Annotated in this window: 54 protein-coding genes and 1 tRNA gene (2 of these 55 running past the window's edge); 37 read left to right on the top strand and 18 right to left on the bottom strand. The window is 41.7% G+C overall.

What is annotated here, in order from left to right:
• From KCTCHS21_RS00520 to cysI, 15 genes are all read left to right on the top strand, one after another.
• On the top strand, positions 1 to 806 hold the 3' portion of the coding sequence (locus tag KCTCHS21_RS00520) for a D-alanyl-D-alanine carboxypeptidase family protein (protein WP_130604636.1). 535 nt of this gene lie to the left of the window's left edge; only the last 806 of its 1,341 coding nucleotides appear in the window; the start codon falls outside the window, past its left edge; it ends in the stop codon at positions 804 to 806.
• Positions 807 to 883: 77 nt separating this feature from the next.
• Positions 884 to 1,765: a pyridoxal 5'-phosphate synthase lyase subunit PdxS gene (pdxS, locus tag KCTCHS21_RS00525; protein WP_130604637.1), complete on the top strand. Its 882-nt coding sequence runs from the start codon at positions 884 to 886 to the stop codon at positions 1,763 to 1,765.
• A 108-nt stretch (positions 1,766 to 1,873) separates the two neighbouring features.
• The gene (gene pdxT, locus KCTCHS21_RS00530) at positions 1,874 to 2,458 is read left to right on the top strand and encodes a pyridoxal 5'-phosphate synthase glutaminase subunit PdxT (protein ID WP_130604638.1); all 585 of its coding nucleotides are present in this window, start codon (positions 1,874 to 1,876) and stop codon (positions 2,456 to 2,458) included.
• Positions 2,459 to 2,490: 32 nt separating this feature from the next.
• A complete protein-coding gene (gene serS, locus KCTCHS21_RS00535; protein ID WP_130604639.1) occupies positions 2,491 to 3,774 on the top strand; it encodes a serine--tRNA ligase in 1,284 nt (427 codons plus the stop codon).
• A gap of 76 nt (positions 3,775 to 3,850) precedes the next feature.
• Positions 3,851 to 3,939: transfer RNA gene (locus KCTCHS21_RS00540), tRNA-Ser, on the top strand.
• 107 nt (positions 3,940 to 4,046) lie between these two features.
• Complete coding sequence (locus KCTCHS21_RS00545; protein ID WP_130604640.1) at positions 4,047 to 4,394, top strand: hypothetical protein; 348 nt, start codon at positions 4,047 to 4,049, stop codon at positions 4,392 to 4,394.
• Positions 4,395 to 4,408: 14 nt separating this feature from the next.
• Complete coding sequence (locus tag KCTCHS21_RS31325) at positions 4,409 to 4,585, top strand: hypothetical protein (protein ID WP_170211416.1); 177 nt, start codon at positions 4,409 to 4,411, stop codon at positions 4,583 to 4,585.
• A gap of 15 nt (positions 4,586 to 4,600) precedes the next feature.
• Positions 4,601 to 4,750: a small acid-soluble spore protein P gene (locus tag KCTCHS21_RS00550; RefSeq protein WP_130604641.1), complete on the top strand. Its 150-nt coding sequence runs from the start codon at positions 4,601 to 4,603 to the stop codon at positions 4,748 to 4,750.
• Between the two features lie 144 nt (positions 4,751 to 4,894).
• A complete protein-coding gene (locus KCTCHS21_RS00555; RefSeq protein ID WP_130604642.1) occupies positions 4,895 to 5,800 on the top strand; it encodes a YitT family protein in 906 nt (301 codons plus the stop codon).
• Between the two features lie 132 nt (positions 5,801 to 5,932).
• A complete protein-coding gene (locus tag KCTCHS21_RS00560) occupies positions 5,933 to 7,030 on the top strand; it encodes a hypothetical protein (RefSeq protein ID WP_130604643.1) in 1,098 nt (365 codons plus the stop codon).
• Between the two features lie 330 nt (positions 7,031 to 7,360).
• On the top strand, positions 7,361 to 8,731 hold the full coding sequence (locus KCTCHS21_RS00565; protein ID WP_331871596.1) for a sugar phosphate nucleotidyltransferase: 1,371 nt from the start codon (positions 7,361 to 7,363) through the stop codon (positions 8,729 to 8,731).
• Positions 8,709 to 10,814 carry a cyclic di-GMP-binding domain-containing protein, MshE-related gene (locus KCTCHS21_RS00570; protein ID WP_408621749.1) on the top strand — a complete coding sequence of 702 codons (2,106 nt, stop codon included), beginning with the start codon at positions 8,709 to 8,711 and terminating at the stop codon, positions 10,812 to 10,814. Before KCTCHS21_RS00565 ends, KCTCHS21_RS00570 begins: the two co-directional genes overlap by 23 nt.
• A gap of 32 nt (positions 10,815 to 10,846) precedes the next feature.
• Entirely contained in the window at positions 10,847 to 12,391 is a 1,545-nt protein-coding gene (locus tag KCTCHS21_RS00575; RefSeq protein ID WP_130604644.1) for a glycosyltransferase family 39 protein, read from the top strand.
• Between the two features lie 258 nt (positions 12,392 to 12,649).
• Positions 12,650 to 14,491: an assimilatory sulfite reductase (NADPH) flavoprotein subunit gene (locus tag KCTCHS21_RS00580; protein ID WP_130616277.1), complete on the top strand. Its 1,842-nt coding sequence runs from the start codon at positions 12,650 to 12,652 to the stop codon at positions 14,489 to 14,491.
• A gap of 37 nt (positions 14,492 to 14,528) precedes the next feature.
• The gene (gene cysI / locus KCTCHS21_RS00585; RefSeq protein ID WP_130604645.1) at positions 14,529 to 16,244 is read left to right on the top strand and encodes an assimilatory sulfite reductase (NADPH) hemoprotein subunit; all 1,716 of its coding nucleotides are present in this window, start codon (positions 14,529 to 14,531) and stop codon (positions 16,242 to 16,244) included.
• Between the two features lie 84 nt (positions 16,245 to 16,328).
• Here the strand turns inward: cysI and KCTCHS21_RS00590 are convergent, their stop codons facing one another.
• Positions 16,329 to 16,748, bottom strand: coding sequence for a DUF4395 domain-containing protein (locus tag KCTCHS21_RS00590; RefSeq protein WP_130604646.1), 420 nt, complete (start codon positions 16,746 to 16,748; stop codon positions 16,329 to 16,331).
• Positions 16,749 to 16,976: 228 nt separating this feature from the next.
• Here KCTCHS21_RS00590 and KCTCHS21_RS00595 point away from each other — a divergent pair, with 228 nt between their 5' ends.
• Positions 16,977 to 18,305, top strand: coding sequence for a helix-turn-helix domain-containing protein (locus KCTCHS21_RS00595; protein ID WP_162309236.1), 1,329 nt, complete (start codon positions 16,977 to 16,979; stop codon positions 18,303 to 18,305).
• Here the strand turns inward: KCTCHS21_RS00595 and KCTCHS21_RS00600 are convergent.
• Entirely contained in the window at positions 18,302 to 20,101 is a 1,800-nt protein-coding gene (locus tag KCTCHS21_RS00600) for a sensor histidine kinase (RefSeq protein WP_130604648.1), read from the bottom strand. The genes KCTCHS21_RS00595 and KCTCHS21_RS00600 overlap by 4 nt on opposite strands.
• Before the next feature lie 200 nt (positions 20,102 to 20,301).
• On the opposite strand from KCTCHS21_RS00600, the gene KCTCHS21_RS00605 reads away from it, so the two are divergent.
• From KCTCHS21_RS00605 to KCTCHS21_RS00620, 4 genes are all read left to right on the top strand, one after another.
• Positions 20,302 to 21,804 (top strand): ABC transporter substrate-binding protein, encoded by a 1,503-nt coding sequence (locus KCTCHS21_RS00605; protein ID WP_130604649.1) that lies wholly within the window; start codon positions 20,302 to 20,304, stop codon positions 21,802 to 21,804.
• Between the two features lie 62 nt (positions 21,805 to 21,866).
• Entirely contained in the window at positions 21,867 to 22,802 is a 936-nt protein-coding gene (locus KCTCHS21_RS00610) for a carbohydrate ABC transporter permease (RefSeq protein WP_130604650.1), read from the top strand.
• A gap of 1 nt (position 22,803) precedes the next feature.
• Entirely contained in the window at positions 22,804 to 23,634 is an 831-nt protein-coding gene (locus tag KCTCHS21_RS00615; RefSeq protein ID WP_130604651.1) for a carbohydrate ABC transporter permease, read from the top strand.
• Positions 23,635 to 23,699: 65 nt separating this feature from the next.
• Complete coding sequence (locus tag KCTCHS21_RS00620; protein WP_130616278.1) at positions 23,700 to 25,040, top strand: LLM class flavin-dependent oxidoreductase; 1,341 nt, start codon at positions 23,700 to 23,702, stop codon at positions 25,038 to 25,040.
• A 131-nt stretch (positions 25,041 to 25,171) separates the two neighbouring features.
• Here the strand turns inward: KCTCHS21_RS00620 and KCTCHS21_RS00625 are convergent, their stop codons facing one another.
• The 3 genes from KCTCHS21_RS00625 to KCTCHS21_RS00635 all read right to left on the bottom strand — a co-directional run bounded on the left by KCTCHS21_RS00625 (position 25,172) and on the right by KCTCHS21_RS00635 (position 28,738).
• On the bottom strand, positions 25,172 to 26,791 hold the full coding sequence (locus KCTCHS21_RS00625; protein ID WP_130604652.1) for a helix-turn-helix domain-containing protein: 1,620 nt from the start codon (positions 26,789 to 26,791) through the stop codon (positions 25,172 to 25,174).
• Positions 26,792 to 26,924: 133 nt separating this feature from the next.
• Positions 26,925 to 27,953, bottom strand: coding sequence for an ABC transporter substrate-binding protein (locus KCTCHS21_RS00630; RefSeq protein WP_130604653.1), 1,029 nt, complete (start codon positions 27,951 to 27,953; stop codon positions 26,925 to 26,927).
• A 467-nt stretch (positions 27,954 to 28,420) separates the two neighbouring features.
• Positions 28,421 to 28,738, bottom strand: coding sequence for a hypothetical protein (locus tag KCTCHS21_RS00635; RefSeq protein WP_130604654.1), 318 nt, complete (start codon positions 28,736 to 28,738; stop codon positions 28,421 to 28,423).
• A 240-nt stretch (positions 28,739 to 28,978) separates the two neighbouring features.
• Between KCTCHS21_RS00635 and KCTCHS21_RS00640 the strand changes: the two genes are divergently transcribed.
• On the top strand, positions 28,979 to 29,338 hold the full coding sequence (locus KCTCHS21_RS00640; protein ID WP_130604655.1) for a hypothetical protein: 360 nt from the start codon (positions 28,979 to 28,981) through the stop codon (positions 29,336 to 29,338).
• Positions 29,339 to 29,347: 9 nt separating this feature from the next.
• Here KCTCHS21_RS00640 and KCTCHS21_RS00645 read toward each other — a convergent pair whose 3' ends face one another.
• The 5 genes from KCTCHS21_RS00645 to KCTCHS21_RS00665 all read right to left on the bottom strand — a co-directional run bounded on the left by KCTCHS21_RS00645 (position 29,348) and on the right by KCTCHS21_RS00665 (position 33,592).
• Positions 29,348 to 29,800, bottom strand: a complete 453-nt coding sequence (locus KCTCHS21_RS00645) for a hypothetical protein (protein ID WP_130604656.1) — start codon at positions 29,798 to 29,800, stop codon at positions 29,348 to 29,350.
• A gap of 129 nt (positions 29,801 to 29,929) precedes the next feature.
• Positions 29,930 to 30,622, bottom strand: a complete 693-nt coding sequence (locus tag KCTCHS21_RS00650) for a hypothetical protein (RefSeq protein ID WP_130604657.1) — start codon at positions 30,620 to 30,622, stop codon at positions 29,930 to 29,932.
• 298 nt (positions 30,623 to 30,920) lie between these two features.
• A complete protein-coding gene (locus KCTCHS21_RS00655) occupies positions 30,921 to 31,679 on the bottom strand; it encodes a hypothetical protein (RefSeq protein WP_130604658.1) in 759 nt (252 codons plus the stop codon).
• Between the two features lie 262 nt (positions 31,680 to 31,941).
• A complete protein-coding gene (locus KCTCHS21_RS00660) occupies positions 31,942 to 32,655 on the bottom strand; it encodes a hypothetical protein (RefSeq protein ID WP_130604659.1) in 714 nt (237 codons plus the stop codon).
• A 238-nt stretch (positions 32,656 to 32,893) separates the two neighbouring features.
• Positions 32,894 to 33,592, bottom strand: a complete 699-nt coding sequence (locus tag KCTCHS21_RS00665; protein WP_130604660.1) for a hypothetical protein — start codon at positions 33,590 to 33,592, stop codon at positions 32,894 to 32,896.
• A 1,208-nt stretch (positions 33,593 to 34,800) separates the two neighbouring features.
• Between KCTCHS21_RS00665 and KCTCHS21_RS00670 the strand changes: the two genes are divergently transcribed.
• The 3 genes from KCTCHS21_RS00670 (at position 34,801) to KCTCHS21_RS00680 (ending at position 36,535) form a co-directional block, all read left to right on the top strand.
• Positions 34,801 to 35,658, top strand: coding sequence for a P63C domain-containing protein (locus KCTCHS21_RS00670; protein ID WP_197726496.1), 858 nt, complete (start codon positions 34,801 to 34,803; stop codon positions 35,656 to 35,658).
• Positions 35,659 to 35,923: 265 nt separating this feature from the next.
• Positions 35,924 to 36,127, top strand: a complete 204-nt coding sequence (locus KCTCHS21_RS00675) for a hypothetical protein (protein ID WP_130604661.1) — start codon at positions 35,924 to 35,926, stop codon at positions 36,125 to 36,127.
• A gap of 69 nt (positions 36,128 to 36,196) precedes the next feature.
• Positions 36,197 to 36,535 (top strand): hypothetical protein, encoded by a 339-nt coding sequence (locus tag KCTCHS21_RS00680; RefSeq protein ID WP_130604662.1) that lies wholly within the window; start codon positions 36,197 to 36,199, stop codon positions 36,533 to 36,535.
• 295 nt (positions 36,536 to 36,830) lie between these two features.
• On the opposite strand, the gene KCTCHS21_RS00685 is transcribed toward KCTCHS21_RS00680, so the two are convergent.
• Entirely contained in the window at positions 36,831 to 37,766 is a 936-nt protein-coding gene (locus KCTCHS21_RS00685; RefSeq protein ID WP_157993901.1) for a competence protein CoiA family protein, read from the bottom strand.
• Positions 37,767 to 38,031: 265 nt separating this feature from the next.
• Between KCTCHS21_RS00685 and KCTCHS21_RS00690 the strand changes: the two genes are divergently transcribed.
• Entirely contained in the window at positions 38,032 to 38,322 is a 291-nt protein-coding gene (locus KCTCHS21_RS00690) for a hypothetical protein (protein ID WP_130604664.1), read from the top strand.
• Between the two features lie 67 nt (positions 38,323 to 38,389).
• Here KCTCHS21_RS00690 and KCTCHS21_RS00695 read toward each other — a convergent pair whose 3' ends face one another.
• The 6 genes from KCTCHS21_RS00695 to KCTCHS21_RS00720 form a co-directional block, all read right to left on the bottom strand.
• Complete coding sequence (locus KCTCHS21_RS00695; protein ID WP_130604665.1) at positions 38,390 to 38,962, bottom strand: hypothetical protein; 573 nt, start codon at positions 38,960 to 38,962, stop codon at positions 38,390 to 38,392.
• 1,013 nt (positions 38,963 to 39,975) lie between these two features.
• Entirely contained in the window at positions 39,976 to 42,078 is a 2,103-nt protein-coding gene (locus KCTCHS21_RS00700; RefSeq protein WP_162309237.1) for a DUF927 domain-containing protein, read from the bottom strand.
• A 43-nt stretch (positions 42,079 to 42,121) separates the two neighbouring features.
• The gene (locus tag KCTCHS21_RS00705) at positions 42,122 to 42,469 is read right to left on the bottom strand and encodes a hypothetical protein (RefSeq protein ID WP_130604667.1); all 348 of its coding nucleotides are present in this window, start codon (positions 42,467 to 42,469) and stop codon (positions 42,122 to 42,124) included.
• A 12-nt stretch (positions 42,470 to 42,481) separates the two neighbouring features.
• A complete protein-coding gene (locus KCTCHS21_RS00710; protein WP_130604668.1) occupies positions 42,482 to 43,099 on the bottom strand; it encodes a hypothetical protein in 618 nt (205 codons plus the stop codon).
• Positions 43,100 to 43,471: 372 nt separating this feature from the next.
• The gene (locus KCTCHS21_RS00715; RefSeq protein WP_130604669.1) at positions 43,472 to 43,714 is read right to left on the bottom strand and encodes a hypothetical protein; all 243 of its coding nucleotides are present in this window, start codon (positions 43,712 to 43,714) and stop codon (positions 43,472 to 43,474) included.
• Between the two features lie 13 nt (positions 43,715 to 43,727).
• Positions 43,728 to 44,261, bottom strand: a complete 534-nt coding sequence (locus tag KCTCHS21_RS00720) for a hypothetical protein (protein WP_130604670.1) — start codon at positions 44,259 to 44,261, stop codon at positions 43,728 to 43,730.
• A gap of 398 nt (positions 44,262 to 44,659) precedes the next feature.
• On the opposite strand from KCTCHS21_RS00720, the gene KCTCHS21_RS00725 reads away from it, so the two are divergent.
• Both KCTCHS21_RS00725 and KCTCHS21_RS00730 read left to right on the top strand, forming a co-directional pair.
• A complete protein-coding gene (locus KCTCHS21_RS00725; RefSeq protein ID WP_130604671.1) occupies positions 44,660 to 45,445 on the top strand; it encodes a ParA family protein in 786 nt (261 codons plus the stop codon).
• Complete coding sequence (locus KCTCHS21_RS00730) at positions 45,429 to 45,707, top strand: hypothetical protein (RefSeq protein WP_130604672.1); 279 nt, start codon at positions 45,429 to 45,431, stop codon at positions 45,705 to 45,707. The genes KCTCHS21_RS00725 and KCTCHS21_RS00730 overlap by 17 nt, the downstream gene beginning before the upstream one ends.
• A 57-nt stretch (positions 45,708 to 45,764) precedes the next feature.
• Here KCTCHS21_RS00730 and KCTCHS21_RS00735 read toward each other — a convergent pair whose 3' ends face one another.
• Positions 45,765 to 46,472: a hypothetical protein gene (locus KCTCHS21_RS00735; protein ID WP_130604673.1), complete on the bottom strand. Its 708-nt coding sequence runs from the start codon at positions 46,470 to 46,472 to the stop codon at positions 45,765 to 45,767.
• Between the two features lie 1,026 nt (positions 46,473 to 47,498).
• Between KCTCHS21_RS00735 and KCTCHS21_RS00740 the strand changes: the two genes are divergently transcribed.
• The 10 genes from KCTCHS21_RS00740 to KCTCHS21_RS00785 all read left to right on the top strand — a co-directional run.
• Positions 47,499 to 47,924 carry a hypothetical protein gene (locus tag KCTCHS21_RS00740; protein WP_130604674.1) on the top strand — a complete coding sequence of 142 codons (426 nt, stop codon included), beginning with the start codon at positions 47,499 to 47,501 and terminating at the stop codon, positions 47,922 to 47,924.
• 94 nt (positions 47,925 to 48,018) lie between these two features.
• Positions 48,019 to 48,735 carry a hypothetical protein gene (locus KCTCHS21_RS00745; protein ID WP_130604675.1) on the top strand — a complete coding sequence of 239 codons (717 nt, stop codon included), beginning with the start codon at positions 48,019 to 48,021 and terminating at the stop codon, positions 48,733 to 48,735.
• Between the two features lie 93 nt (positions 48,736 to 48,828).
• Positions 48,829 to 49,815: a DNA-primase RepB domain-containing protein gene (locus tag KCTCHS21_RS00750; RefSeq protein ID WP_157993902.1), complete on the top strand. Its 987-nt coding sequence runs from the start codon at positions 48,829 to 48,831 to the stop codon at positions 49,813 to 49,815.
• 136 nt (positions 49,816 to 49,951) lie between these two features.
• Complete coding sequence (locus KCTCHS21_RS00755; protein WP_157993903.1) at positions 49,952 to 50,674, top strand: ankyrin repeat domain-containing protein; 723 nt, start codon at positions 49,952 to 49,954, stop codon at positions 50,672 to 50,674.
• A gap of 173 nt (positions 50,675 to 50,847) precedes the next feature.
• Positions 50,848 to 51,363 carry a hypothetical protein gene (locus KCTCHS21_RS00760; RefSeq protein ID WP_130604678.1) on the top strand — a complete coding sequence of 172 codons (516 nt, stop codon included), beginning with the start codon at positions 50,848 to 50,850 and terminating at the stop codon, positions 51,361 to 51,363.
• Positions 51,364 to 51,451: 88 nt separating this feature from the next.
• Positions 51,452 to 51,730 carry a DUF1294 domain-containing protein gene (locus KCTCHS21_RS00765; protein ID WP_157993904.1) on the top strand — a complete coding sequence of 93 codons (279 nt, stop codon included), beginning with the start codon at positions 51,452 to 51,454 and terminating at the stop codon, positions 51,728 to 51,730.
• A gap of 603 nt (positions 51,731 to 52,333) precedes the next feature.
• Positions 52,334 to 53,071: a hypothetical protein gene (locus KCTCHS21_RS00770; protein WP_130604680.1), complete on the top strand. Its 738-nt coding sequence runs from the start codon at positions 52,334 to 52,336 to the stop codon at positions 53,069 to 53,071.
• Positions 53,072 to 53,488: 417 nt separating this feature from the next.
• A complete protein-coding gene (locus KCTCHS21_RS00775; RefSeq protein WP_157993905.1) occupies positions 53,489 to 54,529 on the top strand; it encodes an S-layer homology domain-containing protein in 1,041 nt (346 codons plus the stop codon).
• Between the two features lie 88 nt (positions 54,530 to 54,617).
• Positions 54,618 to 57,374 carry an Athe_2463 domain-containing protein gene (locus KCTCHS21_RS00780; protein ID WP_130604682.1) on the top strand — a complete coding sequence of 919 codons (2,757 nt, stop codon included), beginning with the start codon at positions 54,618 to 54,620 and terminating at the stop codon, positions 57,372 to 57,374.
• Between the two features lie 15 nt (positions 57,375 to 57,389).
• Positions 57,390 to 57,671: the 5' portion of an S-layer homology domain-containing protein gene (locus KCTCHS21_RS00785; protein ID WP_130604683.1), read on the top strand. The gene runs 210 nt beyond the window's last position; the window shows 282 of its 492 coding nt (coding positions 1–282); its start codon is at positions 57,390 to 57,392; its stop codon lies beyond the right edge, outside the window.

Consider the following 57,671-nt stretch of genomic DNA (forward strand, 5'->3'; position numbering starts at 1 on the left):
CTGGGCTTGATCGCGCAGATATGCCTGAAAAGTACCGTCCTTCCTCTATAGAGGGCGAAACGGTTATGTCAGCTAAAGATTCGGCGATTCTCGCTTATCATATACTGAAGGAAGAGCCAGAATTTCTGGAAACGTCCAAAATTCAATCCTACAAGTTTCGTAAGAGAGACAAGACAGCAATATCGAACGTAAACTGGATGCTGGAAAGCAATAAAGATGTTCCTAGTCTTCGCAAATTCGCTTATGTTGGCGTAGATGGTTTGAAAACAGGACATACAAGTAATGCAGGGAACTGCTTCACAGGAACGGCTTTACAAAATGGTACACGACTGATAGCTGTAGTCATGGGAGTGCCTGGTGGAGTCAATGATGGTAAGCGGTTTTTAGAAACGGCTAAGCTATTCGACTATGGCTTCCAGAAGTTCGAGAAGAAAACAGTCATCCAAGCAAAAGCGATTATCCCTGAGCACGAAACTTTAAAGGTGAAAAAGGGGAAATCCACGAAGCTGAAAGTTGTGACTGCTACTGATATAACGATCATGGTACCTAAAGGGCAAGCAGTGGAGCCCGTAATTGAAGAAGTGAAAAGTACGCAGGACCCGCTAGTTGCTCCAATTAAACTTGGCGATAAAGTGGGAACGGTCACTTATAAATATAAAGACCCATCAACGCAAGAAGACAAGCTTGTAACCATTGATTTGATTGCCTCAGAAGATGTTAATAAAGCTAGCTGGTGGCGTTTATTTTTCCGCGCAATCGGCAACTTTTTCTCAGGACTGTTTCACGGAATTGTAGATCTTTTCTAAATTCCGACATAAGTGGTTGCCTATTAATGACACTTCATGTAAAATCTAAGATTAGAATCTTCGGGAGGCTTATAAACATGGAAACTGGAACTTCGAAAGTTAAACGCGGCATGGCCGAAATGCAAAAAGGCGGCGTTATCATGGATGTCATGAGCGTCGAGCAAGCGAAAATAGCTGAAGCAGCTGGTGCGACTGCAATCATGGCATTAGAAAGAGTCCCTTCTGACATCCGTGCAGCAGGCGGAGTGGCTCGTATGGCCAACCCGGAGTTAGTTGAGCAAGTTATTAAAGCGGTAAGCGTGCCTGTAATGGCTAAAGCTCGTATTGGCCATTATGTAGAAGCCAAGGTATTAGAATCCCTTGGAGTCGATTATATTGATGAGAGCGAAGTGCTCACACCAGCGGATGAAGTTTATCATATCGACAAATCCTTATTTACAATTCCATTCGTATGTGGAGCTAAAGACCTTGGAGAAGCTTTGCGCCGTATTCAAGAAGGTGCATCCATGCTTCGTACTAAAGGCGAACCAGGAACAGGCAACATTGTTGAAGCCGTTCGTCATATGCGTATTATTACAGGACAAGTTCGTCGTATCCAAAACTTGTCGAAGGACGAGCTCTTCCACGAAGCTAAAATTCTGGGAGTTTCTTATGATTTGTTGTTGGACATCCATGCAAATGGTCGCCTTCCTGTTGTTAATTTCGCAGCAGGCGGAATTGCTACCCCATCTGATGCAGCACTCATGATGCATTTAGGTGCAGATGGCGTATTCGTTGGCTCAGGTATTTTCAAATCCGACAGCCCAGAAAAATTTGCTCGCGCTATTGTTGAAGCGACAACTCACTACGAAGATTACGAGCTAATTGCTCGCGTATCTAAGGATCTGGGTGCTCCAATGAAAGGGATTGAAATCTCCAAGCTTCATTCCACAGAGCGGATGCAAGATCGCGGTATTTAAGTAAAAGAAATTCATATATATATTTGCTGATCAAATGAGCTTAACCATCGAGCGGCTTCCAATTGGAGGCCGTTCGAGATTTATAACTAGGCGGAAGAAGGAACAGTCATGAACATCGGAGTTCTGGCGTTGCAAGGAGCAGTAGCCGAACATATTCGGAGTATTGAGCTTGCAGGTGGTCAAGGTATTCCTGTCAAAAGAATTGAGCAGCTGTCAGAGATCGACGGACTCATCATTCCTGGAGGCGAGAGTACAACTATAGGTAAGCTAATGCGTAAATATGGCTTCATTGAGGCCATTCGTGAATTTGCAAACCAAGGTAAACCTATCTTCGGTACGTGTGCTGGGCTCATTGTGCTGGCAGAGCGTCTAGAAGGCGTGGAAGAGCCACACCTTGCCTTAATGGATATGACGGTAGCCCGCAATGCTTTCGGACGGCAACGGGAGAGCTTCGAGACCGATCTGGACGTTAAAGGAATCGATACACCCCTTCGTGCGGTGTTTATTCGTGCGCCTTTAATAAAACAGGTCAGCGATAAGGTAGAAGTATTGTCAGAATACAAAGGTGAGATTGTTACGGCTAAGCAAGGAAACCTTCTAGCTTCCTCTTATCACCCTGAGCTGACGGACGATTATCGTCTTCATGAGCTGTTCATTCGAATGGCACAAGAAGCAAGAGCTGCCCACCTATAACCATCCCTAATTAGGGAAAGGGGAATTATATTATGTTAGACGTTAAATTGCTCCGCAATGAGTATGATAAAGTCGTGCAAGCACTAACGAACCGCGGAGCATCTTTGGATCTGATCGCTGGGTTTCCCGAGCTAGATATTAGCCGTAGAGAGAAGCTTACCGAAAGCGAACAGCTCAAAAATCGCCGGAATGTCGTTTCGCAGGATGTTGCAAAGCTGAAGAAAAACGGCGAGAATGCAGATGATTTAATTGCCGAGATGCGGAATGTGAACGATAGAATTAAGCTTTTGGATGATGAGGTTCGTGAGATTGAGGTAGAGATGGACAGCCTTCTGCTCGCGATTCCGAATGTACCGCATGAGAGCGTGCCTATTGGCGCATCTGAAGAGGATAATGTGATCGTGCGTGTTGAGGGACAGCCTCGGCAGTTCGAATATGATCCTAAGGCCCATTGGGATATCGGTTTAGATCTTGATATTCTTGATTTCGAAGCGGCGGCCAAGGTTACGGGCTCGCGATTCGTTTTCTACAAAGGCTTAGGCGCTCGTTTGGAACGGGCTTTAATTAATTTTATGATGGATCTTCATTCCGATAAGCATGGATATGAAGAAATTTTGCCACCTTACATTGTCAATCGAGACAGTCTGGTCGGTACCGGACAGCTTCCTAAATTCGAGGAGGATTTGTTCAAAATTGAAGGGACAGAATATTTCCTTATTCCGACTGCAGAAGTACCGGTTACGAATTTGCATCGTGAGGAAATATTATCACTGGGCTCGCTTCCTAAATCTTATGTAGCATTCAGTGGCTGTTTCCGATCTGAAGCAGGTGCATCCGGACGGGACACTAGGGGCTTGATTCGTCAGCATCAGTTCAATAAGGTGGAAATGGTTCAACTGGTTGCTCCTGACAAGTCTTACGAGGTGCTAGAGGAGCTTACAGGCCATGCAGAGCGTGTTCTTCAGCTACTTGAGCTGCCTTATCGAGTATTGGCGTTATGCACAGGGGATATGGGCTTTGGCTCAGCGAAAACCTACGATTTAGAAGTTTGGATTCCGAGTGCAGGAACCTATCGTGAGATTTCATCCTGTACCAACTTCGAGGATTTCCAAGCGCGTAGAGCAGGCATCCGTTACCGTCCTGAGAACGGGGCTAAGCCAGAATTTGTCCACACGCTTAATGGCTCTGGTCTTGCTCTAGGTCGAACTGTTGCGGCTATCCTGGAAAATTACCAGCAGGATGATGGATCGGTTAAAATTCCTGAAGTATTAAAGCCTTATATGGGTGGAATTGAATTAATTAAACATAGGGGTTGAAATCCCTATATCGTATGTGATACAATAGCTTGGCAGTATCGGCTCAACCTTCACGGTAAAGTCATCTGCCAGACGTGGAGAGGTACCGAAGCGGTCATAACGGGGCGGTCTTGAAAACCGTTAGAGTGCAAGCTCACGTGGGTTCGAATCCCACCCTCTCCGCCATATTATCTCAAAGTCGAAACCGATCCGGGAAACTGGATCGGTTTTTTAGATATGCTGGAATAAGAATGTTGCAATGGGTCAACCTAACGAAGGTGGAGGTGCTCATTATGTCAACGAATGAAGAACTAGCTGTTCCGCAGCAGGATTTAGCAGAAGCCTGGCAACAAACACTTCCAGAGCGACTGCATGGGGGCGACAAGGCAGAGGTGGTGGCGGACGAGGCCGATTCTCGTACGCTACGGGTGCATATTAAGACAGCCGGGCATCAGATGTTTGAGTTTGATTTTGCGGTCCAGTATGTAGATAGCCGTGAAATCGATATTCAATTGACTGATGTGGAGAAGGATGGCCAGACGGTGGACGAACGTACTGATGTCATGCAGGAGCTAATCGTAGATTATCGTCGTCACTTGCATGAAACTGCTCAGGCGCTACATCATTATACGCACTCTTAGAAGGAGGTCATGAAGTGTCTCATTCAAGTGGTTCCGAGGACAAGAACCTCAGTAATGTGGTGGAAGAACTGGAGCAATCTCCTGTTAATTCACATCAAGCACAGCAAGTGCAGCAGAAGAAGAACGATCGCCGTCATCAGGATGCGCTCAATCATGACCATTCAACTGATCTTAATCACTTTAAATCGTAAGGGAGGCTTTCTTACATGAGTAAGCCAAAGACACAGCCTGTACCACAGCCTGCTGATCACAGTCGTAGGAGCTCAGAGGTGGAGCATCAGCCCAATGAGCCCTTATCCGGGTCAAAGTCGGTTAAAAATCAAAACCACACGAGACACAATAACGCAGAAGGTTAATAAAAGCCCCGGCGGGAAGCCGGGGTTTATTATTTTAAAATGGTCAAAATATTGACTTTTATTTTGGGAGATAAGCTCTCATTAGTTTACCCCAAGTATCTACATTGGTATAATTAAAATATATTAATATAGGAGGACTTGTTCATGACCGATATTACCGATATACTGCCACCCGGCGCAACTAATCAGATCCGCCATCACAAGCAAACCCCCTTGGAGCTTGCGCGCCGCATTATTTTCATTATTATAGGTGCTATTCTAGTTGCGGTTTCTTTGGAAATTTTCCTTGTACCCAACTCTATCATTGATGGAGGCATCACAGGTATCTCCATTATGACATCGTATTTAACCAAAATACCTATAGGTGTTTTTCTTTTCCTCTTTAACCTTCCCTTCCTCATTCTAGGCTACAAAACGATAGGTAAGACATTTGCATTCTCCACCTTACTCGGTGTTATCGTATTATCCATTTCTACTACCCTATTACATCCCGTCCAAGCCTTCACAGATGATATTTTCCTTGCAGCGGTGTTCGGCGGTATTTTCCTTGGTGCTGGAACAGGTATTGTTATCCGGGCTGGTGGATCTTTAGATGGAACTGAGATCGTCGCCATATTGCTCAATAGAAAACTACCCTTCTCCGTTGGTGAGACGGTTATGTTTATCAACTTCTTCATTCTAGGAAGCGCTGGTTTCGTCTATAGCTGGGATCGCGCAATGTTCTCTTTGATCGCTTATTACATTGCATTTAAGGTTATCGATCTTACATTGGAAGGCTTCGACGAGTCTAAATCATGCTGGATCATTAGTGATCTTCATAAAGATATCGGAGATGCGATCTACGCTCGTCTTGGTCGGGGTGTTACCTTACTACATGGTGAGGGTGGTTATGCTGGCGATCAGAAAAAGGTCATTTTCTGCGTCATAACACGTCTAGAGGAAACGAAGCTAAAATCAATTGTAAATGAGCTTGATCCAACCGCTTTCTTAGCCGTAGGTAATATTCACGATGTTAAAGGTGGAAGATTCAAGAAAAAAGACATTCATTAACAGCAAATATGGAATTTAACTTGTTTTAGCAAAAATTTAACAAAGAAAGTCTTTTCCCAATTCCTGAATTGAGATACAATGGACTTTGTTTGAAAATAAGGTCAATTGATATTTGGAAGGGGTTTGTCAATTTTGTTTAAAAATAAAGTAAGCTTTACTATTGTATCTATCCTACTAGTATTTGCGATTGTGCTCAGCGGTTGTACCAAAGAGACATCGCCTAAAAAAGCACTACAAGAGTCGCTCTCGAAATCAGCAGATCTTAAATCTTACAGTTTCAAAGGTCAAATGAAAATTGAGGATTTCAACTTCCCAGACGAAGAAATGGAAGCTGGCGAAGCTGCTTATATCCTAAATTTATTTAAGAGTGCGGAGCTTTCATGGACCGGCGCTTATCGTGCTGACCCTATGATGACGGAAATTAATCTTCAATTTGCACTTCAAGGGGATCTTGCTGTTACGTTCAAGATTCCAATCATAATAACTGCTGAGAAGGTTTGGGTTAAAGTACCGAACATCCCTATGCTGCCAATCCCTGAAGAAATAACAGGCAAATTCATCGAGTTCGACTTGAAGAAGCTAGAAGAGATGGCTGGCGAGAAGCTTCCAACTATGGATGTAAGTAAGTCGCAGAAGTTTGTTAAAGAGATTACGGATATCGTGTTTAAGCATATTGAAGAAGAGAAATATTTGTCTTCTGTGAAAGTGAAAGAAGCGGGCTTACCTGCAGATGTTGTTGATGTTAAGCAAGTTGTGCAATTGCACCTAGATCAATCGCAGATTGAGCCTCTTTTCACTACAATAGTGGATAAAATTGCGCCTGAGGTTCTTGATCTTCTTTCCAAAAATAAGGAATATCTTGAGCTCACTCAGTTGAAGCAGGAAGATTTAGATGATGCAAAGAAAGCTTTAGCTGAAGTTAAAGATGGGGAAATTGCAGAAGGCTTCGCTGAGATAAAGAAAGAACTTAAAAAACTAGATTTTAAAGTTAATTACGGTTTTGATAAGAAGAACTACCCAGTATATACAGATGCAAGCTTCAGTATGGCAATTGAGTCTGAAGAAGCGACTGGCAGCTTTGGCTTTAAGGTTGTTTCCCAGTTATCAGATATCAATAAAGAAGTGAAGTTTGAAGGCGAGCCGAAGGGCGACAATGTAATTAGCATGGAGCAGCTGCTTGAGCAAATGGGCGGTATGTTTGGTGGAGAAAGCTTCGATGATAGTCTTTAAGTTATAGCAATTAAAAGCCCCTGCTAACATTAGAGGGGCTTTTTTCGTAGTATTAGGTCAGCCAGAACCTTCATGCCAATGAAGGTTTTTTTGTCGTTCTTTAAAAAGGATCTGAGAAGAAAAAATTTCATGTGTTTCATTTTATTACTTGTTGGATAAACATTTCTTATAGGTTATTGTCAAAGTATAAGTTATAACGGTGACTAAAGTCCTATATTTATAGCATATTCATTATAAAAATCTCTTTAATTTACATTATATAACATATAAAATGCATTCCACGTAGTCGTTGAATTACAGTGAATCTTTGATCATTTCAAACTATAGAAGGTGAATGCTATTAGAATAATACTCTTATCTGGTGGATCTGGTAAAAGACTATGGCCCCTTTCCAATGATTATCGCTCAAAACAATTTATTAAAGTAATGGATAATGACAATTTTGATGGCGATTTCAATACTTCCATGATTCAGCGAGTTTGGACACATTTGAGCGAGATTGATCTCGCTAGCTCAGCGGTTATTGCTGCAGGTAGGATACAGCAAGATGTGATTCAATCACAGCTTGGAGATAAAGTTCCTCTTATTCTCGAGCCTGTTAAAAGAGATACATTCCCTGCTATCTGTCTAGCATCAAGCTTTCTGTATTCGAAGGAGAATGTGGGGGATGACGAAGTCATTGTAGTGATGCCAGTAGATGTTGATGCAGATGAAGGCTTCTTTGCCTCGATTAAACAATTAGCGCTTGATTTTGAGTCATCGAAAGCACAAATCGGACTTATTGGTTTGAAACCTACTCACCCTTCTGAAAAGTTTGGTTATATGCTCGTAGAACCTACCCAAACAGATTCAAAGACTTTAAAGATAGATAGATTTGTTGAGAAGCCTTCTATGAATGAAGCAATAGATTTGATCAGCCGTGGTGCTTTATGGAATTGTGGTGTTTTTGCATTCCGTCTAGGCTATATTCTTCGGATGCTAGAAGCTGATAATTGGCCTACGCAGTATGAGAGCCTTCTAGAGCAATATCACCTAATGCCATCGATTAGTTTTGATTACCAAGTAGTGGAGAAGGAAAAGAATATTGACGTTCGACGCTATGATGGCAGATGGAATGATCTAGGGACTTGGAACGAGTGGACAGAGAAAATGCCTAATCAGCTTAATGGGAAAGGTATTTTAAGTGAGGATAGCCTAAATACACACGTAATAAACGAACTACAGGTTCCAGTTGTTGTGATGGGGATTTCTAATGCAGTAGTTGTTGCAAGTCCGGATGGAGTTCTAGTTGCAGATAAGGAATTAAGTACAAAGCTCAAAGACTTGATACAGAATGTTTCAGCGCGTCCTATGTATGAGGAAACTATATACGGCTGGTACCGGGTAATTGATGTGGAAAATAACCCTTCAGGTCAGCAAGTTGTGACTAAAAGAGTTCATATATGGCAAGGCAAAAATATTAGCTATCAAATTCATGCCCATCGTGATGAAATATGGACTTTTATCAGTGGTATGGCTGAGGTAGTGATTAATGGAAGCCGGTTTCGTGCGAGTGCGGGAGATGTCATTCATATTCAATCGGGGTCGAAACATGCCATTAGAGCGACAGAGGCTGTTGATTTAATAGAAGTTCAAATTGGTAAAACGGTCAGCGAAGAAGATGTGACAAGGTACGAATATGGATGGAATGAAAGCCGGTAGTAGAAGAAAGGACGAACACTGGATGAAGGTTTTACGGATTGGAGATGTCCTTTTAGAGGAAGGTGTTATTACTGAGGCTCAGCTACAGGAGGCCATTGACTACCAGACGAAGCTTGGCGGAAGATTGGGCGATATTATTGCAGAGCTCCATGGTGTAGATCGTGATCTCATTCAACGTATTACACAGCAAGTCCCAGTTAAAGGGCGACTAGGTGATATGCTAGTGAGCACAGGTCAGATTTCCCAAGAGCAGTTGGACCATGCGCTTGCGTTCCAGCAGAAAAGTGGCGGAATTCTCGGAGATATTTTATTATCGCTACGCTTTATAGAGCCTGACCGATTGTATCGTGCAATTGCGACTCAGAATAATATTGGTCGGATTGGATTGGAGTTTTCCTTCGAGAAGGAGGATAAATTACCTGAAGCAATGGCTCGATCCTATAATGCAGTTGTCATTAATAGAGACTTCAATCGATATTTGATAGCGGTTAGTACGATTTTAACCTCAGAGCAGGTAGCGGAATTAGAGGAGCACCTAGGAAAACCTGTGGAACAAGTAATGGCCACTCGAGATGAGATGGAGTTTTTTTGGAAAGAGGTTTACGTTGAAGAGCTTCTCCAGGAGAGTACAGAAAAGCTTATTTTTGAAAGACCTGAGAACTCTGCACATATTACGTTCACCTTGAGTCAGAGAATTGGGTTTTATTTGTCGTGTGTACTGTTGGTCGGCGGACTATTATGGAATTGGCTCTGGACATTAATAATATTGAATATTGGTATTCAGATAGGTTACTTAATCATGTCTGTATTTAAGTACTCTATCCTTATTTTTGGAGCAAGGAAAACGTCACAGCTCCGGTTCACTGATGAAGAAATTGCAGCCATAGATGAGCGATCACTACCCATCTATAGCATTCTAGTTCCCATATATAAGGAAAGTAATATCATTCCAATGCTGCTCAATAACATTGAGAATCTTGATTATCCCAAATCTAAGCTGGATGTCAGGTTGTTAATTGAAGAGGATGATGTAGAAGCGCAGCAGCTGCTTAAAATGAAAAAGCTGCCTCCGTATTTTACTGTTCTTGTTGTTCCCCACAGCTTACCTAAAACCAAACCAAAAGCTTGTAATTACGGACTGATCAGGGCAAGAGGCGAATATGTCGTTATATACGATGCGGAAGATCGTCCAGATCCTGATCAATTAAAGAAGGTATATCTCGCTTTCCAAGCAAGTCCGGATAATTGCTGTTGTATCCAAGCAAAGCTTAATTATTTTAATAGCAACCAAAATTTACTGACTCGTTGGTTTACACATGAATATAGCATGTGGTTTGAACTGCTATTGCCCGGTGTCATGAAACTCGACATACCTATCCCTTTGGGGGGAACCTCAAACCACTTTAAGACAGATGTTTTGAAAAAAATTAATGCATGGGATCCTTATAATGTAACCGAGGATGCAGATTTAGGCATTCGACTATACAAAGAAGGCTATAAGACAGCTATTGTTGATTCCCGAACATGGGAAGAAGCGACAAGCCGAGTAGGGAATTGGATAAGACAAAGATCAAGATGGATTAAGGGCTATATGCAGACTTGGCTCGTACACATGCGAAATCCTGTTCAGCTTTGGCGTGATTTGGGACCGAAAGGCTTTTTCGGTTTTCACGCAATGGTGCTTGCTACTCCGCTACTACCTTTGTTGAATCCTATATTTTGGACGATGCTTTTACTTTGGTATTTGGCCAAGGTGGAATTTATCCCTTTATTCTTCCCAGGTCCGATTTACTACTTTGCTGCATTTGAGCTATTCATCGGCAATTTTATATTTGTTTACAGTCTTACTGTCGGTATTTATTGGGTTACAAAAGAGCTACATGAAAAGGGAAATAAGGTGTTCTCATTTTCTCTAATTAAATATACGTTATTGTCGCCTATTTACTGGGTGCTAATGAGTATTGCAGCGATTAAAGCGGCTATTCAACTCATAACAAAGCCGTTCTATTGGGAGAAAACAACGCATGGACACGCCACAACGGATACACACCTTACAGAATCGACAGTCGATAAGGGGATGTAGACAATCATAATTAATGGAATAGGTGAAGTGGAATGACTTCTGCGTGGAAAAAACCGATTTACGGTATATTTATTGTGGTTTTAATATTAGAATTTGCAGTTGGCTATTACTTGACCTCCATATATGGGTTTATGTCCGGTGATGCCTCGAGTCGCGTAGCTAATGCTTTCTATGTCCTATATAGCCGCGAGCCAAGTCTTGCGAATATTGGATTCGTGTGGAATCCCCTTCCGAGTTTTATGGAAATGATAGTTCTTGTTTTTTATCCCTTATTTCCAGCACTAGCCTCAGAAGGGCTTGCTGCAGTTATTGTTTCAAGCTTATTTGCAGCCTTAACGGCAGCTTTAATCGTGAAAGCAGGTATGAATTTCGGATTAAATAGATGGTTGAGTTTAGTAATCGCCCTACTATATGCGTTTAATCCATATATTTTTTATTACGGAGCTAATGGACTAACAGAGGTCATTTTTATTTATTTTATTAATTTAGCGGTTATACAGATTCTTATCTGGATGCGTAATGATGGTTCGAGGTCATTGGTAATAGCTGCAATTGCTCTATCATTTGCCTTTTGGACGCGTTATGAAACGGTGTTTTTTGGAGTTGCTTTAGCGATTGCTGTTTTGATTTGGATCCTACAGAACAAACAGGACTCTGCGAAGGAACGACTGCAGCAAGTGGAAGGAACGTGGACGGTTTTACTGACGCCTGTTGTTTTCTCGGGATTGTTATGGATGTTCCTAAACTACACGATTATGGGCGATGGTTTGTATTTCTTGACATCTGCTTACGGTAATTTAGGACAGGCCGAGCTGTTAATGAATGACGAGAAGTTTACATCCCTGGTCAATAACCCAATTCCCACATTGATCTTTGTTTCAGAAAGGCTTTGGTATTTCTCTATACCGCTTGTTATCATATTCGTCATCCGTATTTTTGAGCGTCGTTTACTCAGATGGGATTTTCTCTTACTGCTCATTATGGCCTTCTCCATTCCTTTCATGCAGGTAATCTTATTGCTCAAAGGAGGGACTGCGGCATGGATTCGTTATTACATGTATGCTTTTCCAATTGTGGTCATTTGGATTCCGTACGAGATTAGCCAAATGAAATTTCGCAAGATTGGTTCGACGTTGCTAATCATGGGGTTGCTTGTTAGTACGTTAGTTATGGGAGTAATGATGAATAATCCAAAGATAGCGTCTGATGAATATGAAGCATTCCGCCATAATAAGTTGTTTATAGAACAAGAAGCCGGCACGGCAGCAACAAAATATATTAACGAAAATTTATCTGATCAGATGATATTAACGGATTCATTTTCTAGCTTCCGAATCATTATGGGAAGTAAACATCCTAAAAACTATGTTATTACAAGTGATCATGACTTTAAGGACTCGCTTGAAAAGCCAACAGAGCACAAAATCGATTATATATTACTGCCTAATCCTCAAGCGGTATTATCATTAGACGCTGTAAATCAAAAATATCCTAATCTTTATGATCAAGGAGCAGAATGGGCTACGTTGTATAAAGAGTTCAATGGGTATTGGAAATTGTATAAGGTGAATCACTAGTGAAAAAGCCCCTCCCAATACTATTGGATGAGGGGCTTTATTTTGATGTAATGGGGTTGTTTTGAACCTCTACATACTGACTAAAGCGCTAAGTTTCTCTTTGGAATTATTACCTTTATCAAAATAACTGATAGAACCTATAACATCATTCTAATTGACCCTTTCCCTTAGCTGTGATAGGTTCAAGAGAGTAGACAATTAATGAGACAAGAATACTGGGTTTTACTATCATTGCATGTTATGTGGGGTGGAATATCGTTGGAGCTTCAAGTGTCGAATAGTCCTTTCAATCAGGAGCAAGTACAATTGCTCAATCAACTGCTGCCTACGTTAACAGATGGACAACGAATTTGGCTAAGCGGGTATCTTACGGCTCTACTTGGAGCTAACAATACGGTGGCACAGGGTGTTGCTCCAATAACGACTGTAGAAACGACCGTGGCACCTATTGCAGCAGCAGCTGTCTCCAAGGAGGTAACAGTACTCGTCGGATCGCAGACAGGTAATTGCAACGGGCTCGCCAAGAAGATGTCGAAAAAGCTGGAGGAATCCGGTTTTCAGGTTACACTTTCCTCGATGGGCGATTTTAAGCCTAATACCTTGAAAAATGTCGAAAATCTACTTGTTCTGGTGAGCACTCACGGAGAAGGAGAGGCGCCTGATAATGCGATTCCTTTCTACGAGTTTATTCATAGCAAGAGAGCGCCTCAGTTAGAAAAACTGAAATTTTCCGTGCTGGCATTAGGAGATACGTCTTACGAGTTCTTCTGCCAGACAGGTAAGGATTTCGACAAGCGTCTAGAGGAGCTAGGCGGCAATAGACTTACTCCGCGTGTTGACTGTGACGTAGACTTTGATGAGCCAGCGGCTGAGTGGATGAATGCGGTAATAAGCTCTCTGAGTGTGGCATCATCGGCTTCAGGGAGCGTAGCTGGAGTTAGTGTAGAGGCACAAGCAGGGGCCGAATCAGAATACTCAAGAACGAATCCATTTCCAGCAGAGATTCTAGAGAATTTAAATCTAAACGGTCGTGGATCAGATAGAGAAACCCGTCATATTGAGATATCTCTTGAGGGCTCTAACCTTCAATATGAACCAGGCGATAGCTTGGGCATCTATCCAGAGAACGATCCGCGCCTTGTGGACGAATTAATCGTAGCGCTGGGCTGGAACGCAGCTGAGGTCATTACGATTAATAAGAATGGCGATAAGCTACCTTTACGAGAGGCATTGCTTCGTCATTATGAGATTACGGTACTAACTAAGCCTTTGCTGACACAAGTGGCGGCAAACTTTGCTACAAGTAATGGGCTCAAAGAGCTACTTGAAGCAGGACGTGAACAAGAGCTTAAGGCATATTTAGGAGAACGGGATTTATTGGACTTGGTACAGGATTACTCGCTTAAGGGCGTGTCTGCATCTGAATTTGTATCTATCCTTAGAAAATTGCCTGCTCGCCTTTACTCAATAGCAAGCAGCTCGAAGGCTTTCCCAGATGAAGTACACGTTACGGTCCGTACAGTTCGTTACGAGGCACATGGTCGAGATCGCTATGGTGTCTGCTCTGTTCAGCTTGCTGAGCGAGTACAATCGGGTGAGAAGCTGCCGGTTTATATTCAGCATAACGCGAATTTTAAGCTTCCTGAGAATCCGAGCACGCCTATTATTATGATTGGGCCAGGTACGGGTGTTGCTCCGTTCAGAGCTTTCATAGGAGAACGGGAAGAAACGGCAGCCGAAGGGAAGTCTTGGCTGTTCTACGGAGATCAGCATTTCTCTACAGACTTCCTGTATCAAACAGAATGGCAGCGCTGGCTTAAGGATGGCGTGCTGACAAACATGGATGTCGCTTTCTCACGCGATACGGATAAGAAAGTATATGTACAGCACCGTATGCTTGAGAAGAGCAAGGAGCTCTACAAGTGGATTCAGGAAGGCGCTGTCGTGTATGTCTGTGGCGACGAGAAGAAGATGGCACATGATGTCCACGCAGCTCTGGCAACGATCCTCCAGCAAGAGGGCGGCTTAAGCCCAGAGGAAGCGGCGGAGCAGTTGACCCTTATGCAACAGCAGAAACGTTATCAGCGGGATGTTTACTAAACCCATATCCCTAAGATTGCGAGAGGAGTAAAGCTAAATGTCAGATAATAATCTACTATCTTCAAATAGTGCACCGCATAGCGATGTAGAGGATATTAAACGCCGAACGAACTACCTGCGGGGAACTTTAGAAGAGGTTCTTAAAGGTGTAATTACTGCGTCCATACCCGAAGATGAAAACCGCTTAATGAAATTTCATGGCAGCTACATGCAGGATGACCGGGATCTACGTAACGAACGGAAAAAACAGAAGCTAGAGCCCGCTTATCAGTTCATGCTACGCGTTCGTGCTGCTGGTGGAGTTGTTACGCCTGATCAATGGTTGATGATGGACAGCGTGGCACAGAAATACGGTAGCGGCACGATTAGGCTGACTACTCGTCAGTCCTTCCAGCTGCATGGTGTAATTAAGTGGAACTTGAAGCAGACGATTCGAGAAGTGAACGATGCTATGCTAAGCACGCTAGCTGCTTGTGGTGATGTAAACCGCAACGTTATGTGTAACCCGAACCCGCATCAATCGGACGTTCATGCTGAGGTATATGAGTGGGCTAGCCGAGTGAGCACCCATTTAGATCCACATACAAGAGCCTATCACGAGATTTGGCTTGATGGCGAGAAGATAGTGGACAGCGGGGAAGAGCAAGAGCCGATATATGGCCACGTTTATTTACCTCGTAAGTTTAAGATTGGAGTGGCCATCCCTCCTTCCAATGATGTCGATGTATACTCCCAAGACTTAGGCTTTATTGCCATAGTTGAAGAAGGACGCTTGAAGGGCTTTAATGTCTCTGTAGGCGGAGGCATGGGGATGACGCACGGCGACACGAAAACATATCCTCAAGTAGGCCAAATCATTGGATTCTGTACGCCTGAGCAGACTATCGACGTGGCAGAGAAAACGGTCACGATCCAGAGGGATTATGGTGATCGTGCAGTCCGTAAGCATGCCCGGTTTAAATATACGATCGATGATCGCGGCATTGAATGGTTTAAGAATGAACTGAACGCACGATTAGGATGGAAGCTTGAAGAAACTCGTCCTTTCCAGTTTGACAGCAACGGTGATCGTTATGGCTGGGTGAAGGGTAGCAATGGCAAATGGCATTTCACCCTGTTTATCCAGAACGGCCGCATTAAAGACGAGGGCAGCTACCAGCTGATGACGGGGCTAAGAGAAATCGCTAAGATACACAATGGGGATTTCCGTCTTACTGCGAACCAAAACCTAATTATCGGTAACATAAGCAGTCAGAAAAAGAAGAAGATCGAGGGTCTGATTCAAGCGCATGGCTTAACGGATGGTGGTCAATATTCTGCCTTGCGAAGAAGCTCGATGGCCTGCGTAGCATTTCCAACCTGTGGGATGGCGATGGCTGAATCGGAGCGTTACCTTCCGGATTTACTCGATAAGGTAGAGCCTATACTTGAGGAAGCGGGCTTACGTGATGAGGAGATTGTCATTCGTATGACAGGCTGTCCTAACGGATGCGCTCGTCCATCGCTTGCAGAGATCGCATTCATCGGAAAAGCACCTGGTAAATACAACATGTATTTGGGGGGCGGCTTTGCAGGAAATCGCTTGAACAAGCTGTACAAGGAAAACATTGGTGAGGCGGAAATTCTAGAGTCTCTTAAACCTATTGTGAATCAATATGCGAAGGAGCGGTGGGAGGGCGAGCACTTCGGTGATTTCGTTATTCGTGCCGGCCATATCCAAGAGGTTCGTTCGGGATTGGATTTTCATTCGTAAGCTTATGGATTAAAAAAGTCTTCAAGCCACTTTTCAATCGTGGACTTGAAGACTTTTTTTGCATTTTTCTACTTTACGTAGCAATTAATGCTGACCGATTCTTCTGCCAGCACGGAATTGCTTGTACCAGAAGTATACCGTGCATCCAATGCAATAACCGAGCAGTGCCGCGCTTGCAGCAGTAAGCAGGAAAGCTGAGAACACATAACCAACAATTTGCCATCCGAAAGCCAATGAGACAAGAGCCAGGGTTAGAAACAAAACAGCGAGCGTATTATTGAAGCGCTGAAGCTCAGCCGATTGCGTTTCCTCGCCTTTCCCTTTCAGTACAAGCTTCGCAATAAGCACGAACAAGTTAAATTTTCCTCCCGAAGCCAACCCTACTACTTGAATAATCCACAGTGCCGCTAATATCCAAGACTGCTGAAAGAAAAAAGAGAGAACGACGAACAACACAATTCCGGTCTGATTCGCTTTTACATAACGCATAGGTACTTCACGCATACATTTAACCTCCAATGTCTATAGGTTTAGTATGTTTTATTGTAAACCGTTTGGGAAAATAGAGCAATAGAAATCGTAAATATGCCAAAAGGAGTCTGACTTGTTTCTTGACACGGAGAACGAGACAGTGCTAGGATCGCTAATACATAGTAAACTCATTGGTTAACAATGTTATTAACGATTGTCCTTGTTGAATATTAAGAAACGGCATATGAGAGGATGAGCGCCATGAAGGTCTGCGTGATCGAGGATGAAGAGACTGTCCGGGCGAGTATTCTGAGCAAAATTAAAGAATTGCCGATCCCATTGGAAGTTTATGATGCGGGATATGGCCGACTTGCGTTCGAGTCTATTCAAATCATCAAACCAGACATGGTGTTGCTCGATATTGAAATGCCTGAGATGAGCGGCTTAGAAATTCTCGTTCAGATGAAGAGAATACGGCCTCTCACTCAGTTTGTCATCTTAACGGGTCACGGGAAATTCGAATATGCGCAGAAGGCTTTGCAGCTCGGGGCAATGGATTATTTGCTTAAACCTGTGGATCGCGTTCAGCTTAAACGATTGACAGAGAAAGCTCAGCAGATGATGAATCAGTCTTTATTAGGAGAGCTAGAGATTCATAAGCGAAGGCTGCAGCAGCTTGGCGTGGAAATAGAAGAGACGATCATACGCGATGCAAGCGCATGGTTTGATCCTAGCGTACCGAAAACGGTTGTATTCGACGAAGGGGTCATGGACGAGCTTGATCCCAATCTCGTGTTCGGATTTAAGGTAGCTGATGTACACGTCGGTGCAGTCGTTCGCGGGTCAGAAGCTTCTCAAGCTATTTTTTTCGAAGGGACCGAGTTTACGGATTACGTGCACCATGCGTTAGTCAGATGGGAATCGCTGCATTTCTTCAAAGAGTCGTTACAGGATACCACTAGGCGAATTCGTAGGGAACAAGGGTATTCCCTGACTGAAGTTAGAAATCTGCGTAATCAGCTCCTACCCATAGTTAGGTCAGGACTGAAGACCGCCGAATCGACAGATTCGCTCTTCGGCATGTGGCTGGAGCACGTGGGTGCTTTAACGCTCCATCATTTACGTGAAGAATGCGCGCTTCTAATCTATGCTCTTGATGGCAGCTCGATAACGCTGGCCGTCCAGTGGGTCAAAGGCTACGATTCATGGGATCGTCTAAGGAGCGCGATCGAGGAAAGGTTTGTGCAGCATTCGTTATTGAATCGCCAACCTCCCGCGAAGCTGGCTGACAGGGCGATCAATTGGATTGACGAGCTTCCTTACTCAGAGCTCAGTCTCGAGTCGGTAGCGGACAAGCTGCGGGTCCATCCGGTTACGTTAAGTCGATTGATCAAGGAAGAAACGGGAAGCAGCTTTCAGAATATGGTCGCCGAAAAGAAAATGAATCAGGCTCGGAAATTGCTTCTTGAAACAAACAAAAGCATTCAAGAGATTGCCGAAGAAACGGGGTATTCCGATTTTCGTTATTTCAGCTTATTGTTCAAAAAAAGGTTCGGACGAACGCCGCGAGATTATCGCAACGGGCATTAGTTATCAATCCTCAGCGGTAGCAAGAGAGTCATCTCCGTGTCGGATGATTGTGAGCTTATCATTTTCATTCTAAAACGATTGTCATAGGTAAGAGCTAAGCGACGATAAAGGTTAAACAAGCCCGTGTGTTGGTGAAAATACGGGCTCTTCTCTTCGCCACCGGAGTGGAGCAATTCGGTCAGTTGCTTCATGGTTTCGGGACTAATGTGGGCCCCGTTGTTCCATACCTTCATTCTTATCCAATTCCCTCTCCGACGGGCATCGATACGAATTGCAAAGGCGCCGTTCTGCGGCGATCTAAGAATGCCATGCTTGATGGCATTTTCCACCAAGGGCTGCAATGTGAATTTAAGCGTCTGTACCGTTAAGATACTCTCCTCGATATTTAAGTTCATTCGAAAGGTCCGATTGATTTTATAATGCTGAACATTCAGGAAATCCCGGATATAGTCGATCTCTTCCTTCAACGGAGCAAAACAGCTCTCGTGATCGATATTGCGGCGCAGCATGCGAGAGACACACTGAATAAGCTCTCCTAATGCTTCCCGATCTTTAGAAAGAGCAATAGCTTCGATAGCCTCCAACGCGTTAAATAGAAAATGAGGGTTCGTCTGAGCTTGCAGCTGCAGGAGCTCCTTTTCCTTCTCCCGTACTGTAGCGTGCCACACCTCTTTCTCCAGCTTTTGCAGATTATCCAACATTCCGTTATAGGTTGTTATCAGAAAACCGACTTCATTATCTATGGGATAGATCACTTTAGAGAAGATGCCTGAACCGAGCAAAACCATTCCCTTCTTAAGGGCGAATAAGGGCCTTAGTATGGCGTGCACAAGAAAGTACGAGCAGATTAGAATGAGAATAAAGCTAGCAGTGCCGATAACGAGGGTTGTGATCCGGGTTGCTCCTACTCCTTTCCGGAATTTATCTAGCGGGGTCAGCCCAACCAGATCCCAATTGTTGATCGCCAACGATTGCTTGGTCACTAGGAAGGATTGTCCGTTTTCGATTAGAGTCGATTGCTTGAAGCCTGGGTTAGTGAGATCAAAATGATTTTTGACGGAATCGATCAGAATGTCGGGCATATCCGGCTGCATGATAGTCTGCTTCGTGCCGCGTTCGACAAAGGCAATCAAGTTGGTCGCTTCGGACGTAATGGGCTGTGTAATTTGTGTAAGCGCAGATTCGTTTAGCTCGACGACGATCCATGCGTTGACCGAAGGAGGGTTAAAACTGACGATCGGTTTAACATAGGACACGACCCTCTTTCCGTTGTTCAAGGCATAAGATTGAGGATGGGGCGGGAAGAGCTCCGGGACACGGGTCTGAAAAACCTTCTCGTAAACCTGATCTTCACGAAAAGTATAATCGTAGTAAATGCCATCCGTGATTGCCCTCGACAGATGATAGACTTTTCCTGTTGAATCCAAGTAAAGAAGGGTGGCAATCTCTTTTTTAGTATTTAATACATGAGCTAGCCGAGGTTGAACGTAGTTAATATAGGTGGAATGATTGGGATCGTCCTTTAATGGCGTATTCACGAATTTCTGGAATCGATAATCGTTGATGATGATATTGAGGTTTTGTTCAAGCTCTTGCAAGTAAACGTTCGTCTTCTCGGCCTGATCCATAATGAGTTGCTCGGTTAGATGATTCAGATAGTCGGTGGTCGAACGCAGCATGAAATACTGGGCGGTGTAGCTAACTAGAATAAGCGGGACCAATGACAGCAGCGTTAAGATTAGAAACAGCCGTTTCTTAATGGATAACGAAGATAGAAATCGTCTAACGCTTATCATCTAGATCACTCTCCTGCTGTGCGTTCGGCTAAAAGTTTCATACATACGGTTAAAAGATTCGTACATTGGCTTATAAATGAAAGGTGTTATTATGACTCATAGGGTGATTCTGATAGAGAAGTAGGTTTATCGTTGCACTAAATCATACTTATTCTACAGGAATACTATTAATTTGGATAGAGACTCGGAGGAGAAGAGAAATGAAGAAAATTTATTTACTTATGACGATGACGGTTATGGCGGTATTCCTGCTAGCGGGTTGCGGCAAATCTGAGTCCAATAACACTGCAAGCCTGTCCACGGAGAGCGAAGCTTCCAGCCCGACGGCTTCCGCTCAAAGCGAAGAAAAGCATGACCCCGTTTCCCTTCAGTTCTGGCATTATCAGGGAGGCTCTTACAAAGACACATTTGTTAAGATTGTTGAGGAGTTTGAGAAAGAATATCCTTGGATCACGATAAAGTATAATTTCCTGCCGCCTGAACAGTATGGCACGGGGCTACAGGCAGCTATTGCCGCCAAGGAAACTCCGGATATGTTTATAAGCACACCGACTTTGCCGTTGAAGCTACTTGTCGATCAGGATGTTGTTCGGACCCTGGATGATTTCATTACCCCAGATAAAAGAGAACAATACGTTCCTGGCGTATGGACGGAAGGCTCAACAACGCTTAACGGCAAAACCTACAGCATTCCGACAACGGACATCCGCAACTACTCCGCCGTCGTATTTTATAATAAAAAGTTGCTTGGCAATGCCGGCATTACCGAAGTTCCTAATCAATTATCATGGGATCAGTTCATCGATATAAGCAAGAAGGTCATGGATAACAATCCGGGCGTGCTCGGAGCGGCTTTTCCCGGGAAGGCTTCGTGGGTGACCGGACGGGGAATTATTCAAATGGTGTCGGCAATTAGTCCGGAAGACACTGCGCCGACGTCCGATATTTTCTTCAATTACCAGAAAGGCGAGATCGAGTTTGGAAAAGGGCTCGAGGAAACGATTCAATTCTTTAAGCGCCTATACGATGAGAAGGTCGTGGATACGAATAGCTTGCTGTACTTGCCTGGTGAGACTCGGGCGCTGTTCTGGGAAAATAAGCTAGGGTTTATTTTCGAGAATACGGAGAACGTACAAACCTTCCCTCATGAGAATAACGATGCGTACGGAATCACTAACGTCCCGACGAAGAACGGTAAGTCAGGGTATATCGCGAATCAGGGAAAAACGGAGGTTGGCGTATATGTATCCAACAGCTCAAAGCATTTTGAAGAAATCAAGCTGTTCTTGCAATACTTTCAGGATCAATACTATCCGGCTCTGATCAAGAAGGGGATGAATACTTCTCCGATCCAACAAATAAACGAAACGGTGAAGTCAGACTTTGACCTCTTTAACCAAAGTATGTCGCTTCGAGATGGTGCGTATATCAAAGTTCCCATTCCGGCGAACAGAAATATCAATACGATCGATGTGGATACGGAGTTCGTCTCTAAAAGGCCGACAACGACATGGGACGATATCTTCAAAGCTTATCTGACGGGGCAAATCAAGGATCTGCCTGGGGAACTGGATAGCCTGAACAAACAGTACAACAAGGTTTTCAAAGACGTTATCGCTTCGGTCAACTCCAGTGGCAAAACCGTCAGTCAGTCGGATTATGTGTATCCAGACTGGACGCCGCCGCAGCCTTACGACAAATAAGGAAGATAAGACAGACTAATGGGGAGAGCTCCGCTCTCCTTTTTGGTTAAGGAGTACAGGACATGACATTCAAATACCGGATCAGTAGGACGTCGTCACGCCAGCTTTGGGCTTATCTATTTATTTTCCCACAGGTTGTATTTTTTCTAGCTTTTACCGTATACCCCATCGTGATGAGCTACGTGTACACGCTGTACGATTGGAGTGGGATTGGACCGATTACACGATACGTGGGTCTAGGAAACTATCGGCAATTATTTGAGGACCCGTTGTTCTGGAAATCGTATCGGAACAGCTTTATCTATATGGTCAGCAACGTGGCGCTCGTCATGCCGACTTCGTTTTTAATGGCTCTGCTGCTAAACAGCAAGCGAATTAAGGGGGTCGTCTTCTACCGAACCATCTACTTTATTCCCGTTATCTCCACGACGGCCATTGTCGGCATTATAATGCGGATGATTTTTGGCAATGACAAAGCTACCTTCAATAATATATTACTTGCGCTCGGTTTAATCGATCAGCCAATTCCATGGTTGCTTCAGTCCGGAACGGCTATGGTTATCTTGATTCTCGTCGGCTCATGGTTGTTTTTCGGAATGTGCCTAGTCTATTGGCTGGCGGTACTGCAATCGCTGCCTGCGGAAATTTACGATGCCGCCAAAGTGGATGGCGCTGGTTTCTGGAACGGGCTTAGGTACATCACAATCCCTCTTCTAATTCCATCGGCGCTCGTCATTTTATTGTTAAATGTCCTCCACAGCTTTAACGCGTTCGATTTGGTCATGACTTTGACCGGCGGCGGACCTTTCTTCGCTACGCAGACGGTAGATTTATATATTTATAAAGCGGCTTTCTCGATGTTTGGGCTTCCTCGCATCGGATACGGGTCCGCGGCTGGGGTTTCTTTTGGTCTATCTGTGTCTGTCATTGCAGGGGTATTGGGCTTACTTATTCGAGCAGTTAGAAAGCTAAATTCGACACAAAAAGGGCTGCGGTAAGATGAAAACTAATCGGTGGTTACAATTCGTCGTTCACTTTTTGTTGCTAGGCATCGGAATCTTATGGATTTTCCCTTTTATCTGGACGCTCTTCTCATCCCTCAAAAGTGAAAACGAATTTTTTACTTCACGAGTTGCTCTGCTGCCAGAGAAGGCGCAATGGCACAATTACGCGAGGGCATGGAATGTAGGACAATTCTCAGATTACTTCGGCAATACGATCGTCTTGACCATATCTGTTGTGATCATCGTTATCGTCTTTTGCGCTTTGACGGGATACGCTTTAGGCAGAGTCGATTTTATTGGGCGAAAAGCTTTTATTGGTGTCATCGTCGCCACGATGTTCATCCCCAAAGGGTACACGATCATTCCCGTGTATTTATTAATCAAGTCGCTCGGATTGCTAAATTCAATGCCCGGCCTTATCTTGGTGGAATCCTCGGGCGCACATACGATATTCATTCTTTTGTTTACCACTTATTTCAGCAAAATTCCTAAGGAGCTGGAAGAGGCGGCGGAGATCGACGGCTGCGGCTTTGTCAGAAGCTTCGCGCAGATTATGCTACCTCTATCCAAGCCTATTATTGCGACGGTGGCGATCGTTCAAGCCATTTATACATGGAACTCGTTCTTCACGCCGCTGATCTTTACGCTAGGAAAACCGAGCATTCGAACGTTGGCCGTAGGCATGTACAATTTCGCCGATAATTTGAGACCCGATTATACGGGAACCGCGGCGGGAGCCACGATCGCTCTTATTCCTATCCTAATTTTGTTCGTCTTATTTCAGCGTTACTTCATTGAAGGCGTGTCTGGATCAGTAAAAGGCTGAGGACGGCAAATGCGAATGCGGCAGCTATTTATTAGAAAGGATGAGAGAAATTGCAGCAGAGACAAATGAATTTAGGAGCTTTCTTTTTAATCCCCGGGCATCATCTGGGTGGGTGGAGGCATCCGGAGGCGTCAGCGGAAAAAGTTCTGAGCTTCGATTTTATGAAGGAGCTTGCTCAGACCGCGGAACGAGGGAAGTTCGACATGATATTCATCGGTGATGAATTGAAGGGAGCAGGCAACAGTGAGATCGGGCGGCATCTTGCCCGGTACACTTCGTTCGAACCAACTACTTTGCTATCTGCTCTAAGCACGGTGACGGAAAAAATCGGTCTTGCAGCTACTCTGTCTACGACGTTTAATGAACCATTTCATGTTGCCCGCAAGCTAGCGTCGATCGATCATCTGAGTGGAGGGCGCGTCGGATGGAACGTGGTAACATCGAGCATGTCGGCGGAGGCGCATAACTTTGGTCAGGGTAATCTAATGCTTCATGAAGAACGTTACCTTAGAGCGGCGGAATTCATGGAGGTGGTCAAGGGATTATGGGATACCTACGAAGATGATGCGCTTGTTATAGACAAAAAAACGGGAATTTTCTCGGATGCCGATAAAATCCAACCCTTGGATTACCAAGGAAAATGGTTCTCTGTCAAGGGTCCGCTTAATATCGCTCGTCCTCCGCAAGGTTATCCCGTTATGATACAGGCCGGGACCTCTGAGGCTGGAAGGGAATTGGCCGCCCGGTCGGCGGAGGCTGTATTCGCGGCCTGCCATACGTTCGAGGAGGCGAGAGAGTACTACTCGGACATGAAGGGACGCCTAGCGAAATATGGCCGTTCACCGGAAGAATTCAAGATTATGCCCGGGGTTTACCCAATTGTGGGTAGGACGGAAGAGGAAGCGAACGAAAAAGAGGCGCTAATGAACGAATTAGTGCTGCCAAAGCTCGGCGTAGCCTTTCTTTCCGGGCTGACAGGAATTGATCTATCCGGATACTCGATAGATGATCCGTTTCCTGGAATATTCCCGGACAGTTCCAACAACAATGGTATCAAAAGTCGGATCGAGGTAATGAAGGGAATCTCAGGTAGAGAGAATCTGACCATTCGACAGTTCTATGAGAAGATAGCAGGAGCGAGAGGGCATTGGAGTATTAAGGGTTCGCCCAGCCAAATTGCGGATCAATTGGAATATTGGTTCAGAGAAGGAGCTGCGGATGGATTTAATGTGATGCCGCCATACTTGCCGGGGGGTTTGAATGATTTTGTAGATTTAGTTATTCCTGAACTGCAGCAAAGGGGTTTATTCCGGACGGAGTACACTGGTAGAACACTACGTGAACATCTTGGTTTGTCTAGACCAGAAAATCAGAGAGTCCAAGCAGTTTCTAGGGTGACCGAATAGCTTAATTTCAAGTCACAAATTCGGTAACGTAACGCTGCATTCCGAGCCGATTACAACTGGGGTGAAACAAGTAGTCGAACATGAGAGCTAAATAAACAAATCAATAACCCGGGAGCTGGTGTGTTCTCGGGTTATTTATGCTCTCCTAGAAGCATTTGAGTGAGCAGCTCCAACTGTCCTTCAATGGAAAGGGGGTCAAAATAAGAGAACCTTTCAAAGTCTAAGACATATACCCGGCCTTGCTTCACGGCGGGGAGATTGATCCAAATGGGATTTTCAGCTATATATTTTGTGCCTTCTTCTTCATCGATAATGAAAAGGAAATCAGCGTTTTCTGTATAAGTAGGAAGCTTCTCTAGTGGTATATCCTGAAGGATCTGTATGCCGCTATCCATTAATTGCTCCTGAATCGACTCGGGAATGCGGAATTGCAATCCGTGGTAGATGGGCCATCCGCTTCTGCCATAATTGTCTCCGAATATCGAGAAGCGACTACCTTCCCGCTCAAACCGCACGATAGCGGCCATAGGTTGAAGGCTGACGATACTGCTCAACCGTCTTCTTGCCTCTAGCGCGAGCTGCTCGAAACGTGATTGCAGCTCATTAGCAGCATGCGGCTTATTAACCAACTCCCCAATTAACCGAGTATCCTCATATATATTACGACGGCTATCGTAAGGGATCATTACTGTCGGAGCGATTTTGGATAATGAAGCATAGTCGTCAAGATTGCTATCATTCATGATGATGAGATCGGGCATTAGCTTTGAGATAGCCTCCAAAGACAGCGTGCTGCCAATGTCCTCGATCTTTTCCTCTTGTTCTCGCAGAAAATAACTTCCACCCCACCAAGTTAAATTTGCAGCGATCGGCAGCATGCCAATGGATATTAGGACATTTGCATAATAGAACGCAACAATTCGAATTTCCCTTCGGGTGTTGCTCACATATTGCTTGGGAGATTGACCGACAATTTGCTTGAATCGCCGACTGAAATAATAGACATCTTTGAAGCCTGTATAGTGTGCAACTTGCTGAAGGCTATCGTTGGATATAAGAAGAAGTCTCTTGGCGTGATTAATTTTTAGCTCGGTTATGTAGTCAAGTGGGCTTTGTCCAGTTAATTGCTTGAACAAGTAAGTATATTGTCGTACACCAATGTTAGCTTGCCGCGCCAGAAGATTAACGCTCGTTTGGGCTCCCCCTTCTTGATGCAGGAGATCGATGGATCGTCTGACAGCTTCCTTAGATTGAATTTGAAGATCTTGAGTGTCGTTCTGACGGTACAGCTCATACAAAATTTCTTGTAGACGAATCTGTTGTTTGAATCGCGTGAGCTCATCAGTTGCGTTCTGATGGCGATGTAATTCTCTGAGCATAGCTTTAAGTTGGCCGAAGGGCTGTGTGCTCAGCTCGCTATACAGGGGAAGGCCTTGCTCAGTATTTCCTAGAGGTACGGCATCGCTTTCAACCGGTATCACCTGAAAAGCGAGTCGATACATGCGCAGCTTATTTCCGCTCTCTGCCGCGGTTACTAGTATGGTATGTGGTGGGATCATGAAGCAGCTGCCTAAGAGCAGTCTGCGCCGCTGGCCGTCAACGATAGCGCTACCGTTGCCTTGGGTTACTGCAATGAGAGTATAGGTATGGGTATGTAGCATATCCGGTTTGTCGTCAGAGCTTAGATGAATGTCAGCAATCTCAGACAAGAGAAACAGACAGTAGGGGGAAGTTAACGACAAACGGCTCATGGGTACACAGATCCCTTCGGGAATGGATGAGAATCATTATCGGTTGGTGGAATGGCTCTATTTTACATAATTCCTCTCCAATCAGCAACAAAACCGCCTGAAATGGGCGGCTTTGTTTGTAATAGTGTTTATTTTATTTGATGTTCAGGAACATATCCACAATATGATCCAATTGTCCGGAAACTGATATAGGGTCGAAGTAAAAATATTGCTTGCCGTCTAGCTCAATAGCATGATTGGCTTTGACTGCAGGGATACTTTTCCAAATGGAGTTGTTCTTTATGGCATCAAGCCCAAGACCTTCGTTGGATACTAGAATGTAATCGGCGTCCGCTACAAAGTCGGGCAGTTGCTCTAAGGACAACTCTTGCAAGATTTGTTTGCCACTGTCGATAACAGCTTCCTTGACTTTATCTGGGTATTGTAGCTGTAGACCTTTATAGATAGACCAACCGCCCCGTCCGTAATTATCCCCGAATACGCTGAACTGCCCACCGTTAGCGTCAATACGAATGATAGCCACTTTGGCCTTCGGGTTAATGATACCATCCAGTTTAGCTCGGGCAGCAGCTGCATGCTCCTCGAAATCAGCAGCCAGCTTCTTCGCAGCTTCTGGCTTGCCTAGCAGTTCAGCGATGAGCTCGGCATCACCATACGCGCTTCGATTGCCATCATAAGGAATGAGGACGGAGGGAGCGATTTTGGCAAATTGCTCGTAGTCTTCTGCGTTATTGTCATTCATGATGATGAGGTCCGGATCCAACTGTGCCACAGCTTCTAGAGAAGGAGGACCCCCGACATCAATGATTGAGGCTTCCGCTTCGCTTAAGTATGGACTTCCGCCCCACCAAGTAAGATTAGCACCAACCGGTTTTTCTCCCAAAGCTAGTAGCAGATGATGATAGTACAGCGCAACAATTCGCTTGGGGTGTGTAGGGATTTCAACATCTCCCTTGAGTGTGCTCACAGTACGTGTGGTGGGTTCCGGTACCTGTGCTTCAGAAGATGGAGAAGAGGGTACTGTAGCCGAGGGCTCGATTGTGCTTGGCGCGGAAGCAGTGCCTCCGCTATTGGAGCTGTTGTCATTCCCACAAGCGCTAAGAATGGCAAGCATGAACAGAGCTATGACGGTGATGCTAGATAACTTTCTAATTGCAGGCATGGTTCAAACTCCCTTATATAGTGATAATGATTCTCATCATAAGCGTAATTATAGGTCGTCTTAAAGGGGGCAACAATGGAGATTTCGGAGCAAAAGAAGCGAAATACGTTTTATCCATGGTTATTTCAGCAAATAAGGATAGGCGAGCGTTACTGCCGACAAAGCTCTTTCCCTAGTAAAAAATAATAATAAAAAGAACCATGCATCAGCGCGGTCCTTCGGATGATTAGTATGGCGGCCTCGAAATCGGGATAACCCTGTTGAGTCGCTACTAGGCTTATCCCCTCAGAATGTACGAATTTACCCTGTCATCCGTCTTGTCCGGCAAATGGCTTTAATCATATTTATATGTGGAAGTAACTAATTCAAATGCAGAGGATGGAGTGACTAAATGACGATTCGAAAAGCAGCAAACGTGGGGAAGTGTAGAAAAAGAACTCCTCACAAACCCGTAAAAAAACGCATATTTACAAACCAAACGATTCGTCAACTCGAAGCTCAACTGCAAGCTCAGGCCCAAGCTCAACAGCAGCTCCAAGCGCAGTTGCAATCCCAATCCCAAGCTCAATTACAATACCAAACGCAAGTCCAGTCGCAGTTACAGCAACAGACACAGGCCCAACAGCAATCACAAAATCAATTGGTAACTCAGATTCAGAGGCAAGAGCAAATACAACTGCAACAGCAGCAGCAACTATTAACACAAATTCAAGCTCAATTTCAGGCCCAACATGAGGAGCAAATGCAACTGCAAAGCCAAATGCAGTCGCAGCAGGAAAAAACAATTATCAATGTCAAATCGTTTAATTGGCCCGAACCGCCACCACCGCCATGGCCGCCATCTGGTGAGCCCGTTTAATTATAAGCGAACCACGTTTTACGCATGGGGGTTTGTGTCTAACTCAATAAGAGAGTAAACGTTTGAAGCAGCCCGGAGCTTAGGTTCTCGGGCTTTTTGTGATAGTGTGGTAATATATGTCAAGTGTATGCTCGGAGAATTTCACAAAACTATTGAGGTGATTCTGATGAAAGTAATGCGGTTCATTCTGGTTATTCTGACATCCTTAGTAGTCATTGTAGGCTGTTCTAAAGATGTACCATTTCGCGAACTCATAAAGAATAGTGATGAAGTATTGATACGGCATGATAATTTCGATAAGAAAATAATCGATAAAGACAAAGTTTTAAGTTTGGTAAATGTTCTGAATAAGAGTAATCCTATTGACCCACCAGATAGAGCAAAAGGTATAAACCTTGAAGTGGCAAAAGAAACGATAATGATACATTTTGACAAGGCCGATTTTTTCTACATTGGAGATGGATACCTTCTATATGTAGGCCAATATTACTCAGTTTCAAAAGATATTGAAAAATATATCAGTTAACAAAGTTACCTACGGATTGCCGTAAATATACTTTATCTTTTCTGCTTCATTAAATTGTATTTTATATTTGCTCTTTAAATATCTCCCTAAGCTTTTTCCTTTATTTTTTAACGATGCGTTCACTTTTATTTTTGAATTGTTCTTTAAGTGAAGAATGTAATAGTCCTCAGGGTTCGATTTTCCAATTTGAATGTAAATATAACCGGATTTTTTAATTGTCACTGAATCAATTGACTTTATCTCTTTGATATCAATCATTTCCTTCTTGAAGTAAAAGGATCTTTTGATGATTGTCGATCCAATAATCTCGATATCAAACGAAAATGCATATATTAAGAAGTAGAGAAGTGAAAACACAAAAATATAAGTGAGTACCATCTCGGAATAGATGAGGCTAATAAGAATGATAGCTAAATTGAAAATAATCCAGACTATAATAGATTGAGTCCCTCGGAATTTCATGATTGCTCGCCTTTCTAGGTTAATAATCCGTATTCAGACTCTTTCAGAAAACGTTCATGGAATCTAGGGGCATATGCCTCGAAGCGTGGACGCTGTTAGACAGAGTATTTCGCATCTTGAGATACTACGCTATCTAAAGTTATTTAGTTTAGCTTCCATAAGAATTGATTTCGAATCTAATTTAGCCACTCTTTTGAAACCACAGGATTTATAATAATTAGCTAATTTTGTACTACTAGAGAATTTCTCTTCTGCTGCAGAAAGCAATGATTGCATGGGTTTAGCGATAAGGAAAATCATTCCATCAGTATCTTTAATTAAATATCTAAACGTATATTTAATTAAACTAGTTCCTGTTCGATTTCCACGAAAAAGTGGATGTACGTCAACTCTCTTGATATAAAACAAGCTGCCAAATAAAAATGGATCATCATAAAGTTCATTCTCTTCAATTTCATCGGCTCGATTTCCAACTGAAACATGATCACCATCGAGCGCTTCAAGCCACATAGACCATGATTCTTCCATTAATTCTTTCCATTCAGAAGGAAACTCAGAAATTGTAAGCTTCGCGATGATGAACTCGTCACTTGATTTATCGTAATGATATTTACCATTTAGTTTACTTTCAATATCAAGGCAGTTTAGTTCTTCGCGTAACAGGCCAGCAGAAGCCATGAGCTTTACAGTGTGATGGATGGGGGTACAATCAGAATCGAAGTTTACTTCTGGAAAATCTAAAAAGTGAGAACAAGATGTATATTTAACAGATGTCGAAAGTTCTATTTTCCGGTTGGAATCATCAAGTTCAATGAAATACATGAAGGTGACTCCTCTATCTCGATTTACTAGTATTTCGCCTAATGTCACACTTGAGTCGTTGATAACCTTATTTGGATAATATTTGTAATTAGTATATCATGACATATTGGATAATGCGTAGAATATTTTACAGCCCCGGAAAGCCGATTTTCTCCTCTGTTGTTCTAATGACAGCAGCGGACAACCCTTCCAGTAAGGGAGCCTCACAATGACGCCCACAAAAACAAAAAGAACCGCATAACAACGCGATTCATTGACTTGGCCCCTTATCTCACCTAGTTTTTCCTTTACTAGACCTTTAACTTCTAAGTAGGCTTGTATTCTTCCTGTTTTCTTCCTTAATTGTTCCTACAAATCCGGTTCCTTTAATATATCTACTTTGACCTTCTTCCAGTTGAGTATCTTGCGACCATAACTTTGCAAGAAGTAATACATCCTCTTCATTAGGAGAATTAAGCTCATCTTCACTTTGGTTAGAAAATATCAAATTATTATCTATTTCTTCTTGAGTCAAATCTCCATTGTCGATTAGTACTTCTCCTGTTTCTCCTAAAAAGCCAAATGATCGAATACATCTTCCATTTATCGCTTTGGCCCAAGCGTGGTATTCTACAACTCGATGAGTCCCAAAATAATAAGCTTCATTAAACCGTTCACTTAAATGTGTAATGATTGTTATTGGGCTCATTGAAGAATTCTCGCTACTAATATCAGGCATCCTAGAATTAACCACAAAGGTCCAACCATTGATAGGCGGAGAAATGAAGTAATAGCCCATATTCGCTCCTTCTAACCCTGAATTCCAATTAGAAATCTGTACATTTTTTAGATTTAGTTCATCGACAATAGCTTTTGTGTCTGCTGTCTTAATAGCAATCCACTGATTTTTATACCCGAAAGCTGCAGGTAAATCTGGTACTGAATTAATTTGAATAGGCTCTAGAGATGAATCTATAGAATCTATTGAGCTTCCAGTTTGTTTATTATTTTTATTTCTGAAGTGAATTAATGATAATATTACGATTGATGTAATAACTAAAAGAATTATGTATTTCATATTATTCTCCTTTTCCGCCATATCTTATAACGTTATCTGCATTCACACTCACCCTGTCTAAGATAATAGCTATCTAAGGCCGGGTCGTGTGCTGTCTGAGCTTCTTCTATGATTATACTTCGGACAACCATGGGACGTAACCTCCACAAACACAAAAAAGAACCGCACAACAGTACGGTTCTTCAACATTTTAAAAGTGGCGGCCCCGAAATAAGTGGATGTTGGCGTAATAAACATACATTGAATTTTTATCTCATCGTAACTAATGCATATATCTCTTTAGGAATTCTGACTCTACATAATCATATCTGCATTTTATCTTAAGTTCTTCTATCCGCTCTATTACTTCTTTTGTTTCAGGCTTCTCATAATCTTCAAGAAACTCTATAAGATTATCAGACGAAGCATAATCAAACTTGCGATTAATTTCTTCTTGTCCATTTATCAAATGGACAAACACAATTTTATCGCAGAAGTTTTTATAATAAAGCCATTCTTTATCTAAATTATAAAGGCTTGTCTTACATTCAAATATCTTTTCACAGTGAGTAATATTAACTCCTCTGGGGTTATATAAACTTAAATCTACTTCAGAATCTAAAGCAAAATCAGGACATCTGTTGTTTGGTAATATGGCATATTTAAGTATTCGACTCCCAAACATCAATTTTAATGCTTTGAATACAACTTCTTCCCAAAGATACGCTATGGTATATCGCAAATAGGATTTATGTGCTTTTCGGATTTCATTTAAGGCATGCTCCTCTAAGCTAGTCAATTTGTAAATACAGAACATAATGAAATGTTTTTCGATCTGGTTTTTCCCATCACGAGTAAATTGTTTTCGAAAATCTTCAATTTTCTTAGGGCTTAGCAAATGGGCTGTACGTTGATAGTTATTAAAAACTTTAGGATATTTAAAATTGCTAATAGTAAATGCATTTTCCATTTCGTCTCGATCAACTAATTCATCCAAATAAAATATAGTGAATCACCTCAAAATACTTCAAATCTAATATTTCGAAACATGTATATAGTGATGGTGAAGTTTACTTGTTCTTTTAGTTACTATTCTTTAAATAAAATCAGAAATATAGATCAACACCGTTTCCGCTTTTAACTCCTACCGGACTGAGTGCCTAATAGCCTGATGCGTGACTTAGGTGTTAGACGAAGTCCTCTCTTCTCGAAATACTAACAGGAGATTTATTAATTTATACCTTGATCCATAATGCATCAGTTTGATCACCGTTTTTAGAATAAGTAATTGTATCTAATTGAAAATCTTCTTTTATTAAAAATCCAATCCAATCATTAAAAGTCTCCCCTACTTTTAATTTATAATTGTTCATTAACAGAGGGATAGATGGAATTAATTCTTGAGTTTTTGAATCCAAATAATTAAAATCATAAAAGTTTAAATGAACTTCCGTTCCCGGTTCTTCAACTGAAAGTACTTTGTAATTAATTTTTACAAAATAAAAAGAGTAACCTTTTGGTGCTGGTCCATTTAACTGTGAAAATTGTTTCCACGATTCACTTCCAGTGCTCATTCCAACAACAGAAATTTCGCATATGAACTTATCATTGCCTTTATTAATTGCAATAAATGCCTTTGAACCAGTATCTAATGGATTTGTCTTGGTGTGCCCACCGAACATACTCTTATCCTTTCCAATTATGCTTATTCGATTTAGGTCCGGCATCACATGATATGTTCCACCGAGTTTCTCGACAACCGTACGCATAGGTACGTAAGTCACTCCATCAATTACTTTTGCTTCCCCCTTTACTGGAGAACCATTTATTAATATTGAATATCTAATAGCTGCAAATGCGGTAACTGATAAATATGCAAATAAAATGATTAACACGAATACTGATAGTAGAGTTTTCCTTTTTAATAAAAACAATTTAGAGCACTCCTTAAAATGAAAAGTGTTTAGGATTTGGAAATTAGAGGATTTCATCTAACGTTAACGTGCCACGACGTCCCAACACCTAAAGCCCGAAGGGCGGCCGCGATGCGGTTACCTTGTTAGTTGCGAGGTTCATAGGCAACACGCTCATTTTCCAATATATACAAAAAGAATATATCATTGTAGCAAAGGGTTGTACATGAAGAGGTGAGAATTAATAATCTCTGTTGTCTTGTTGTTGTCCTAATGGCAACAACAGGACAACCTCGCCAGCAAGGGGCCCTCACAACGATGCCCACAATAGCAAAAAGAACCGCACAACAGTGCGGTTCTTCAACATTTTACGTATGGCGGCCCCGAGAGGACTTGAACCTCCGACCTGCGGTTTAGGAAACCATAATTTCCTAAATAGATTCTGTGATGGCTTAAAATCCTGTGGTCCTTTCTCTTACGCGGTTCGAGACATCTATTAAAAATTAATGATAATGGTCAGAAGAAAATTTTTGTTGTCACGTTGTTGTCCTGATGCCCATGGAAAGTACTTACAATGCTTATTCACGCAGGAAAGTAAGCAGAGAGTATGATTGTCTCTTGTAGCCAATTCAATGTTCAATCTTATCTCTGGCTGAGCGTGAAAGGGTGAAACGATGAAACGATGAAACGATGCAAGTTTTAAGTATCCGTGCACTGCCGTATGGCCAAGGGTCAAAGTTCGCTGGATATTCCCATTACTTCAATAAACGAAAAAGGAGCTTGCCGGTAGCAAGCTCCTCAACTATCTTTCGCCGTTCGTAATGAACAATGACCATTTATCAATGATACGGTTCACCGCGAAATATCCTACAATTTTTCAGATCGACTGGCTAACTGCATATTTCAAATGGTAGTAAATCAAATTTGAAATAGTTCAGAATTAATTGGGGAGAATTTTGACCTTGTATTTACCCTTGAAATTATTATTCTCAAAATGGTTGCTATGCGCTCTTACGATACATTAGGGGTGTGGGTGTGGTTAATATCAATTTGGTTGATGCTAAATTTAAGAATGGGCATAGCACATCCAACCAGCGACTATGAGTGAATTTTGAAGTGGCATTGTATCAGATGGTTGTTATTTAATGCAACATCGACTCTCAATTGATTTCATTCTAACAAAGATGTAAAATTTAGAAGAAATAACAAGATTATTTGGGGGTATATGAATGTCGAGTTATATGCCGAAAGTAATAGCGAGTGGCGTACTAGAGATATTCAATGAAATACCGTGTTATGTATTAGATGATGGCCAACGTATATTTAGATTATCAAATTTAACAAAAGCATTACGAGGCAAGGAACATGGTAAGTTTGGTAATTATTTATCAGCAATAAATATTCAGAAATATTTACCTGCAAGATTAATTCCATTGAACGATACAAAACATGACAGAGTCCCACAGGGTGCTATTGAATTTGAGTTTAATGGGAAAACCGAAAAAGGGTATAACTCAGAAGATTTTATGGATGTTTGCATAGCATTCATAGAAGCAGGTTATGAAGAAAAATTAAGCACGGCACAACAAGAGATTCTATTTAATGCAAGAAAATATATAATGGCTTGTGCAAAAGTTGGAATTACAGCTTTAATTGACGAAGCTACAGGATATCAAAATTTACGTGAAGAAAATGCATTACAATTAAAATTAAAATTCTTTTTAGCAGATCAATTGAGAGACTGGGAAAAAACATTTCCTGATGAACTATGGAAGCAATTTGGTAGATTGACAAATTGGCAGGGAAGTATTCATCTTAGACCACGTTATTGGGGTAAACTGGTAAACGAATTAATCTATGAATGTATAGATGGAGATTTAGCAAAATACTTGAAGGAGAATAAACCGATGATGCCCAGTAATGTAAGATATCATCAGTGGTTGAATGAAAACTATGGAATAAGAGCTTTAACACAACATATATGGCAGGTAATAGGTATGGCGAAAGGCTGTGAGAACATATTTGATCTGAAAGAATTAGCGAACAAGGAGTTTAAGAAGACACCTTTTCAACTAACTCTTTTTTAATTCTAATAATTTAAATATGATGCCACTCCTGATATTGGAGTGGCTATTTGTCTTAAATACGTACGTAAATCTTATGATCGTAAACAAGTTTATGCTTAGATACTAAACGGGGAACCGTACCATAAATTGATGGATTCGACTACGCATAACTGCCCGATAGCTTAATCAAAGACAAACATCAAAATCAACACTGAATTTTAACAGAGCCTATAGAATAAATTATTGTGGTAAAATTTTAGGATATAGTTACTGGAGGTATAACGATATGACAGTAAATCCGCTTGATGTGGCAAAACAGTTTAAAGAGCAAACTGGACTTGATGTTCCAACTATTATCCAACGATTTGAGAATATTACTAAAAAGTTGATAAAAAATGATATCAAACAATTAGTAGGTCCAGGAATATACCTTATTTGGGGAGAAAGGCTACTGAGAGACAAAGGAAAAGAGTTGCTCTACATTGGATAATCATCTGTGGCCGGTACTAGTGTTGGTGGTCGAGTATACGAGGAACTAACCTCAAAAAGAGCTACATTTATGAAAAATCTAATTGGTGATGGATATAAGCTAATCATTGAGAGTTCATATGACATATCTGAAGACTGGGTTCGACCAACTGAAGTGACAGTGCACACTTTTAATAAAAATGTGGATGCTATAACAGAAACTGAACGTCGGAGTATAGATGCGCTTGAATTATATATATTAGCAAGAATCGAAGATAGCATTGGATATTTCCCCCTTTTTAACAGAGCCGGTTCTCATAATCGAAAAGGCAATCTTTCGAGGGAAGAGAAAGATAGACAAGATTTTGAAGATGATTATCAATCGCGTACTAGATCAATTTATCTACCTGATGATAATGACGAGGAATGAATAAAATATGTTTCCCAGCGAGATTACCGTTCAATGTGCCGCGGCGGCCTCACGGTACTTGTTTTGAGTATTCGTCCCCTTTAGTTCAATCGTAAGGTTAGTCTTTTGGCAGTTTCTTGAGTTGAAAAAGCTCAATTAAGGATTCCATAGTTTAATACCGCTCTCGGTTACGACATGGTCGGGAACCTTTATTCCTTCGTTAAATAGTGGGATCCGGCAGCGCCACGTGCCCTTTTTGGTCCGATCGGCGTTTTCTTGTTCGAAATCTTTTCCGCCATCCGACTTAAAGGATCGCTTATTTACAATGAACACACACGTAACCCATTTGGATGCGTTGCGATGGATATTCCCCTTCTCTGGCCGGAAGAATGTAATTGCCGAGCGTACTTCCGTTGTGTATAAAATAACCGCAATGACCACAAGTGCATCCAAGCAATGGGCTTGAAGTGCCATATGCCAGTTGAGTGAAATGTTCTTGGATAAGGACGCCATTTTCCCTCGCGGTCTCGATCTCTTTCGCGTAAAATCGGTGAACATACCTGGTGTAACCGCCGTCCATCATAAATGCCATCTTCATTTCACCGGTGCACCGCAGGCACGGTCCCGTGATGATTTCCATGTATCGCCGCCTCTTATGATGTTCACATTTAATGCACTTGGGGTTATAGCATAGATTCATTTTAGTAAAGGGCAATGGCGATTCATTCAATTTATCCAAGTCTTTATAGCTTTCCAGATGAATCTGCAAGACAAAGATGCCTTCTTGCTCATAATAATACATGGCTTGCCACGTAGGCTTGTGCGTCACGACAACTTCAATAACAACACGAACCTGGCCATCTGAAGTAAACAGCGCGATGTCAGGTCTGGTCATCTCCATGGGGAATTCGAGCGCCACGCGAACGCACGATTTGATCAGATCCGCTACGTGCTCGCCCTTGCAATATGAGCAGTTCCACTTAAATAACAACGGTTCCGCTCTCAGGATGCGCTCCTCTATAAGCGTAGCCAATTGCTCCTTGAAGACCCGGTGCAGCATCGTCTCCGGCGTGCAGTCGTCGGACAATTGCAAATGGGCAAAATGCGGCCGTCGCAAACCCCGTTCTCCCTTGCGAAACAGCATGGCGCCGTTGCATTCAGGGCAGAAATAGTCTTCTCCCTTCTCAGCGTTATCAATATGAACGATTTCACCGTCAGCCCTGCGAGTCAGAAAATGTAGCAAGTCGCTCATAAGATTTCTCCATCTTACGTTTTCCACCATTATATCCGAGTCTAACAAAATACTGCTAGTTTCAAATAAAATCTCCCGTTAATGCTACTCTAACAAAAGCCGGAGCGCTCTTGGATTTAAGTACACTATGTACAAATTTGAATTACTAATGTAAGATCAAGTTAATGGAATAAATATGAACAGTCAGGAAGCACCTGCACTGCGGCATCAGCCGCTCTGCTTGGTGCTTCTTTTTTTTCATTTTTAAGTGAAGGAGGAAACATGTATGAAAGTTATTGATCTACAAGACCAGCTTTATCGGAAGGGGCGATTTATTAGTTTATTCCTTAAGGAAGGTAAATGGTTACGTGGAAGGTTCCTTAACTGGTCGTTAATTGATGATAAGACATTTTTGTGGTATTTACTTATTGAAGATATTAACGAAGAAAAGGTGTGGTACATCCATGCATCAATTATTGAAACAATCAATGGATATCCCCCACCATCTACATATTTACATCATCGGTCCGATGAAGAAGTAATAACCTTCATCGAGATGTCATTTGAAATGTATTAATAGGTAGCATCTCTTCAAATTACTACTAATACCGATCATTGATCGGCATTAGTTGTTTTCTATTGCTTTACCTTTGATGTACAATATCATCTTGATCCATGTCGTGGTTACCATCATACCGCTTGTTACATTCATGATTGAAACAGTCAAAGATATTATCCTCCTGTTGTTGCATTGAATCTGGTTCGTTCATTTTATCTATTACCTTGGAAAAAACGATTTCTAAATTATCAATAATCTCTTTGCTTTGTTCAACATCCACCATAGTTCTACGGTATATATTCCCTGAGTGATTTAGGATTTTGGTTTGATTAGTGATTTGACTCCTTTTGGATATAAAAAATCTTTGGTTCTCTTCAGTCAGTTGGTCAATCGATGCTTGGTCAATTTTATTATCATTCTCATACGCAATAACTCGGTCAGATATCATCGATATGCCTTCATAATACAAATCAAAAACATACTTATGAATCACCTGACTGTCCACAAGAGAATCAAACGCCGGATAATCAAACAAGTCAGTTAACCCCTTAGTGATTTTTCGTATCTCTGCGATTAGTCGCTGTCTTACCTCACGTAGCAATTCCGTATTTTTTAGCAAGTTGATCGTAGCTGTTTTCAGTTGTTCGCTTGTTTGCATAGCATACACATCTCCTTTCCATTAATCACACCACGGAGATTATGTTTGCTACAATAATTGCAATGCAAAGCTGATGGCGTGTACTTTGGTTAGCGAATTGTGAATCACGCCCTAATATATGTATGCATGCACGCGGGAATGTTCCGGTTTACCCAACTAACGTTTAATCAAGGTGGCTCATTTACAGCCATTTTAACCCCTCTATGGATACCATCCACGCTATTACATTTCTGTCGATCAACGAGGCTCATTATACCGTTAACAAGAGAAACATCTCGGAGAATAGCCATTAGATAGTCCTCCGCATATTCCCCCAGATCGGCATTCAGAATAATATATCCGGCAGTACATTCTCCTGGTTGGCCTGTATTCTCCCAAGTAGGCCGTGTTTAGTACATTTGATCATTGAGCAACATTGATGGTCGTTCTAACCCCTCTATGAATCCCTTCTCCCTCATTGAAACATGATTAATCAATGAGAGTCATGGGGTCACAGACAAGAGAAGCCACTCGGAGAACAGTGATTGGTATTCACATTTGGTGGGTAGGGCTAGCCTCGACCAATCGAACCCTACTCATCTGTACAGCCATATGACTTCAGTGCTTTTACCGTTATATGTCACGCATTTGATTCAATACAACCAACGTTTCTTCTACTGAGTCGTCCACACTTTGGATTAAAGTGTTCAGACAAGTTCGGCAGGCTTTCTGTAGAATGCAGTAGAAGACGAGTAGAAGGGATTTCAAACAAACAAATAAAAAATTAAAAAATAAATAAATATATATGTTCTTCTACTCTTCTACCGTTGCCTCATATTCACATTTATTTTTATATTTTTTACTCTCCCGGAACAGAAGAGTAGAAGAAATACTTGTCAAGATACCTGAACACTTCGACTGCAAGGTTTCCGGCTGTTCTACAGCCCCTTTTACCAGAGAATTCACGGTGTAGAAGACAAAACAAGAGATTCCCGAAGGAACCTCTTGTAGGCAAAGCTATGCTTCACTTCTACTTAACTGATTGATTCAATAACTGCGCCCGTATCATTCCTCAGAAAGGTGGGCATACTTCTTCCCTGCGATGATGCAAAATCACCCTTCTGAGTTGCCTCATTAATCGGATCATCCTCACAATTGCTTGTCGAAAGTTCTTTTTCAATTGCCTTGGTGTCCAGACGGTACATATAAGGGTAGTCCGTTTTTACTGTCTTGTCCTTGCTGCCCGAATTAATAATGTATGATTGCATCGACGTCTTCTGCGTCGTTTTTCCATTCTTAGCTTTCATAATGATGCCCATCTTGCTCCATCCTTCAAGAACGGTCGTTACATTATAATCGCCCTTAGACAAGAATTCCTTCAATGCGGCAGGAAACACGGCGATATACTCTTTCGTGATCGCACCTTTTTGCTCCTGATTAGCGTTTCCAAACGTAAAATGTTTGGTCTGATTCATAGATACATAATCCACAAACTCGGTTATCGCTTTTATGGCAGGAGATTTCCCTACCATGTTACCGTACACTGCGGTAGCAAACCCTTCCATGACGGCTGTTGTATTGACGATCACATCGAAGCATTGCTCAACAAGCATCGCTGTGAAATGGAGGGCCGAAAGGTAGCCGTTCATAAACGCAATTCGTTCTTTATCCATATGTCCGATGTCTTGGGCGCTAGCTTGTTGGTCATATACTGCCTTAAGTTGTTGATATTGTTCTTTCCATTGATCCCAGTCCTGCCTGTTCTCCATAACAAAGTTTATAAATACAGGCCCAGCAATCCCATGATATTTTTTAACAATCTTCTCGTACGCCTTGCCTTTGGCTTTTGCTGTTTCTACATTACCAAATGGCGCTTGGTTTACTGTCATTAGTCGTCGTGTAATTCCATCCCTATTCAACAAGTCTACACTTTGGGATTCAGCCGATGATAGGATAATCCCCTGTAATACCCTTGTTTTACGTGTAGAACCCGTATTGTATGATTTCCCTTTACCTTGCTCGTTAAAGTAGTTATAGATGACATCGCTAATAATGGACTTCTCCAATTGGTTTTGACCGTCCTCAAGTACAAATACATGATTTTTGAAAAATGCAGCGAGTGGCTCAATATTGGCATATGATGATGACCACTGTAACTTTAACTTTTTAGGATCGCCGTCAATCGCAAGTGCCGCGTATTGTCCTAAAGACTTACCTGTTCCGGTTGAGTTCGCAACCTCTAACATGAACGAATCACACCCAATGATCGGCAATATCTTAGCGGCAAAACCCGTTAAAAACATCACAGTAGGAATCGGATAGTCTGCGAACAGAGCCAGAATATCTTGAACAAATTTGGACGCATCTTGAGGTCTACCATGTTGCTTGTAGCCCTCTAACATAACCTGCTCTTGTTCTCCCGGCGCTACAATGTCGAAACCCTTGATTCCATTGTAGATATAACGACTGAGCTTCGTATCTGTATATCCGAGAGTTAAGCATGTCTCTGACTTAGAGATTGCACCTTGGATCAGTGCATTGTGATGCTCATATTTAACTAGAAAAGGGATTAAACGATTGATCGTAGATTTTCCCTCTTCATCGTACAGACCTTGATAGCCCACATCTGCAATTGTGGCTGAGAATTTTTTTGCATCGATAAAGACAGATCGCTTCACCAACAATGAACTCCAAGTGCCGTCGAGGTTCTCAAAGACGATCTCAATTTGTTCCGCTATATTACTTGCCGCGAGGCCTTTAATAATTCTATTAATAAAAATCGGCTTAATCCCACTTGGTAGCTGTGTCCCTGGCATTTGAGCCAATGTATTGACCGGCGCATTTGGATACAGGGCTACAACTGTTCGTTGGCTCGAGACCGGTCCAGCTTGAAGTACTTGAAATGTTGATCGAGAGCGCTTGATTACAATAAGTTGATCCCGTAATACGGTCTGTGAAATACCAGTAATCGCTTTAAGGTGCCTTATCAATTCGATTTTCTCTGTAATACCGAATTCTTGAAAGAGTTCCAAAATACTTTCTACCTGTATACTTGTCAGTTCTGCCTGAGATCCTTGCGTAAATCCTTCAAATAAAAAATCAATGTTTGAAATTGCCTCGCTTATATGAGTCATCATGAAATCCTCCATTATGCTGTAATTTTTCTAATATGATCATGATTCAATGCATTAAATTCCATAACAATACTTGCTTATCTGCATGGGCCATGAACGCCATTACAATAGCCGGCGGGACACGGTTATTATCCATCATCCGAAAGGTTCTGTATTCGACAGTTACGGCGCCGGAAGAACAGAATAAATTCAATATGGCATGCTGTTCCCCGACCTCCAAGATGAAGTTCTTACCGCGATAAATATGATATCCTCCATCATTCACCGTGAATGCCGCCGAGTTTGTTGCGTTGACCATGTCGCTTAGCGCTTGATCAATCTGAGCCGTGATCAGAAAACCATAGCTGTGCCAACCCGTAGGCAGATAACTGAGGGGAATACAATATAACCGCATGACGCCACCCCCTTAACAGTTTATTAACCATGTTCCACTAATGAATTTTTTTGACTTGCTAAGATATTGAGTCGCTCTATTTGGAGTGCTTACTGCCGAACGATGCATCCAGTAATTGAAAGCTTTGAAATCCGCGTGAAGTACTTCGAGCTTATCTTCTGGAAAGAATCCATGTACAAGAAGCACAGTGAAGTAGGTTTCGGCTACGGGATGTCTCCACTTAGTCTTGCAGTTTCTGATAGACTTAACATACCAATACCACGCAAGTAGTACCCAGCCACGATAACTATCGTTTGAGGTATAAGACCTTGCGATATTACCAAGGTATTCCGTCATCTCAGCATCATAAATCCCTGTTTCATCGACCAGACGACAGAGCATTTGTTGATACGAATACAACTTCATCTCAGCTGTTGCTGACTTATACCCAGATGCGGCACGTTTTAAATTGACCGCTTCTTCAAGTACTTTAAGGCTCTCGATCATGCCTGATTCAATGTAGTCAACTTCAAAATCTGACATTATTGGCTTTATTGCATCTAGGTACATCCCAAAATCCTTGCCAAGTACTCCCGCTTCTTTATCGCTTACATCATTTGGTTTTACACTTACCGATAAATTAGTTTTCATCCTGAACTGCCTCTTCCATAAGTGGATTTTTGAAAACAAAAAAGCCGAACATTCAAGAATAGCCGGGAAAGCACGCATTTCTCTGCGTACCGTTACCAACGATTCTGAACATTCGGCTTAGCGCCTTTACTTTGTTTCTAACTTCATTATACATCGCTTCGTTCATCGTACAAGTAGCTAGAATGCGCAAAAATCGCCATTCCCTGTCTGGACTGGAGCCGCCGCATATCTTATCTGATGAACTATAGTTGATAGTGCTACGGCAGCACTATCGTAGCACTGGACATATTCCAAGTTATTACGCGACAATGTTCTGCGAATAGTGCCGCCGCGGCACTGTTTCAGCACTATAACTGAAATGGTGAATCTCTATTAATTGAACTGAACATCAGCATGTAATTCTTCTTCGTCAAATCCTCCGCTTAATGCCGCGATAAGATCAGCCCCTTTATAGCAAATTAAACCGTTAATACGCCTTGTTGGTACACCCTTCAATTTTCTATACCGCGTGACTCGATGGCATCCTAAACCGTCCTGTATCTGCTTCTTCGTATACAATTCCTTGGGTTCGATTGAGCGGTAAAATGTTTCGATTTCATTTAATGTTTTGATCATGAATACGTCCTCCTTAGATTGAAAAGCTTTTGAATGCGCCTAGCAAACTTTTAGCTGCTTCCTTAGGATCAATAGGTTCAGCGGATGACGTGCTGTCACTGGCCAAATCGTCAAGTGCAGGCATGTCAAAATCTGAAGTATGATCCTGTACAGGTGGAGCATACTGCCTACGTTGTTGGTTAGGCGGAGCGGCCGGCACCGGCGAACTGTACGAAACAACATTCTGGAATAACGCGCTTACCTTCTTATGTAAGTCCGGCGATTCCGTAATCAAGTCCAGTATCTTGTCTTTCCTAACGTACTGACCTTTCATGCCTTGAAGTTCCATGAACTTCTCGAATACATCCGCTTGACTATCGGTAGAAATAAACTTGCCTTCCTCTGTCAGTACAATATCATGGTTAGCCAACGCTACTTTGGTTTCGACGCTATGAGCGATGTACTCTGAAACGTTGTCCGTTTGCTTTTTGATCGCATCGAGCATTTTAACGCGCCGCTTACCTGTAAAATATACATTTTGTCTCTCTGAAAACGACTTTATTGCCATATCAATCACTTCCTCCTAATGTCTATACCCCATTAAAATATGTGCCTGCAACATGGCGCAATTATTTGTAACCTGATGAAACATCAATTTTACGTCAGATCCTTTGCTACAAAGTGGTTCATTCATTTCACTATGTTATTCCTATATGATGTGATAAAAATATCAATTGAAGTATCATATTCCGTCTATAGAAATCTTTATGGGTAAAGCTGGAACGCCCAGTGTTAAGCTTAACAAGTGTTTTTTACAGTGCTACAACAGCACTGGGTTTAGCACTATTCTCGTTAATGTTAATGCTGATATTAATGTTGTTATTGATGCTAGCGCTAATATTAACCATTTCATTGATGCCGAAATCCTTGCTGTGATTTATTAAAAAAAAGGATGGAGGTTCTCATATGAAGGTTTTAGCGGTTTCTACAAACAAGGGTGGCGTACTGAAAACGTCGATCACCGTCAATCTTGCGGGGCTACTCTTCAAGAATAAAAGGGTGCTGATCATTGACGGAGATAATCAGGGGAATGTCGCTTTAAGCTTCGGGCACAATCCAGATTCATTCACGACAACGTTGTACGATGCGCTTATCGATGGAGCCGATCCGAGAGAAGCCATTGTGAATGTACATCACAACATTGATCTGCTCCCGAGTAATGATGATCTCATCTTTCTTGAATTTGACGTGTTGCCAAGTCGGGACAAATTCGGCAATCCGTTTCTGTTGCTTAAGGAATTGGTGGACAAGCTACGGGGCATGTACGATGTCATCCTAATCGACACCCCGCCGAATCTCGGACTGATGCAGGGCAACGTACTTGCATGCGCGGATCAGGTCTTGATTCCCTTTCAGCCCGAAAACTATAGCATGCGCAGCTTGGTGAAGATATTAAAAGCGATTGGAGACTTCAGGAAGAATTTTAATCCGATGCTCTCCGTCTTAGGCATTGTAGCCACGTTGGTAGATCAGCGAACAACGCTACATAGCACGGTTATCCAAGAGTGTAGGCAGTTTAGTTTGGAGCAAAGAGTAAGAATGTTCGACACAATCATTCCCAAATCGATCCGGTTTGCTTCTAGCGTGGCATTTGACCGGTTGCCAGCTACATTGGCGCATCCCAATCATCCTGTTGTGGCGTACTATGCGGAACTGCTGAAGGAGGTAGAGGAGCTTGAGGAAAAATGGTAGCATCGCGAGCTTTGGAGATGTAGCAAAAGGTCTGAGTAACACGAACGCTAATATTAATGTTAATGCTAGCGTTAATATTAATGGGACATTTATTGATCAAATTGTCGACAAGCAGGAAAGCTCCGTGCTAATGGGGCTGTACATTAAAAATGACATCGCCAAGGTTTTAAACGCGCTGGCAAAAAAAGCAGGAAGAGGAGGTAAATCTAAGGTTGCAAATGAGGCACTCAAGAAGATATTTATAGAGGCAGGTTTGATGTAAGGGGCCCTTCTTGGCCCCTCTTTCATATCGTAATTTCTCTTGATAATACCTAATTAATTAGGATCTTGGCATTGGTCTGCCTTTCATTGCCTCATCAAATGTATCATAAAAATTTTGACGTAGTGAGTTGATGGTGGAAGTAATCTTTTCATCATTGCAATTTTCGAGAAGTAGTTCCAAAGCCGTTAATTGACCAAATGCGATATTGAAACTAGGGTATTGTGTAGATAAATATTCAATGAGTTTTTGTTTCGTCACATACCAAGTCGATTTGCCTATTCTATAACCGTCATTATGCACCAAATCTTTTATCTTTCCAGCTAACTTAGGATTTTTTTCAAATATTTCATAAAATCTTGGTCTGCTACGAGGCTGAAAGTCCCATTTTTCAAATACTTTTCGAATTTCTTCTATTGTTAGTCCATTAGTTGCATATTGGCTCTTATTCCAGGCTATAAATGCCTGATATGTTCCGAATACGACAATACGTAAATAGTAATTGGAACCTTTACTAACCATAATATTGTATTCAACTTTAATCCCTATATCTGTATACAATTTATCATAATCGATTACACGAATATTGCTCGTACAAACCTCTTTTATTTTATTCTTATCCAGCTTGTTCCCTCGTAAGCAAATCTCTTCTTGATCCAAAAAATCCAAAAAGTAATTATTTTCCTTAAGCTCCTCACTTATCTCGGAGTAATTATTACCTGTAAGTTGTTTAGTTATATTTGGCTCGTAGTTTGATAAATCTATCATTCATACACCCCCAGGAAACTATACTATATGAATTATTTAAGAGGGTAAAGAACTGTTTATAACAAACAAGACCATTTACTCTTTTTGGTATGAGAGGGATACATTAAGTCTTTGGTTTCCAAGATATTAATGCAAAGTTAAAAGATTATCTTTTCAGTCTAGTCCCAAGTGACGGTCAAATCCGAATTGTAGTTAACTCGTATGGTAGGTGTAGGGTGAAACGTCAAATGAGTGAGGTTAGAGAGTAAAGTACATAGATGATCTTTGGTGCAGACCCTCCGATGATCAGCAACTTAGGTTCGTGAGAAAATCAGGATGTAGAATTGAAAAACCAAATGAGTGTACTTAGTTGGGAGTAAAGTTCAAATTCTAACTTTGGTATAGACCCTCTGCTGATGAGCAGCAAAGGTTCATGAGAAAATCAGGATGTAGAGGTGAAAAACCAAATGTGTGAACTTAGTAGGGAGTAAAGTTCAAATTCTAACTTTGGTATAGACCCTCCGCTGATGAGCAGCAAAGGTTCGTGAGAAAATCAGGATGTAAAGGAGAAAAACCAAATGAGTGAACTTAGTTGAGAGTAAAGTTCAAATTCTGACTTTGGTATAGACCCTCCGCTGATGAGCAGCAAAGGTTCGTGAGAAAATCAGGATGTAAAGGAGAAAAACCAAATGAGTGAACTTAGTTGAGAGTAAAGTTCAAATTCTAACTTTGGTATAGACCCTCTGCTGATGAGCAGCAAAGGTTCGTGAGAAAATCAGGATGTAAAGGAGAAAGACCAAAATGAAGTGGGCTTAGAGGGGGGAAGTTCGAGGATGAACTTTGGTACAGGACCGCCACAAACGTGAATGGAAGAGTCATTTACAACAATATAGTTATCGAAGCACAACGCCCCGAAACTGGCCTCCACTACCGATACATTTAGCGAGGTTACAAATGTTTATGTCCGTGAAGGATAGAAGGCGACGGATAAGCCACCGATACTTGGCATTAGCTAAACAATGACACTAGAAGAGGAGATACAACTGTATGCAAAACACTCTTGATAATCTAGATAATCTTCCGAACGATAAATTCACTAACGAGCCAATTTGGTTTTCGACAGTTAGAGACGCATGGTTTACTCATTTAATTAATGAAACAATTAACAAATTGCCTAATGCACCAGTTGTTTATACAAATAGCTTGGTCTACACCGAGGCAAACTTAGAAGATTGTAATTTTCACTGTCGCTTGAAGTTCTCATCACACGAATTTGATGCAATAAGTGTAAGAGTTAATGCTCTCATTAATGGCAATTTTCTCGAATTGATTAATCTTAAATTTGACTCGGATGGCGAGTTATATGATTACAGCCATAATAGTGTAAACCTTGAGGATATAGATGCAATCATTGAACACAAAATGTTGTTTGAATTATTTGAATTGTGGAAGTCGAGTAAAAAATTGAGCTAGGGAAAAGGCCTCCTGCCTATTTAAGTGGTCAGGAAGCCTTCTAATCAGTAAATACCATCATTAAATAGCTTAAAGTCGAAGGGGAGTTATTCCATTGATCAAAACATTGTACTCTTTTAAAGCTGAGCTGCAAGACCGTAATAAGTCAAATGTTGTTTATAGTATTGAAGAAGCGAATGAGTTTCTTGTCAATTATACAAGAGAAATTACAAATGTTATTCATAATACCTTTGAAAATCTTATTTCTAATTATGATTTTAAAAACAAGGGAAAAGTGGACTCGTATGAAGTTTCATCTAAATCTAAAAACTTTTGTTGTAAGGTCATCTGTCCTATAAAAAAGTATAGAAATTATTATCCGATTAAGGTTGAAGTCAGTGATCTAACAAATAACTCAGTAATCTTTAAATATGAGGATGAAATGTGCTTAACGGGTAACAAAAGTAAGTTCGCAAAAAAAATAGGTCTAATAAAATCTGCTATCCTCGACTCTTATAAGAACGGTCAATTCAATAATCAGACTGTTCACAAGGATCCATTCGTGGAAAACGCATTTATTGAGTTGAAAAAAGTAATTACTAGTTATCCTAAGTGGAAGCAACTCACTCTAGAAATGACAGATAAAAATCGCAGCGGATCGTACTATTCTAGCTATTGTTGTTTTGAGTTCGACCCCAAATATTTATCCGTAACAATATATGATAGTAAAATATGCGAAAGTTATCACGGAACTCATACATTTCAAAATGTTCCTCCTGAAATTTTAGGTGTTATTAAACGATCTATTTTAACAATTGATTTATGGGATTGAGGTGGACTAGTGACCACAATTGAATTTTTACTTTCACTGTATAGTATCTATCTGAGCACCAGCAATTCTATTATGTACTTTGAGCTGACGTTCATGAAGGATGGAATGTGGCGGACAAAATATTATCACTTTACCAATGAAGGATTGAATAAAGCTGTAAGTACTTACGTGGAAGCTAGGAAGAGAAGCCATAATGTATTCTTTGGGGTTTGTCCGAGGGATAGCAAAAATATAAGCAAGTTCGGAAATGAAATGAAAGCAACGAGGTCAAATGTAACTGAATCGTCCATCCTCTGGATTGATAGCGATCTAAAGGGCGCGAATGTAGAGCAAGTAAAAATTCTGCAGAAGGAAAAAATTGACGAGCTAATGGCTTCGAGAATAAGGCCTAATTTTATTGTAAAGTCAGGAAACGGTATTCATGCTTACTGGAAGCTGGATGAAGTGATCGATGTAAAAACCGCATGTACGTTCAGCAAAAGGCTTGCGGTTGAGTTTTCAGCGGATAAAGCAGTAGCTGAACCATCGAGAATAATGCGGTTGCCGGGGCATGGTTTATACAATCGTAAAGACCCAAAGTACCCTAAACCTGTTAAGGTAGTATTTCACGACAATGAACGCATATACACATTAAGTGACTTTGATTGGCTACCAGAATTTTCAGACGAGGTTGATATAGAAGTCGAGGAAGTTCAATTTACAGATGTAATTATTGATTTAAGTTTGGAACAGGTTGAAAAGAGATGCAAAAACAAAAAAATTAGATCCTTAATTACTATGAGTTCTGAGGAGTACGAAAGGCAAGGTAATGGTGATAATTCCGACTCCGGTCGTGATTTTAGGGTTATATGCTTGCTCGTCTCATCCGATTTTGATGACAATGAAATCCTTCATGTCATTTCGAACTATTGTCCTTGGTCAAAGTTTCATAAAGATAGAGGGAATAATCTGAAGTACCTTGCCCGCACAATTATGAATTGTAATAAAAGAGTTGCTGAAAGTCGAGAAGCACGGAATGCGAGCAACAAGAAATTTAAGCAGAATGCAAGAATAACTCACAAGGGACAGAGAATTCTTTAACCTCAATTATGGAAGAGCCTAGGAACCAATTTCTCCGTGGCTCCTCCTACAACTTGTTTTTTGTAGCTTCGACAACGCTGAATTGAAGGGAATAATGAAGAAACACAAAATATGTACTCAGGAGGTAATTTTTCATATGGCAAATTTGACAAATACATCGCTTGTTAAAGCAATCCGTGAGAAAGATCTTCTTACAATTGCTTTGCATTTTCGGAAAGGAATTGATCCAAACAAAAGGGGTCGAGTAGGTACTTTTCCTTTGCATGAGGCAATTATGACAGGAGATGAAAACATGGCTTCGTTCTTCTTAGAACTTAGTAAAATTAATGTAACTGTAGGTCATAAGTCGAATCCTTCTACAACTGAATTGATTGCAGAACACATGCCAAGTTTACTAGGTCTTTTAGCTGATATAAATGCAACTTCGGTTATCTATACCGCAACATACAAGGAAAATACTAATTTACTAAAGAAATGTATTAAGAATGGGGCAAACGTAAATATTACTAATCCTTGGGGAAGAACTCCGCTAATTAGGGCTTTTTTGAATGGGGATCTGAAGTCTGCTTCTCTTCTAATGGACGCAAATGCAGATCCTAATGTACGTGATAATTTTAACAAATCCTGTTTAATATATTGTCTAGACAAAAAATATAATAGTAAAAATATGTGGAATGATTCAAAGGGATTAACGGATATTGCAAAAAGACTTATTATAGGTGGAGCCGGACTTAATTTTATGGATCAAGATATGCGTACGCCGCTCTCCTACGCCTTTGAGTTACTAAATAGCTTTAGATTTAGGGAAGAACTATATGTGGTTATTAAAGAAATGATTAAACGTGGGGCTACTTGTTAGCTGTTATATTGCAATTATTGTAATCAAATATTTAGACATGATAAACTTTTTATAAAGAGATGTAAGTTGTGTTTTCTAAGTTGTATTTATAGCCGGCTGTATGAGGATACATCTCATACCCGGTCTAGGTGTATGCAGTGTATCCTCCAATAATTTAATGGGGGAGTGGTAAAATGAAAAACATTATTAAACCAATAACGCAGTATCATTGGGGTAATGTTAAAGTAAAAGTTGATAAGGTAGAAAACTGGGAGTCGTCAGAGGGTAAATTTAATATAAGTTTAATGCTAAACGGAAACACGCACTCAGTCGTGGCGTTTACACACGATTTTGTATTATACAGCTACATGATTGCGGAACTACATGCAGCTTCGTTAGAAAGAATGCCTTGGGTTGAGGATTGGATGCTTTCTTGCAAAGCAGAAGAACTTAGGGAACAACTTTCAGAAGGTGAAATGGAAGAGCTTGCGTTCTACAAGGACGGACAAGAAACGCGAGAATCCTTAATTAAGTTATTGGGAACTTTTGCGTTTCATACTCTTTCGCGCTTCGTAGAGAACCGCAGCAACCATGAAGAAATTGATAATGAACTAGACCTGCGGTTGGTTCTCCATGAACTAGGCATTTCATCTTACGAAGAACAAAATGATTTTATGTATTGGAAGCCAACGTCTACGATATGTCAATAATGTAAAATGTGTGCCGTCCCCCCTGCTGTGGCAAGCAGAACAACAGGGGGGGGCAATCAACCTCCTGTATTCTAAGGAGGCGCATACTATGCAAGCCGTTATTATTTATTTACTTATTATTAATTTCATTGCTTTTGTAATGATAGCCAAAGATTTTTCTAGCTCCATGCTCGGTGGTCCTAGATTTACAAATAAGCAGTTTTTAACTGTTGCCATTTTGGGTGGAGCGCTAAGTATAATCTTGGGATGTGTCATGTTAAAACATATGACTAAGTGGTATTTTTTATGGCCCTTCTTGGTTGTAATGATAATTCAATTGATGTATAAAGATTATTTTATAGGTGTTCTTTACAGATTAATGAATTAATTATACAAATGCGGCAACCAACGGATGTAGAGTTGGTTCCTGCGACCGAGGTCTACATTCGATTCTTAAGAATAGGGTGTATACCTTTGCTAATCATTGTAGTTTTAACTTTGACTTTGGGAATTGTGGTATGTTTGGCTGTACGGAGTTGGAAAATCATTTTTGATGGTGTAAGTGATTACGTGGATGATCTTAAGAAATATAAGATCCATAAGGAGCCATACAACCCTACAAAACTTAGATTACAAAATCAAAAGAAAAAGCGATCTTGCTGATACAGCAAAGATCGCTTTTTCTATTTGCAATTATAGGCTCATAAATAGAGCCGCGGTAAACTAGAAATAAATTCGGCTAACGCTTCTACATCTTAGTCAAGTTGGTTAGAGCCTCCTTGATGAACATAGAACCGGCTCCTCTTACGATTAGGGGCCGGTTTATTTGTGAAAATAAGACACCATTAATACCATGTGACATTTTGCTTATAAAAAGAATGATTAATTCGGTTCAGCTGCAAGTATTGTAAGAAGCTCATGCGATTGGTTTTAATGAAGATAAATATGGTACATATTCCACATAGGAGATCTATTTAGAGGAGGGCATTTCATGGGCGCTGTACCCGCAGAACAATTAAAGAAGTTTTTTGGCCTGTCACCTAGAATCTGCATGGCCGAGTTATTGGCAAAGATGGATATCCCGCATGAAATCAAAGCGAACCGGGTTCAAACGGACTTAGCCGCAGTCAAGGCTAAACTCCATCCTGTCTATGCGCGAAAAATCGTCCAGCAGCGTTTGATTACCATTTCTCAGGCTACAGGCATCTTGCAGAAGGATATTACAGAGGTGTTTATACTTCTGGTCGAGAAGCAATTAAAATGCTACATGGTGAACAAGCAAATACGCCTTGATCGGCTAGATGTCTACCGATGCGCCGAGCGTCGGAAGGCTTTGAATAAAGCAAAAACAATGAACGCATCGCTCCTTTTGTTTCGGCTGATAGACATCGCGCATCTGATGCAACTATCGTATCGAAGAACTGCGTACCTGCTCAGTAAAAGGGCGCTAACTAATTGCATCGTCATCAAAGGGCCGCATAAAATCTGGATTGCGCGTAGCGACGTTATCCAATGGATGACCGACTTTATGGGGGAGGTGCCAACCGCACTGGTGAAACCAATCCCTAAACAAGTGCCTTTGGTCAGCTTAAGAGAATACATACCTGTATGCGATAAAACGATTGAGGATTGGTTAGCGGAAGGTATGCCTCTTGTTCTAAAGAATACAGGCGAGGTTTGGGTTGAAACGAGGAAAGTTGTAAATTGGCTAAAAAAGAATTATGGATAAAGATGAACCCCTGGAGAAAATGCCAGGGGTTCAATATTTAAAGGAGTGTACCTTCATAAGGAAACGCTGGACATCAATATAACTCTCCCTCATGTGTCGCGCAAAACCATTTTCCCGTAAGTTATTTGGGGTAACGGCGGGTAACTGAGAGTAAGCATATATATTGACGCAAAATTTTGTGTCATGTTTTAATTCTTGTACAAAATATGAAAAAGATGGTGATAAGAATGAACGATAGATTGCTTAACATGACCGAACTGATGCAAAAGCTTGGCATAGCCTCAAGAAAAACTATTTACAACTGGCGCAAACAGGGAATGCCCACATTTCAAGTTAGCAAAGGGAACCCCAGATTTGACTTCAACGAAGTAAAGAATTGGATGAAAAATAAAACATTCGTAGAGAGGAATGATAGAAATGAATAAGGTGATATTAAGCATAGCGGTAGCCGCTTTGATTCTGACAACGGGATTCGTCTCGACCGCCAGTGCGGCAAACACAAATAAGAACAACACGGCTATTGTTTCCAAGGAGAGATTTTCGGATGTGAAAGGACACTGGTCCTACAGAACCATTATGTGGGCTGTAGATAATAAAATCGTTGAAGGGTATAGTGACGGAACGTTTAAGCCCGATAGGAACGTATCCGAGGCGGAGTTCCTCGTTATGTTTATTCGTGCTTTTAATGCAAAACCTGTCACTGCAGCTGAAATGAATCACTGGGCAGACGCTTACTACAACTACGCAATCAGCAAGAAATACCCTGTACGTGGCACGAAAGACAAGGATGTACGCAATGGTTTCATTAACCGAGAATATGTAGCTGAAATTATTGCTGCTGCGAACGGCGTAAACTTTGTGGGTAAGAACGCTATTCAGTATTTATTGAACAAAGAGTTTAGCAAAGGCAAAACGGTTGCTACAGTGGCTGGCTACAAAGGAGAAGACCTGCTTACAAGAAGTGAAACCATTCAGTTTATTAAGAACCTGAAGGATCAAGGGATGAAAGAATTGAAGGATAAACCGGAACTTACTACTCCTATTGAACATATGCCACCAGTTAAGTCGGTTCTGCCTAAGAACATACAGACTGTAAAAGACAAAATGGAAAAATTTCTGGCAAGCTCTCCGGACTATGCAAAATACAGCGTATTAGCGGATGAAACAGGGGTTACAGTTGCTGAAGGTAAAAGAACGATAGTTAGTTACGATCTTGCTCAAACCCAGGGAGGAACTGATGGTGTAGTTTTGTTTGAAGCTACATCAGATGCTTTAATAAAATTAGCTGTTGACATGTTACAGACCGCAGGTATTGCAGTTCCAGATTCATTTTCGGTCACTATCAAGCAAGCGGTTATTTCCGGTCATAAATCAACGCACACTATCGGAACCCGAAATGTTACAGTGTGGCCGCACCCCACAAACGCAGACTATGTGTCCATTGATTATATAAGGTAAGTCCATCCTCTCCCGGATTTTTGGGCAGAGGATTTTTTCGCCCTTTTTTGAAAGTGCTTTATGAAATTAAGATAGGAGGAGTATACCCATGCAGATTAAAAAATGGATCGTGACCGCACTGGCCCTCACGATGTTCGTGCCGATACTCGCAACAAAGGGGGTATTAGCCGCTGATGAAGATAATCAATATTATAACGAATATGAACACACCTATGTAAACCTTGCTTTGGCAACAATTAATGCAAGTGATTATGATCAAATGACGGAGAGTCAACTGAGAGAAATGCTTCAGCAATTAGCTGCCGCCATGGGACCTTCAGGGTTCAATGCCTTCTTTGAGGATTTCCTACATGAATATAATATCCCTGAAACAGTTAATGTTCGAAATGTAGGGAAACTAAAATGGAACCCCGAGACCTTCTGGGAAAAGTACCAAATTGTCTATGGCACTCCAGCTGACGTTAAGAAAATCCAAGATAATGACGTGAAAGTTATTAGTGGAAAACAGGAGCACAGGTTCTTAGGATTTGATACATCTGCCAATCCCTTCATCAACATGGACTTCCCGCCGGATGCTAGTAAGACAGACAATGTAGGCACTAGAAATTGGCTGCCTGAACCGTGGAATCATAGGGATGAGGTTCATAATAACTTACTTCCTGCAGACACGATATACATGAATAACAGAGCCTATTTTCGTGCAGAACGCATTCAATGGCTTGATAGCATTTTGGATAAGTACACGGGTAAAGGGACAACAAGAGGAAATTTCAATCCGCTATGGACTGGTGAAAAGCTGATCAATTATGCGGTCATTCAGCAAATGCCTACAATTACGAGCCCAGGTCAAGTCACAATGTGGCATCGGCATTATGATGGAGAAGGTGCCACTTCGGGCTATGATTACCTGACGAAAACCACAAGAAATTATAAAGATTGGTATGACACTTTTGCATTAGCGCCAACCGGTGACATTACCGAAATGCTCCTTGAGTATTGGGATAATCTCAAGGTAACCGCGCGTTGGCACCAAGAAAAAGTAAATGGGCAATGGGGTAGCGGAACAGCGCAAAAGGCTGGTACACCTACTGTGATTTACGCCAATGTGCAGGGTTTACTACCACGATTTCTCGTTAAACAGAAAAAGGCTTTAGCAGAGAGATACGCCGATGAAAATCATAAACTCAATGTTACTGAAATCAACGGAGAACAAATCGTCAGGGCTAAAGTGTATTTCGTTTTAGCGTCCACAAAAGAGATTATTGGTGCAGTGCCGGTAAATCTTGAAAATGGAAGCGGACCTAAGTCTGTGTTCATGAACTGGAAGTTTCCAAAGCAGAACGACAGTGTTCATGTCGTCGTTGTTCCCGACTACGAACAGAACCCGAATTTTAGAGAGTACTTCCTTCAGGATAACGTAATGACTCTAAACTTCAAAGTTGAGAATGGAACATATACGGAGGATGACACTATTAATCTAAACGGAGATGGTCTCGATAATATCAAAATTAATGCGCTAGTGCCGACTCCGGGGAATGGCGGTAGAAAGCCGGGAGAGCGGATTGACTACACCGCCATTTTACAGGCTGATCTGCCTACAAAATATGTAATGTTAAGCTTCAATGGAGAAGCGCAGTCAAATCCAATTCCACTGTACGCTGAAGTGGCTGAGAGTCTGAATCATCTCGATGCGTTGGCACATGTTACTGTCTCCTCTTCTGGTCAAGTAACCACAGCAAGGACCTTTGAGAATTGGGAATACATCTCAAAGACTTGTCGTGGCATTGCAATTATTGAGGGGGGGCGAGTGACCGGTTATAAACCAGACTTTGAGTGCGGGAGTTACGGATACATCACAAGACCCAATCCGAATTACGATACGGCTAAATCTGCCGTTGCATCTTTGAAGAATAAATGGAACGAGATCAATGCAACTGTGACCCTTCAAGGTAAAACATGCACTGTAACCATTGTACGCGGAGGTGATGAGGTGGCATGTACCGTCCAAGGCAACATGCCAGAAACCGAGTCGGATGTTGTAGCCAAAGTAAACGGGGCTGGGATTACAGAAACGACCTATAAAGACAATGTGAGGGCATACAAGATGTATCCGATATTGCCGCAGAAAGAAGTGAAGTCAGTAGTTTTATACACCAAAGCTTATAATAGGGAACCTAAGACAGGCGAATTAACTGAGAATACGATTAATAATCCTGCAAAATACGGACAAAAAGTATCGATAAAAGCGGCGTCTACTGCCGGCGTTGAAAAATCGGACATACAGTTTGGCTATCAGACTATGCGGATGTACGCAGAGTTCGCGACGGTTGATTATAAGGACAATATCCCTTTGAAAAGTTCTCTTAAGTCCTCGGGTAAGACGCCAAGTGCGATCCACAACGGTGTTTCCGATTACCAAGGTAATCAAACATGGGATAACGATTTTAGAACAACTAAGGTCGATGGCGAAAACATGATTTACTTGCACAAAGTGACAAAGGAAAGCTACTCATATAAAGGATACCGTTGGGATCATTACGATACTTTCTACGCGAACGGGAACTCAAGTGTCGCTAAAGTAGCTGTACAATGGGATACCAATTATTCGGGCAACAAAGGATTGAACGATTGGCTTGTTGATCTTGTAGCCACCCCAAAGGACCCCATTGGTTGGCACCCCCAATATAATACAATCCCGCCGCTTAAAAATGGTGTGCCTGCAGCAATAAGCAGTGGAGGCAGTTACCAAACCGTTAACTTTGATATCAATGCCGGTACAAAGCCAATGCAAATCAAGGTTTATCTGTTCGGTACACTTACAAGGATTATTAACACGGGCACATAACAGGAGGAAAAGAAAATGAGAAAATTAATAATAATGCTAATGTTAACATTAATGGTACTGCCAATGGCTCATGGTTTTGCACAGGAACGTGGCTTTTCAGATATCCCAAATAACAGTAAGGATTCTGGTCTTATTCAATGGGCAGCAACCAATAAAATCATGACCGGGTACAGTGATGGGACCTTCCGACCGGACAAGCCTGTGACGAACGCTGAATACACAACTGCACTGATGCGACTATACGGAGAACCTGTTGTACACTACACTAAGAAAAAACAGCATTGGTCGGATGATTAT

Origin of the sequence: Cohnella abietis (assembly GCF_004295585.1) — a bacterium.
GTDB lineage: Bacteria > Bacillota > Bacilli > Paenibacillales > Paenibacillaceae > Cohnella > Cohnella abietis.

Excerpts from the sequence above, each read along its gene's own strand:
- pdxS (WP_130604637.1), top strand. The coding sequence starts at position 884 with ATGGAAACTGGAACTTCGAAAGTTAAACGCGGCATGGCCGAAATGCAA.
- pdxT (WP_130604638.1), top strand. The coding sequence starts at position 1,874 with ATGAACATCGGAGTTCTGGCGTTGCAAGGAGCAGTAGCCGAACATATT.
- serS (WP_130604639.1), top strand. The coding sequence starts at position 2,491 with ATGTTAGACGTTAAATTGCTCCGCAATGAGTATGATAAAGTCGTGCAA.
- KCTCHS21_RS00545 (WP_130604640.1), top strand. The coding sequence starts at position 4,047 with ATGTCAACGAATGAAGAACTAGCTGTTCCGCAGCAGGATTTAGCAGAA.
- KCTCHS21_RS00550 (WP_130604641.1), top strand. The coding sequence starts at position 4,601 with ATGAGTAAGCCAAAGACACAGCCTGTACCACAGCCTGCTGATCACAGT.
- KCTCHS21_RS00555 (WP_130604642.1), top strand. The coding sequence starts at position 4,895 with ATGACCGATATTACCGATATACTGCCACCCGGCGCAACTAATCAGATC.
- KCTCHS21_RS00570 (WP_408621749.1), top strand. The coding sequence starts at position 8,709 with ATGGATGGAATGAAAGCCGGTAGTAGAAGAAAGGACGAACACTGGATG.
- KCTCHS21_RS00575 (WP_130604644.1), top strand. The coding sequence starts at position 10,847 with ATGACTTCTGCGTGGAAAAAACCGATTTACGGTATATTTATTGTGGTT.
- cysI (WP_130604645.1), top strand. The coding sequence starts at position 14,529 with ATGTCAGATAATAATCTACTATCTTCAAATAGTGCACCGCATAGCGAT.
- KCTCHS21_RS00590 (WP_130604646.1), bottom strand. The coding sequence starts at position 16,748 with ATGCGTGAAGTACCTATGCGTTATGTAAAAGCGAATCAGACCGGAATT.
- KCTCHS21_RS00595 (WP_162309236.1), top strand. The coding sequence starts at position 16,977 with ATGAAGGTCTGCGTGATCGAGGATGAAGAGACTGTCCGGGCGAGTATT.
- KCTCHS21_RS00600 (WP_130604648.1), bottom strand. The coding sequence starts at position 20,101 with ATGATAAGCGTTAGACGATTTCTATCTTCGTTATCCATTAAGAAACGG.
- KCTCHS21_RS00605 (WP_130604649.1), top strand. The coding sequence starts at position 20,302 with ATGAAGAAAATTTATTTACTTATGACGATGACGGTTATGGCGGTATTC.
- KCTCHS21_RS00610 (WP_130604650.1), top strand. The coding sequence starts at position 21,867 with ATGACATTCAAATACCGGATCAGTAGGACGTCGTCACGCCAGCTTTGG.
- KCTCHS21_RS00615 (WP_130604651.1), top strand. The coding sequence starts at position 22,804 with ATGAAAACTAATCGGTGGTTACAATTCGTCGTTCACTTTTTGTTGCTA.
- KCTCHS21_RS00620 (WP_130616278.1), top strand. The coding sequence starts at position 23,700 with ATGAATTTAGGAGCTTTCTTTTTAATCCCCGGGCATCATCTGGGTGGG.
- KCTCHS21_RS00625 (WP_130604652.1), bottom strand. The coding sequence starts at position 26,791 with ATGAGCCGTTTGTCGTTAACTTCCCCCTACTGTCTGTTTCTCTTGTCT.
- KCTCHS21_RS00630 (WP_130604653.1), bottom strand. The coding sequence starts at position 27,953 with ATGCCTGCAATTAGAAAGTTATCTAGCATCACCGTCATAGCTCTGTTC.
- KCTCHS21_RS00640 (WP_130604655.1), top strand. The coding sequence starts at position 28,979 with ATGAAAGTAATGCGGTTCATTCTGGTTATTCTGACATCCTTAGTAGTC.
- KCTCHS21_RS00645 (WP_130604656.1), bottom strand. The coding sequence starts at position 29,800 with ATGAAATTCCGAGGGACTCAATCTATTATAGTCTGGATTATTTTCAAT.
- KCTCHS21_RS00650 (WP_130604657.1), bottom strand. The coding sequence starts at position 30,622 with ATGTATTTCATTGAACTTGATGATTCCAACCGGAAAATAGAACTTTCG.
- KCTCHS21_RS00655 (WP_130604658.1), bottom strand. The coding sequence starts at position 31,679 with ATGAAATACATAATTCTTTTAGTTATTACATCAATCGTAATATTATCA.
- KCTCHS21_RS00670 (WP_197726496.1), top strand. The coding sequence starts at position 34,801 with ATGTCGAGTTATATGCCGAAAGTAATAGCGAGTGGCGTACTAGAGATA.
- KCTCHS21_RS00675 (WP_130604661.1), top strand. The coding sequence starts at position 35,924 with ATGACAGTAAATCCGCTTGATGTGGCAAAACAGTTTAAAGAGCAAACT.
- KCTCHS21_RS00680 (WP_130604662.1), top strand. The coding sequence starts at position 36,197 with ATGAAAAATCTAATTGGTGATGGATATAAGCTAATCATTGAGAGTTCA.
- KCTCHS21_RS00685 (WP_157993901.1), bottom strand. The coding sequence starts at position 37,766 with ATGAGCGACTTGCTACATTTTCTGACTCGCAGGGCTGACGGTGAAATC.
- KCTCHS21_RS00690 (WP_130604664.1), top strand. The coding sequence starts at position 38,032 with ATGAAAGTTATTGATCTACAAGACCAGCTTTATCGGAAGGGGCGATTT.
- KCTCHS21_RS00695 (WP_130604665.1), bottom strand. The coding sequence starts at position 38,962 with ATGCAAACAAGCGAACAACTGAAAACAGCTACGATCAACTTGCTAAAA.
- KCTCHS21_RS00700 (WP_162309237.1), bottom strand. The coding sequence starts at position 42,078 with ATGATGACTCATATAAGCGAGGCAATTTCAAACATTGATTTTTTATTT.
- KCTCHS21_RS00705 (WP_130604667.1), bottom strand. The coding sequence starts at position 42,469 with ATGCGGTTATATTGTATTCCCCTCAGTTATCTGCCTACGGGTTGGCAC.
- KCTCHS21_RS00710 (WP_130604668.1), bottom strand. The coding sequence starts at position 43,099 with ATGAAAACTAATTTATCGGTAAGTGTAAAACCAAATGATGTAAGCGAT.
- KCTCHS21_RS00715 (WP_130604669.1), bottom strand. The coding sequence starts at position 43,714 with ATGATCAAAACATTAAATGAAATCGAAACATTTTACCGCTCAATCGAA.
- KCTCHS21_RS00720 (WP_130604670.1), bottom strand. The coding sequence starts at position 44,261 with ATGGCAATAAAGTCGTTTTCAGAGAGACAAAATGTATATTTTACAGGT.
- KCTCHS21_RS00725 (WP_130604671.1), top strand. The coding sequence starts at position 44,660 with ATGAAGGTTTTAGCGGTTTCTACAAACAAGGGTGGCGTACTGAAAACG.
- KCTCHS21_RS00735 (WP_130604673.1), bottom strand. The coding sequence starts at position 46,472 with ATGATAGATTTATCAAACTACGAGCCAAATATAACTAAACAACTTACA.
- KCTCHS21_RS00740 (WP_130604674.1), top strand. The coding sequence starts at position 47,499 with ATGCAAAACACTCTTGATAATCTAGATAATCTTCCGAACGATAAATTC.
- KCTCHS21_RS00750 (WP_157993902.1), top strand. The coding sequence starts at position 48,829 with ATGAAGGATGGAATGTGGCGGACAAAATATTATCACTTTACCAATGAA.
- KCTCHS21_RS00755 (WP_157993903.1), top strand. The coding sequence starts at position 49,952 with ATGGCAAATTTGACAAATACATCGCTTGTTAAAGCAATCCGTGAGAAA.
- KCTCHS21_RS00760 (WP_130604678.1), top strand. The coding sequence starts at position 50,848 with ATGAAAAACATTATTAAACCAATAACGCAGTATCATTGGGGTAATGTT.
- KCTCHS21_RS00765 (WP_157993904.1), top strand. The coding sequence starts at position 51,452 with ATGCAAGCCGTTATTATTTATTTACTTATTATTAATTTCATTGCTTTT.
- KCTCHS21_RS00770 (WP_130604680.1), top strand. The coding sequence starts at position 52,334 with ATGGGCGCTGTACCCGCAGAACAATTAAAGAAGTTTTTTGGCCTGTCA.
- KCTCHS21_RS00775 (WP_157993905.1), top strand. The coding sequence starts at position 53,489 with ATGAATAAGGTGATATTAAGCATAGCGGTAGCCGCTTTGATTCTGACA.
- KCTCHS21_RS00780 (WP_130604682.1), top strand. The coding sequence starts at position 54,618 with ATGCAGATTAAAAAATGGATCGTGACCGCACTGGCCCTCACGATGTTC.